Origin of the sequence: Xanthomarina maritima (assembly GCF_008084905.1) — a bacterium.
Lineage (GTDB): Bacteria > Bacteroidota > Bacteroidia > Flavobacteriales > Flavobacteriaceae > Xanthomarina > Xanthomarina maritima.
In genome coordinates this window covers 115,344-173,014 of the sequence record NZ_VSFC01000012.1, presented here as the reverse complement: position 1 = coordinate 173,014, position 57,671 = coordinate 115,344, and the positions used below count along the sequence as shown (strand labels likewise).

At 30.5% G+C, this 57,671-nt stretch carries 60 protein-coding genes (2 of these 60 cut by a window edge); 25 read left to right on the top strand and 35 right to left on the bottom strand.

The genetic code is table 11. The features are described from left to right. A protein-coding gene (locus tag FVF61_RS02355; RefSeq protein WP_148453171.1) for an ABC transporter permease crosses the window boundary here: on the bottom strand, nucleotides 1-1,352 show its 5' portion. The gene continues 1,144 nt to the left of window position 1, outside the view; the window shows 1,352 of its 2,496 coding nt (coding positions 1-1,352); its start codon is at nucleotides 1,350-1,352; the stop codon falls past the left edge of the window. A 47-nt stretch (nucleotides 1,353-1,399) separates the two neighbouring features. After that, nucleotides 1,400-2,089, bottom strand: a complete 690-nt coding sequence (locus FVF61_RS02350) for an ABC transporter ATP-binding protein (protein WP_148452846.1) — start codon at nucleotides 2,087-2,089, stop codon at nucleotides 1,400-1,402. 26 nt (nucleotides 2,090-2,115) lie between these two features. On the opposite strand from FVF61_RS02350, the gene FVF61_RS02345 reads away from it, so the two are divergent. Beyond that, a complete protein-coding gene (locus FVF61_RS02345) occupies nucleotides 2,116-2,859 on the top strand; it encodes an arylesterase (protein WP_148452844.1) in 744 nt (247 codons plus the stop codon). A gap of 347 nt (nucleotides 2,860-3,206) precedes the next feature. Here the strand turns inward: FVF61_RS02345 and FVF61_RS02340 are convergent, their stop codons facing one another. The 4 genes from FVF61_RS02340 to FVF61_RS02325 all read right to left on the bottom strand — a co-directional run bounded on the left by FVF61_RS02340 (nucleotide 3,207) and on the right by FVF61_RS02325 (nucleotide 9,669). After that, nucleotides 3,207-4,352, bottom strand: a complete 1,146-nt coding sequence (locus tag FVF61_RS02340) for a T9SS type A sorting domain-containing protein (protein ID WP_148452842.1) — start codon at nucleotides 4,350-4,352, stop codon at nucleotides 3,207-3,209. Between the two features lie 764 nt (nucleotides 4,353-5,116). Further along, on the bottom strand, nucleotides 5,117-6,514 hold the full coding sequence (locus FVF61_RS02335) for a S41 family peptidase (protein WP_148452840.1): 1,398 nt from the start codon (nucleotides 6,512-6,514) through the stop codon (nucleotides 5,117-5,119). A 339-nt stretch (nucleotides 6,515-6,853) separates the two neighbouring features. Further along, a complete protein-coding gene (locus FVF61_RS02330) occupies nucleotides 6,854-7,912 on the bottom strand; it encodes an NAD(P)-dependent alcohol dehydrogenase (protein ID WP_148452838.1) in 1,059 nt (352 codons plus the stop codon). A 92-nt stretch (nucleotides 7,913-8,004) separates the two neighbouring features. Further along, nucleotides 8,005-9,669: a M28 family peptidase gene (locus tag FVF61_RS02325; protein ID WP_148452836.1), complete on the bottom strand. Its 1,665-nt coding sequence runs from the start codon at nucleotides 9,667-9,669 to the stop codon at nucleotides 8,005-8,007. Nucleotides 9,670-9,862: 193 nt separating this feature from the next. Between FVF61_RS02325 and FVF61_RS02320 the strand changes: the two genes are divergently transcribed. After that, nucleotides 9,863-10,432: a Crp/Fnr family transcriptional regulator gene (locus tag FVF61_RS02320; RefSeq protein WP_148452834.1), complete on the top strand. Its 570-nt coding sequence runs from the start codon at nucleotides 9,863-9,865 to the stop codon at nucleotides 10,430-10,432. Nucleotides 10,433-10,500: 68 nt separating this feature from the next. Continuing rightward, entirely contained in the window at nucleotides 10,501-11,241 is a 741-nt protein-coding gene (locus FVF61_RS02315; RefSeq protein WP_148452833.1) for an acyl-CoA desaturase, read from the top strand. A 17-nt stretch (nucleotides 11,242-11,258) separates the two neighbouring features. On the opposite strand, the gene FVF61_RS02310 is transcribed toward FVF61_RS02315, so the two are convergent. Both FVF61_RS02310 and FVF61_RS02305 read right to left on the bottom strand, forming a co-directional pair. Further along, the gene (locus tag FVF61_RS02310; protein WP_148452831.1) at nucleotides 11,259-13,103 is read right to left on the bottom strand and encodes a PLP-dependent aminotransferase family protein; all 1,845 of its coding nucleotides are present in this window, start codon (nucleotides 13,101-13,103) and stop codon (nucleotides 11,259-11,261) included. Between the two features lie 135 nt (nucleotides 13,104-13,238). Continuing rightward, nucleotides 13,239-14,105 carry a winged helix-turn-helix domain-containing protein gene (locus tag FVF61_RS02305; RefSeq protein WP_148452829.1) on the bottom strand — a complete coding sequence of 289 codons (867 nt, stop codon included), beginning with the start codon at nucleotides 14,103-14,105 and terminating at the stop codon, nucleotides 13,239-13,241. Between the two features lie 132 nt (nucleotides 14,106-14,237). Here FVF61_RS02305 and FVF61_RS02300 point away from each other — a divergent pair, with 132 nt between their 5' ends. From FVF61_RS02300 to FVF61_RS02290, 3 genes are all read left to right on the top strand, one after another. Next, nucleotides 14,238-14,819, top strand: a complete 582-nt coding sequence (locus FVF61_RS02300; RefSeq protein ID WP_148452827.1) for a hypothetical protein — start codon at nucleotides 14,238-14,240, stop codon at nucleotides 14,817-14,819. Nucleotides 14,820-15,064: 245 nt separating this feature from the next. Continuing rightward, nucleotides 15,065-15,541 carry an Hsp20/alpha crystallin family protein gene (locus FVF61_RS02295; protein ID WP_148452825.1) on the top strand — a complete coding sequence of 159 codons (477 nt, stop codon included), beginning with the start codon at nucleotides 15,065-15,067 and terminating at the stop codon, nucleotides 15,539-15,541. Nucleotides 15,542-15,654: 113 nt separating this feature from the next. Then, nucleotides 15,655-15,888, top strand: a complete 234-nt coding sequence (locus tag FVF61_RS02290) for a hypothetical protein (RefSeq protein ID WP_148452823.1) — start codon at nucleotides 15,655-15,657, stop codon at nucleotides 15,886-15,888. A gap of 99 nt (nucleotides 15,889-15,987) precedes the next feature. Here FVF61_RS02290 and FVF61_RS02285 read toward each other — a convergent pair whose 3' ends face one another. The 4 genes from FVF61_RS02285 to FVF61_RS02270 form a co-directional block, all read right to left on the bottom strand. After that, nucleotides 15,988-16,593: a dioxygenase family protein gene (locus FVF61_RS02285; protein WP_148452821.1), complete on the bottom strand. Its 606-nt coding sequence runs from the start codon at nucleotides 16,591-16,593 to the stop codon at nucleotides 15,988-15,990. 151 nt (nucleotides 16,594-16,744) lie between these two features. After that, a complete protein-coding gene (locus tag FVF61_RS02280; protein WP_148452819.1) occupies nucleotides 16,745-17,914 on the bottom strand; it encodes a BamA/TamA family outer membrane protein in 1,170 nt (389 codons plus the stop codon). A gap of 81 nt (nucleotides 17,915-17,995) precedes the next feature. Then, nucleotides 17,996-18,517 (bottom strand): glutathione peroxidase, encoded by a 522-nt coding sequence (locus FVF61_RS02275; protein ID WP_394348918.1) that lies wholly within the window; start codon nucleotides 18,515-18,517, stop codon nucleotides 17,996-17,998. Nucleotides 18,518-18,558: 41 nt separating this feature from the next. Beyond that, a complete protein-coding gene (locus FVF61_RS02270; protein ID WP_148452817.1) occupies nucleotides 18,559-19,479 on the bottom strand; it encodes an EamA family transporter in 921 nt (306 codons plus the stop codon). Nucleotides 19,480-19,752: 273 nt separating this feature from the next. On the opposite strand from FVF61_RS02270, the gene FVF61_RS02265 reads away from it, so the two are divergent. From FVF61_RS02265 to FVF61_RS02255, 3 genes are all read left to right on the top strand, one after another. Next, nucleotides 19,753-20,136, top strand: a complete 384-nt coding sequence (locus tag FVF61_RS02265; protein ID WP_148452815.1) for a hypothetical protein — start codon at nucleotides 19,753-19,755, stop codon at nucleotides 20,134-20,136. A gap of 10 nt (nucleotides 20,137-20,146) precedes the next feature. Continuing rightward, nucleotides 20,147-22,000, top strand: a complete 1,854-nt coding sequence (locus tag FVF61_RS02260; RefSeq protein ID WP_148452813.1) for an adenylate/guanylate cyclase domain-containing protein — start codon at nucleotides 20,147-20,149, stop codon at nucleotides 21,998-22,000. A 230-nt stretch (nucleotides 22,001-22,230) separates the two neighbouring features. Beyond that, complete coding sequence (locus FVF61_RS02255) at nucleotides 22,231-23,130, top strand: peptidoglycan DD-metalloendopeptidase family protein (protein ID WP_233586653.1); 900 nt, start codon at nucleotides 22,231-22,233, stop codon at nucleotides 23,128-23,130. 10 nt (nucleotides 23,131-23,140) lie between these two features. Here FVF61_RS02255 and arsB read toward each other — a convergent pair whose 3' ends face one another. The 4 genes from arsB to FVF61_RS02235 are packed head-to-tail and all read right to left on the bottom strand — an operon-like array spanning nucleotide 23,141 to nucleotide 25,674. Beyond that, a complete protein-coding gene (gene arsB / locus FVF61_RS02250; RefSeq protein ID WP_148452811.1) occupies nucleotides 23,141-24,178 on the bottom strand; it encodes an ACR3 family arsenite efflux transporter in 1,038 nt (345 codons plus the stop codon). A 1-nt stretch (nucleotide 24,179) separates the two neighbouring features. Further along, complete coding sequence (locus tag FVF61_RS02245) at nucleotides 24,180-24,791, bottom strand: arsenate-mycothiol transferase ArsC (RefSeq protein WP_148452809.1); 612 nt, start codon at nucleotides 24,789-24,791, stop codon at nucleotides 24,180-24,182. 26 nt (nucleotides 24,792-24,817) lie between these two features. Then, nucleotides 24,818-25,285 (bottom strand): DUF6428 family protein, encoded by a 468-nt coding sequence (locus FVF61_RS02240; protein ID WP_148452807.1) that lies wholly within the window; start codon nucleotides 25,283-25,285, stop codon nucleotides 24,818-24,820. 59 nt (nucleotides 25,286-25,344) lie between these two features. Next, complete coding sequence (locus FVF61_RS02235) at nucleotides 25,345-25,674, bottom strand: ArsR/SmtB family transcription factor (protein WP_148452805.1); 330 nt, start codon at nucleotides 25,672-25,674, stop codon at nucleotides 25,345-25,347. 145 nt (nucleotides 25,675-25,819) lie between these two features. Between FVF61_RS02235 and FVF61_RS02230 the strand changes: the two genes are divergently transcribed. The 10 genes from FVF61_RS02230 to FVF61_RS02185 all read left to right on the top strand — a co-directional run bounded on the left by FVF61_RS02230 (nucleotide 25,820) and on the right by FVF61_RS02185 (nucleotide 35,891). Further along, nucleotides 25,820-28,129, top strand: coding sequence for a DNA topoisomerase 3 (locus FVF61_RS02230; RefSeq protein ID WP_148452803.1), 2,310 nt, complete (start codon nucleotides 25,820-25,822; stop codon nucleotides 28,127-28,129). Between the two features lie 96 nt (nucleotides 28,130-28,225). After that, nucleotides 28,226-28,840 (top strand): TetR/AcrR family transcriptional regulator, encoded by a 615-nt coding sequence (locus FVF61_RS02225; RefSeq protein WP_148452801.1) that lies wholly within the window; start codon nucleotides 28,226-28,228, stop codon nucleotides 28,838-28,840. A 1-nt stretch (nucleotide 28,841) separates the two neighbouring features. After that, complete coding sequence (locus FVF61_RS02220) at nucleotides 28,842-30,095, top strand: TolC family protein (protein ID WP_148452799.1); 1,254 nt, start codon at nucleotides 28,842-28,844, stop codon at nucleotides 30,093-30,095. Nucleotide 30,096: 1 nt separating this feature from the next. Beyond that, entirely contained in the window at nucleotides 30,097-30,990 is an 894-nt protein-coding gene (locus FVF61_RS02215; protein WP_148452797.1) for an HlyD family secretion protein, read from the top strand. Between the two features lie 24 nt (nucleotides 30,991-31,014). After that, nucleotides 31,015-31,506, top strand: coding sequence for a hypothetical protein (locus tag FVF61_RS02210; protein ID WP_148452795.1), 492 nt, complete (start codon nucleotides 31,015-31,017; stop codon nucleotides 31,504-31,506). A 19-nt stretch (nucleotides 31,507-31,525) separates the two neighbouring features. Then, nucleotides 31,526-31,984, top strand: coding sequence for an OsmC family protein (locus tag FVF61_RS02205; protein ID WP_148452793.1), 459 nt, complete (start codon nucleotides 31,526-31,528; stop codon nucleotides 31,982-31,984). Nucleotides 31,985-31,990: 6 nt separating this feature from the next. After that, nucleotides 31,991-32,893, top strand: coding sequence for an ABC transporter ATP-binding protein (locus FVF61_RS02200; protein ID WP_148452791.1), 903 nt, complete (start codon nucleotides 31,991-31,993; stop codon nucleotides 32,891-32,893). Nucleotides 32,894-32,936: 43 nt separating this feature from the next. Continuing rightward, entirely contained in the window at nucleotides 32,937-33,665 is a 729-nt protein-coding gene (locus FVF61_RS02195) for an ABC transporter ATP-binding protein (protein ID WP_148453162.1), read from the top strand. Then, a complete protein-coding gene (locus FVF61_RS02190; protein ID WP_148452789.1) occupies nucleotides 33,662-34,768 on the top strand; it encodes an ABC transporter permease in 1,107 nt (368 codons plus the stop codon). Before FVF61_RS02195 ends, FVF61_RS02190 begins: the two co-directional genes overlap by 4 nt. A gap of 1 nt (nucleotide 34,769) precedes the next feature. Next, complete coding sequence (locus FVF61_RS02185) at nucleotides 34,770-35,891, top strand: ABC transporter permease (protein WP_148452787.1); 1,122 nt, start codon at nucleotides 34,770-34,772, stop codon at nucleotides 35,889-35,891. 73 nt (nucleotides 35,892-35,964) lie between these two features. Here the strand turns inward: FVF61_RS02185 and FVF61_RS02180 are convergent, their stop codons facing one another. Together FVF61_RS02180 and FVF61_RS02175 are read right to left on the bottom strand one after the other, a co-directional pair. Further along, nucleotides 35,965-36,426: a cold-shock protein gene (locus tag FVF61_RS02180; protein WP_148452786.1), complete on the bottom strand. Its 462-nt coding sequence runs from the start codon at nucleotides 36,424-36,426 to the stop codon at nucleotides 35,965-35,967. 249 nt (nucleotides 36,427-36,675) lie between these two features. Next, nucleotides 36,676-37,794 carry a DEAD/DEAH box helicase gene (locus FVF61_RS02175; protein WP_148452784.1) on the bottom strand — a complete coding sequence of 373 codons (1,119 nt, stop codon included), beginning with the start codon at nucleotides 37,792-37,794 and terminating at the stop codon, nucleotides 36,676-36,678. Nucleotides 37,795-37,912: 118 nt separating this feature from the next. Here FVF61_RS02175 and rlmF point away from each other — a divergent pair, with 118 nt between their 5' ends. Further along, nucleotides 37,913-38,779, top strand: a complete 867-nt coding sequence (gene rlmF, locus FVF61_RS02170; RefSeq protein ID WP_148452782.1) for a 23S rRNA (adenine(1618)-N(6))-methyltransferase RlmF — start codon at nucleotides 37,913-37,915, stop codon at nucleotides 38,777-38,779. A gap of 12 nt (nucleotides 38,780-38,791) precedes the next feature. Here rlmF and FVF61_RS02165 read toward each other — a convergent pair whose 3' ends face one another. Beyond that, entirely contained in the window at nucleotides 38,792-40,138 is a 1,347-nt protein-coding gene (locus tag FVF61_RS02165; RefSeq protein ID WP_148452780.1) for a T9SS type A sorting domain-containing protein, read from the bottom strand. A 214-nt stretch (nucleotides 40,139-40,352) separates the two neighbouring features. Here FVF61_RS02165 and FVF61_RS02160 point away from each other — a divergent pair, with 214 nt between their 5' ends. After that, a complete protein-coding gene (locus tag FVF61_RS02160) occupies nucleotides 40,353-40,643 on the top strand; it encodes a DUF3817 domain-containing protein (protein WP_148452778.1) in 291 nt (96 codons plus the stop codon). Next, nucleotides 40,643-41,890 (top strand): mechanosensitive ion channel family protein, encoded by a 1,248-nt coding sequence (locus FVF61_RS02155; RefSeq protein ID WP_148452776.1) that lies wholly within the window; start codon nucleotides 40,643-40,645, stop codon nucleotides 41,888-41,890. The genes FVF61_RS02160 and FVF61_RS02155 overlap by 1 nt, the downstream gene beginning before the upstream one ends. On the opposite strand, the gene FVF61_RS02150 is transcribed toward FVF61_RS02155, so the two are convergent. Next, nucleotides 41,891-42,277 (bottom strand): acyl-CoA thioesterase, encoded by a 387-nt coding sequence (locus tag FVF61_RS02150; protein ID WP_148452774.1) that lies wholly within the window; start codon nucleotides 42,275-42,277, stop codon nucleotides 41,891-41,893. A gap of 164 nt (nucleotides 42,278-42,441) precedes the next feature. Here FVF61_RS02150 and FVF61_RS02145 point away from each other — a divergent pair, with 164 nt between their 5' ends. Together FVF61_RS02145 and FVF61_RS02140 are read left to right on the top strand one after the other, a co-directional pair. Further along, on the top strand, nucleotides 42,442-42,843 hold the full coding sequence (locus FVF61_RS02145) for a glyoxalase (RefSeq protein WP_148452772.1): 402 nt from the start codon (nucleotides 42,442-42,444) through the stop codon (nucleotides 42,841-42,843). Between the two features lie 3 nt (nucleotides 42,844-42,846). Further along, on the top strand, nucleotides 42,847-43,293 hold the full coding sequence (locus FVF61_RS02140; RefSeq protein WP_148452770.1) for a transcription elongation factor: 447 nt from the start codon (nucleotides 42,847-42,849) through the stop codon (nucleotides 43,291-43,293). Here the strand turns inward: FVF61_RS02140 and FVF61_RS02135 are convergent. Both FVF61_RS02135 and FVF61_RS02130 read right to left on the bottom strand, forming a co-directional pair. After that, nucleotides 43,286-43,963: a DUF2461 domain-containing protein gene (locus FVF61_RS02135; RefSeq protein ID WP_148452767.1), complete on the bottom strand. Its 678-nt coding sequence runs from the start codon at nucleotides 43,961-43,963 to the stop codon at nucleotides 43,286-43,288. The genes FVF61_RS02140 and FVF61_RS02135 overlap by 8 nt on opposite strands. An 84-nt stretch (nucleotides 43,964-44,047) precedes the next feature. After that, a complete protein-coding gene (locus FVF61_RS02130) occupies nucleotides 44,048-44,830 on the bottom strand; it encodes a tRNA pseudouridine synthase A (protein ID WP_148452766.1) in 783 nt (260 codons plus the stop codon). 95 nt (nucleotides 44,831-44,925) lie between these two features. On the opposite strand from FVF61_RS02130, the gene FVF61_RS02125 reads away from it, so the two are divergent. Beyond that, complete coding sequence (locus FVF61_RS02125; protein WP_148452763.1) at nucleotides 44,926-45,363, top strand: hypothetical protein; 438 nt, start codon at nucleotides 44,926-44,928, stop codon at nucleotides 45,361-45,363. 31 nt (nucleotides 45,364-45,394) lie between these two features. Here FVF61_RS02125 and hisIE read toward each other — a convergent pair whose 3' ends face one another. The 13 genes from hisIE to FVF61_RS02060 all read right to left on the bottom strand — a co-directional run. Next, nucleotides 45,395-45,997 (bottom strand): bifunctional phosphoribosyl-AMP cyclohydrolase/phosphoribosyl-ATP diphosphatase HisIE, encoded by a 603-nt coding sequence (gene hisIE / locus FVF61_RS02120; RefSeq protein ID WP_148452762.1) that lies wholly within the window; start codon nucleotides 45,995-45,997, stop codon nucleotides 45,395-45,397. Nucleotides 45,998-46,059: 62 nt separating this feature from the next. Continuing rightward, entirely contained in the window at nucleotides 46,060-46,815 is a 756-nt protein-coding gene (gene hisF, locus FVF61_RS02115; protein WP_148452760.1) for an imidazole glycerol phosphate synthase subunit HisF, read from the bottom strand. Nucleotide 46,816: 1 nt separating this feature from the next. Further along, on the bottom strand, nucleotides 46,817-47,548 hold the full coding sequence (hisA, locus tag FVF61_RS02110) for a 1-(5-phosphoribosyl)-5-[(5-phosphoribosylamino)methylideneamino]imidazole-4-carboxamide isomerase (RefSeq protein WP_148452758.1): 732 nt from the start codon (nucleotides 47,546-47,548) through the stop codon (nucleotides 46,817-46,819). Between the two features lies 1 nt (nucleotide 47,549). Continuing rightward, a complete protein-coding gene (gene hisH / locus FVF61_RS02105; RefSeq protein WP_148452756.1) occupies nucleotides 47,550-48,131 on the bottom strand; it encodes an imidazole glycerol phosphate synthase subunit HisH in 582 nt (193 codons plus the stop codon). 48 nt (nucleotides 48,132-48,179) lie between these two features. Then, the gene (gene hisB / locus FVF61_RS02100; protein WP_148452755.1) at nucleotides 48,180-49,313 is read right to left on the bottom strand and encodes a bifunctional histidinol-phosphatase/imidazoleglycerol-phosphate dehydratase HisB; all 1,134 of its coding nucleotides are present in this window, start codon (nucleotides 49,311-49,313) and stop codon (nucleotides 48,180-48,182) included. Then, a complete protein-coding gene (hisC, locus tag FVF61_RS02095; RefSeq protein ID WP_148452754.1) occupies nucleotides 49,313-50,341 on the bottom strand; it encodes a histidinol-phosphate transaminase in 1,029 nt (342 codons plus the stop codon). Before hisC ends, hisB begins: the two co-directional genes overlap by 1 nt. 2 nt (nucleotides 50,342-50,343) lie before the next feature. Continuing rightward, nucleotides 50,344-51,624, bottom strand: coding sequence for a histidinol dehydrogenase (hisD, locus tag FVF61_RS02090; RefSeq protein WP_148452753.1), 1,281 nt, complete (start codon nucleotides 51,622-51,624; stop codon nucleotides 50,344-50,346). A 1-nt stretch (nucleotide 51,625) separates the two neighbouring features. After that, entirely contained in the window at nucleotides 51,626-52,483 is an 858-nt protein-coding gene (gene hisG, locus FVF61_RS02085; RefSeq protein ID WP_148452752.1) for an ATP phosphoribosyltransferase, read from the bottom strand. Nucleotides 52,484-52,726: 243 nt separating this feature from the next. After that, nucleotides 52,727-53,542: a prohibitin family protein gene (locus FVF61_RS02080; RefSeq protein WP_148452750.1), complete on the bottom strand. Its 816-nt coding sequence runs from the start codon at nucleotides 53,540-53,542 to the stop codon at nucleotides 52,727-52,729. A 7-nt stretch (nucleotides 53,543-53,549) separates the two neighbouring features. Next, nucleotides 53,550-55,586, bottom strand: a complete 2,037-nt coding sequence (locus FVF61_RS02075; protein WP_148452747.1) for a VWA domain-containing protein — start codon at nucleotides 55,584-55,586, stop codon at nucleotides 53,550-53,552. 8 nt (nucleotides 55,587-55,594) lie between these two features. After that, nucleotides 55,595-56,341, bottom strand: a complete 747-nt coding sequence (gene fabG / locus FVF61_RS02070) for a 3-oxoacyl-[acyl-carrier-protein] reductase (protein WP_148452745.1) — start codon at nucleotides 56,339-56,341, stop codon at nucleotides 55,595-55,597. A 161-nt stretch (nucleotides 56,342-56,502) separates the two neighbouring features. After that, on the bottom strand, nucleotides 56,503-57,375 hold the full coding sequence (gene sucD / locus FVF61_RS02065) for a succinate--CoA ligase subunit alpha (RefSeq protein ID WP_148452743.1): 873 nt from the start codon (nucleotides 57,373-57,375) through the stop codon (nucleotides 56,503-56,505). A gap of 70 nt (nucleotides 57,376-57,445) precedes the next feature. Next, nucleotides 57,446-57,671, bottom strand: the 3' portion of a protein-coding gene (locus FVF61_RS02060; RefSeq protein WP_148452741.1) for a nuclear transport factor 2 family protein. 182 nt of this gene lie beyond the right edge of the window; the window shows 226 of its 408 coding nt (coding positions 183-408); the start codon falls outside the window, past its right edge — the gene reads right to left on this strand; its stop codon occupies nucleotides 57,446-57,448.

Below are 57,671 nucleotides of genomic sequence, written 5' to 3'. Positions count from 1 at the left end.
TGTCTGGCTGTAAAACTCCAGTGTTTTGGAAAAAAGCGTTTAATGATTTTAATAAATCCGATGGCAACACTTGCCAACATAGCAAACGTAAGTAGTGTGGCAACAACAAATGCTAAAGCATACAAAGCATCTTTAATCAACCAAAGAGAAAATAAAAACAGGAAGACCAAAATAACTCCAAAGACCATCAATCGGACCTTTCTTGGTTCTTGAGACCCTTTTTCATCTACTCGTAATACGTCTAATGGAGACACATACCAAGTACGAAGTAAAGGCAATAATGCAAATAAAACCGACATGGATAGCCCTAGAAAAATCCCAATTAAAATAGGCAGTGCTGAAATACTAATCTCTAATGTGAAAGGTAAAAAATCTTTCAATAAATATGGAAAGACCGTTTGCAGCATTACTCCAATCAACGACCCAATAATTCCACCTACAATCCCAATTCCTGCTATCTGAATTAAAAAAATTAGAAAACTTTGACGTCTAGAGGCTCCCATACATTTTAATATAGCAATGGGATTTAATTTCTCTTTAATATAGATATGCACTGAACTGGCTATGCCAATACAGCCTAATAATAAAGCGATAAAAGCTGCTAAATTTAAGAATTTGCACACATTGTCGTAGCGTCTGCCTAAACGTCTGGTAGTACTAGTATGCGTATCTAAATCGGCATTTTCTATATCGAGTGCTGTTTCTAGTTTTTCTTCTAGTCTGATTAAGTTTAAAGTATCTGATGCCTTGTAGTAATATTGGTATTCTTTTCTACTTCCAAACTGGAGCAATTCGGTAGCATCAATAAAACGGTAAGGAATTACTACAGGAGGTGCCACCGAACTAGAAATAGCAGAATTTCCTGGCATGGATTTTAATGCTCCTGCAATGGGTAAAGTTACCTCTCCTACTTTAATGGAATCTCCAGGTATTATATTAAATTGCAACATTAAAGTTGCATCAACTAAAGCTCCACCTAAAGCTTGATAACTACTTGCAGCAGAGACTGGTTCTGTATTTATTTTTCCGTAAAATGGAAAGTTTCCATCAAGACCTTGTACTTTTACTAATTTGGTGCCACCATTCTTTGGAAAGGCAATCATGGAAACAAAGTTAACTTCTTTAGCTCCTGGTTTTAACGAATCAATAATGGCTTGAGCTCTTTCTGTAGGAAGCTGTTTGGAATCTATAATATAATCAGCTCCTATGAGGGTTTTAGACTGACTTTTAATGTTATCTTTTAGATTGTTACTAAAAAGCTGAATAGTTACCACAGCAGCAATCCCAAGTATAATAGAAGACATAAATAACAGCAAACGTATTTTACTTGCTTTGGCATCACGCCATGCCATTTTAAACAACCAGCCTATCTGTAAGCTTTTTCTTTTATTGGAAGTATTCACTGAGCTGTTGTAAGTAGGTTTGTAACTATTTTTCCACCTTTCAGTTTTAAAATTTGTTGGGTTCGGTTTGCTAACTCCAAATCGTGAGTAATAATTACTAAAGTGGTTCCGTTTTCTTCATTCAACTTAAAAAGAGCCTGAATGACTTTTTCACCAGTTTCATCATCTAAATTCCCTGTAGGTTCATCTGCAAATAAGATGGATGGTGCATTGGCAAAGGCTCTTGCCAAAGCCACACGTTGCTGTTCGCCACCTGAAAGTTGAGATGGATAGTGATGTACTCGATCTGCTAATCCTACTTTTTCTAATAAATTCAGACTTTTAGCAGTAGCCTCTTTAGACCCTTGCAATTCTAAAGGCACACTTACATTCTCCAGTGCTGTTAAGGTTGGTAACAATTGAAAATTCTGAAAAATAAAACCTACTTCATCATTTCGCAATTGCGCACGTTCATCTTCATTTAAAGTGCTTAAATCCTGTCCACATAAAATTACAGTCCCAGCATTAGGTGCATCCAGTCCAGCACAAAGGCCTAATAAGGTGGTCTTTCCACTTCCAGAAGGCCCAACAATTGAGAAGGTTTGTCCTTGTTCAACATCAAACGAAATATCATGTAAAACCGTTAATTCTTTGTTACCACTGGTATATGTCTTTTCCAACCCAGTAATCTTTAATATCTTTGACATATAAATTTCAATTAAAATCCAGACTTATGTCCAAGGCTCAAAATAATCAATTACATTCACATCTACCAATCATTAGAAGCTGGAAACTCATAAAGTTTTGTTATTTTATTTTGGTACTCCTTTTCATTTCATGTGACGATACTAAAACAAAGAAAACCACAGATGTCCAATCAACTGATTCTGTTACTGAAACAACAGAAACTCCCCAAGCAAAAAATAAAACCATTTTACTCTTTGGAGACAGCATAACAGCAGGTTATGGATTAGACGACACAAACGACGCCTATCCAGGTATTTTACAACAGACCATAGACTCCTTAAAACTGGATTATACCGTAATAAACTCTGGAGTAAGTGGCGAAACCAGTGCAGGTGGTAAAAGTAGAATAGATTGGGTTATTAAACAGAATCCCACCATTTTTTTATTGGAACTGGGTGCCAATGACGGTTTACGTGGTGTACCTCTAACAGAAACCAGAGCCAACCTACAAGCTATTATAGATGTTGTAAAAGAAAAAAGTCCAGAAACCATCATCATCCTTGCAGGAATGGAATTACCTCCAAATATGGGTCAGGAATATACTACAGAATTTAGACAGTTATTTGCAGATTTAGCAGAACAAAACAATCTTGCTTTTATACCTTTTATTTTAAAAGATGTTGGAGGCATCCCATCATTAAACCAAAGAGATGGCATTCACCCAAATATTGAAGGACATAAAATTGTAGCAGATAATGTGTGGGAAACACTAAAGCCTTTGGTGATGTGATAAACATACCCAAAATGTTTTAGTTAGAGTGTTTTGTTTTTAAACTCGTATTTCTATTTAAATATAAAACTTCACAATAGATAATTAACTTAATCTTATGCCTCGTATCCATTAATTTGCATACTAATTATTTGGAAATTTGCTTAATTTTTTCTATATTTATTTCATCGTTATTGGGGTGCTTAATTAGAACAGCTGAGATTATACCCATTGTACTTCGTCGGGTAATGCCAACAGAAGGAATTATGATACCAAAGGGAATTAAGATGTTAAAATCTAATTCCCTTTGTTTTTTAATGAATACATTCTTCTTATTTAAGGGAATCATAAAAATTCCCTATTTCAAGTTATTTAACAAACTTAAAAGTCTTTTTATTGTCAATATTCAATAAATAAACTCCGTTAGACAAATTACTAATATCCATAGAATTGTTGTTTATTGATAACTTTTCACTTAAAATATTCTGACCTGTTAAACTAAAGATTTTTACATCTATGTTGTTTTTTAAACCAGTAACATGAATGGTATTTTTGTTGTTATAGAAACTAATAGCATCTAAATCTGAATTATACTCACTGATAGCTAATGTATTATCTATAGCTTTTACAACTTTACCTTGGTTTAATAAGGTTGCATATACCATATTACCAACTAAAACAACATCTCTAAAGTTTGCAAAAAACGGATTTCCATTATTAATATCTTGATAGGTGGAGTTTATGGCTACAGCTGTAGAACCAGCAGATGGATTAGTAACATCTATTTTAGTTATTAAACTTCCGTTAGCCATGTATAATTGGTTTCCAGATTTAAAAATACCTCTTGCAAATGATCCACTTACAACTGTGTTTGCTATAGGATTAGGTTGTGATACATCTATACTTAAAATATCATTATCATCACTAGAAGACAGATACACTAAGTTATTATCAAACAACATGCCTCTAATAACACTAGTATCACTAAGACCTGAGATTATGGTTTCAGGTTCAGGATCTGAGATGCTAGCATCTATTGAATCTAAATGTGAAATAAAAGGTTCAAAATCTGGTGGACTTACTAATGTTTCTGCTGTAAAGTAAATGGTAGAACCATTATTTGTTAGAGAGCTAATATACTCATTGGTACTATAAATAAATTCAGCAGGTTGTGCTAAGTTGTTTAAGTCAATAGATTCTATTCTACCACCTAAAAAGAGGTCGGTTGCTTCTACATAGTTTTCAAGAGCTATATAAATTAAATTGCCATTAATGGTGAAATTGACCAAGTAAAAATTTTCGGGTACTGTATAGATAATTGTTGGTATTGGATTGTTTATGGTGGTATCTATTCTGTAAAGATTTACAGAACCCAATACATACATATCTGTTCCGTTCATTGATAAATAAGTTGGGTCTGTTAATCCAGAAACATAATCTGAGGTGTTGGTTTGTGAATTAACATTGTTTGCAATAAAAATAAATAGTAAAAGTGTAAGTAATCTTGTTTTCATAATTTCATTTGTTATAATAGCAACAGCAATCTAGGAATTACTTTTTCGGGGAGGAAGGTTTTGTCACAAACGACAGCTTTCTGTGCACAACAGACAGTTCAAGTGTTCAGTTTCTCGATACAATTTGCTCATTCTTCGCAAATCACTTGAAGAAATATTTATTGAAGTGTAGTAAAATGCCAATTAAATATACCACCAAGAATAAAGAACATAAACAGCTTAATCCATAAGATGCCTTACAAATTATAAAGCAATATTACATTCAGATAAACATTGCTAGCATAACCACTAAAAATTAAAACTTAAAAAGGAAGACTATTGGGAATCTCTATAACTTCATTTACTGGTGTATATCCATTCTAATTTGGAGGAACAGGAAAACCAATCTCAGTAATCTCACTATTAATTGCAGGAAGAAGTACTGAAAATGTTTCTACTGGGAGGTAACTCAGAATCGTCCTAAGCAATAACATTGAGAAATGATACAAAAATAAAACTTAAAACTAATAGCTTGATACCTGTGGAAAGAACTTTCATAATAAAGCATGTTAGTTGTTAGTAAAAAATTATAGAAGCAGGCTTTTAGTAAATTTTAAGGGTGATTAAATTCATATTATTAGACTTAATTTTTAGTTACAACAGTCTAAATACAAAACAATTATATGGCCTATCATTTTTTAAAAAGGATATAATAAGCCCAAATTATGTATGAAAGAAAACTTAAAAATATAGATGATATTTAAGTTATATAAGATTTTAAACCGTTAATTCTTCTTTAGTTTTTGTTTTATTTTCTCTAAATTATTTTGAAACAATTCAAGATTCTCATCTTTATTTAATGTAGCTAAATTTACAGCCTTTTGATAGTTTTTAAGAGATGCTTCTATGTTACCATTAACCATTAAAGATTCTCCATAACTATCGAATGCATTTGCAGAGTTAGGGTAAAGCAAGGTATTGGCTTTAAAAATAGCTTCTGCTCTTTTTGGTTTATTGTAAGTCATTAAAAACTCATAGCCTAAAGCATTAATATCTGATTCGTTAAACAAATTTGCTTCCTGACATATTTTTAATTTTTCAAGTATCTGACTATCAGAATAACCAGCAACATACTGCTCAAGTTCCTTATTTAAATCTGCAAACAATTGGTTATAGGTTTCATTTCTTTTAATTCTATAGGTTTCTGCTGCATTTTGTGCTAGCTCTAGCGTTTTACTATAAGCATCTTCTATTGTTGTTTTTATTTCTGGAATGACTCCTACACCTTCCCAATTGGTTTTTGTAATAGGGTTTATAGCTCTTCCTGTAGGAATAAAGACGTATAAATTATCGTTTATTCTCATGGTGCCTCCTGGATTAGCACCTCCTCCAGTGGTTTGTCCAACCAAGGTTGCTCTTTTTTGAGTTTGCATGTTATATGAAAACTCTTCAGCACCTGAAAAGGTTCTTTCGCTTGTAATGATAAATAATGGAACATCTGGCATTTTAAGTCCTCCAACCTTATCTAGTGTCCAGAATTCTTGTGTTATGTCTCCTTCTCTCCAATACAGGCTGTTTAAAAGTAATTTTTGGTTAAAGAAATAGCTACATAAATATTGCACCATACTTGGGCTGCCACCACCATTTTTACTAAGGTCAATAATTACAGCATCTGTTCTTGACATTAATTTCATATAAGCATCAGCCATATCTTTACCAGTTTCTAAACCTGCAAAGCCTCTTAAGTCTAGATAACCAACATTTCCTTCAAGTATTTTAACTGTGTTGAAGCCTGCATTTCCTACTCTAGATCTTTCCATTCTATCAAGATGCTCTTTAAACATTCTTTCTGATGACATTTCTGGGAGGTTACTAGGCTGTTGAGACCTGATGCGCATATGCTTGTCTTTATTTATGCTTTGAACCGATTCTGTTAAGGCTACGGCAAACGTTTCGTTACTGTTAAACGCATCAAAATACCCATCTAATAATTGCTTTTTTAAATGCTCTTCGGTTTTTTTGGCAACATCAGGAAATACATAATTATCGTTTATTAATTGAGACAGATTATTTATAACTTCTAGCTTATAAGTGCTAGTTAATGAATTGTCCTGGGCATTACTTACACTTACATTAAGAAGGAATACTACAAATAATACTGAAATTCTAATAGTAGTTTTCATTTTATTGAAATTTTATTTGTCATATTTTTATTTGAGTCAATTATTTTTTCTAATACTTTATTCCCATAGTTTTAGGAATAACAATTATTAAATTCAAAACTAAAGAAGATGTAACTTATTATTTTATTTATGCGACCGATAACCTGTTTAGAGTAGGTTTTAACAGAATATAGTTTATTGCTAATTATTTTCCATTTTAAAATATATGGGATATTAACGAAATATAAAATGTATTATATGCACGAATATGTAATAATAATGCCATGTATTATTGAACTTGCAGTTTTTATAGACTACACACCTTTAAACCAAGTGAACAATTAATATGTAAACGTGTTTTTATTGTTTAAGAGACTTCATATCAATTACAAAACGGTATTTCACGTCGCTATTAAGCATACGTTTGTAAGCTGTATTAATATCTTGGATATTGATAACTTCAATATCTGAAGTAATGTTATGTTTGCCACAGAAATCTAATAATTCTTGTGTTTCGGCAATACCACCAATTAATGATCCAGCTACAGCCTTGCGTCCCATAATCATTGGTACAGTCACTATAGTTGGGTCTAATGGTCCTAAATAACCTACTACTACCAGCGTTCCATTAGTAGTTAAAGTGTTCACATACGGGTTTAAATCGTGAGCATAAGGAACGGTATCTATAATCACATCGAAACGACCCATAGCCTGTTCCATCTGAGCTTCATCTGTAGAAATAATAACTTCGTTTGCACCTAGTTTTTTAGCATCTTCTGTTTTATTATTAGAACGAGAAAACAAAGTTACATGAGCTCCTAAAGCATGAGCTAGTTTAATAGCCATATGACCTAAACCACCTAAACCAACAACAGCCACTTTTGAACCTTTACCCACCTTCCAATGACGTAATGGCGACCAAGTAGTTATACCAGCACATAAAACAGGAGCAATACCTGCATGGTCTAAATTTTCAGGAACACGTAAAACAAAAGCTTCATCAACTACAATAGTTTCAGAATAACCTCCATGAGTATTGGTATCTAAATGTTTGTCGTAACCACCATAAGTGCCTACCCAACCTCCTGTGCAGTATTGCTCTAAATCGTCTTTACAATTATTACAGGTTCTACAGGAATCTACTAAACAACCTACGGCAACTAAATCTCCTTCTTTATATTTTGATACTCCTGAACCTACTTGAGTGACACGTCCTACTATTTCATGTCCTGGCACTACAGGAAATTGAGTCATGCCCCAATCGTTTCTTGCAAAATGCAAATCGGAATGGCATACTCCACAAAAAAGGATATCTATCTCTACATCTTTTGTTAATACTTCTCTCCTATCAATTGATAACTGTTTTAAATCTGCGTCTGCTGATTCAGTTCCGTATGCTTTAACATTTTTGGTATTCATAATCGTTTTTTTAAATAATTAATGAAAGTAGGCTAAAGGTACAAAAAAGCAATACATTTTTTAACGATAAGAATTAATATCTTGAATGTGTTTTATTTTTTGAACTTCTTAAAAAAAGAATCGTTATTCCAAGATGGTTTCTCTTCTGAAACATTTATTAGGTAACTATTCATAAACTGTAGTCTAACATATGTTTTAGCAGCATCGAAATTGAACATATCGTCATGAAGTTCATCTGATGGTTTATGATAATGCATTGCTGTAAAGGTATTTATTAGAGAGTCTAAACCCGTTTCTGAGGTCTCTGTTTTTAAACCATATTTCATGCGTAAAGCTGGAATACCTTCTTGAACGAAACTAAAATTGTCGCTACGTACAAACCTAACTTCTTCAGGCATATGGTCTGAATCTATTTGCAAATTCAATTGATTAGCAGATCTTTTAACCACATCCATAATACTGCTTTGCTCGGCACCCAAAGGCTCTATAGATAACAGTGGAGCTATTAATGTTGGCATATCTGTATTGACATTAGCAATGATCTTTTCTTGATCTACAGGAGGATTTACTGCTAGATATTTAGATCCTAATAAGCCCATTTCCTCAGCTGTAACAGCTGCGAAAATGACGGAACGATTTGGTTTTGAAGGTAATTTGCTGTAAAGTCTTGCAATTTCTAACATGGCACTAATTCCTGAAGCATTATCATGAGCGCCATTATAAATAGAATCTCCGTCTACTGGTTTTCCAATACCAATATGATCTAAATGTGCTGTGTGAACAATATATTCATCTTTTAAATCTCCTCCTTCTAAAAGCCCAATTACATTAGCGCTTTCAAATTCTTTAAATTTAGTTACTACCTTTCCTTTTAATTGAACGGTTTTAGAGGGCTGGTTTAGAATACTATCATTCTCTATGTAGTTTTTATATTCGTCAGGATTGATACCTGTAAGTTTAGATAAGGTTGACCAATTTAAAAAACCTCCAAATTTTAGATTATCTCCAAAATCTGATCTTCCTGATGCTTTCCCACTAGGCATTAAAACACTATTTGTGCCTTGTTGAGACATTCGTTCGTAAATACTATTAAAACGACTACTACCCTCTGGGTTTATAGCAAATAAAATCCCTTTGGCACCTAATTGATCTAAAGTTGCAATTTTTGTAGTTATATTTCCAAAATAAGCTCTTTCACTTGCAGGAAAAGAACTTGGAGCACCAAAAAACAGGACGACTATTTTTCCATTCACATCTAGGTTTTCAAAGTCGTTTAAACCATACTCTGGAGCTTGAATACCATATCCAGCAATAACAAGATCTCCTGAATACACAGCTTCTTTGTCATTAGCATTTCCTAGATAGAAATAATCCTTACTCACTTGCAAGGTGTCAGTATTATTTAGTATCATATAAGATTGCTCGTTTTCAACTAAAGAATTTCGTAAGGTTAAGGTTTGATAGTAAGAGCTACCCTCCTTATTCCCTAATGGTGTTAAACCAAACTCTTTGTATTTATTTGCCACATAAGCCATGGCTTCTTCATATTCTGGAGTTCCAGGAAGCCTTCCTTTTAGGCTGTCGTCTGCGAGTACAGCAATATGATGCCTAAAGTCATCCGGATTTACTGATTCTGAGAATACAGCTAAATCTTCATCATTAAATACGGTTACTTCTTCTATTTTTTCTTTACAACTTGTAAAAAAAATGAAACTTAAACAAAAAAGGAGGCATAAGTACTTTTGAAATAAATTCATTATTAGTGGTTTTAATTAATTCCTATAAAGATAAATAATAAATTAAAGCCAAGGTACAAATCTACTATATTACAATGGAATTGACATTTAATGTCAAGTCAATGAAGCAACTTGACGAAAAGATCATCTTATTTTATTATTAAACACATAAATGAATCTATATATTTGTGTACTAATATTATTATAGAACAAATTGCAACAAATTAAAGCGTTTTTAGAGCAAATAGCTACGATATCAGATGAGGATTGGAAGTTTTTTACTTCAAAACTGCAACGTCGCGTGATACTTAAAAAAGCTGTTTTTTTAAAACTTAATGAAATAGAAAATCATATTTCATTTATTGAATCAGGAGTTGTTCGTTTATTTATCCCTAAAGAAAACCCTGAGAAAGAAATCACTTTTGGGTTTAGTTTTAAAAACCAGTTTATCAGTGCTTATGATTCCTTCTTAACACGCAAACCTTCAGCATATCAATTACAAGCTCTTACTGAAACAACTATTTTAAGTATCTCTTATAATGATTTACAATTGGTTTACAAAACAACTCAAATTGGGAATTTAATAGGGAGACTTACTGCTGAGCGTTTGTTTTTAATTAAGTCTAAAAGAGAACAAAACTTGCTAAATCTGACAGCAGAAGAACGCTATTTGAAATTGTTTAAAGAGCGTCCAGAACTTTTAAAGGTCATTCCACTTAAATATATTAGCTCTTATATTGGTGTTACTGCTCAAGCCTTAAGCAGAATAAGAAAGCGTTTGTAAACTATTTATTGATTTAGGTTCATTGTTTAACGTGTAACGACAAATTATCTTTGCAAAAAACAAAAGATATGGCAGTTGTAATTTTCGTTTTAGTGCTTTGGTATGGAGGCTTATTTTTTCAATCTTTCTTTTTACATCGTTATGCTGCACATCAAGTATTTACCATGTCTAAAGTTATGGAACGCATCACTTTTGTCTTAACATGGATTTTTCAAGGTTCTAGTTATTTAAGCGCTTATGGCTATGGTGTTATGCATAGAATGCATCATGCTTATACAGATACAGAAAAGGATCCACATTCTCCAAAATACGACGCTAATTTATTTGCGATGATGTGGAAAACAAAAACCATTTACCAAGATATTAATCAAGAAAAAGTTGATGTTGATTCACGTTTTACAAAAAATGTCCCTCAATGGAAATCCTTTGACAGCTTTGCCAGTTCTCGTTTTTCCAGATTGCTTTGGATTAGTCTTTATATTTTTATCTTTGCTTTTTTTACAACTGCTTGGTGGCAATGGCTATTACTTCCTTTAACCTTTTTAATGGCTCCTGTTCATGGTGTTATTATTAATTGGTTTGGACATATTTATGGCTATGTGAATTTTAAAATGAAAAACACCAGTAAGAATTTATTCCGTTTTGATTTTTTAATGATGGGTGAAGGCTATCATAACAACCATCATAAACATGCTAGTAGAGCTAACTTTGGTGTAAAATGGTATGAGATAGATATCACTTATTTAATCATACGCGTTTTGGACGTTTTTGGAGTTATTCAATTAAAGCCTATACCAGTAAAGAAATAGGGTTATTTTTCTTTCTATCAAATACTTTTAACGAAACTTAAAAAGACTTCTTTGTGTCGTTCAAGATCTATATCTGGAGAAAGTGCTACACGTGCAATATAATCTTTGTCGCCTTCTTTGGTTGTTCCTTGAGTAGAAGTTGCTGGTATGGTCCAATAACATCCTTTTAACTGACCATAACTTACGCAATACTTACTTTCACTTGGGATTTCTGAAATCATTAAATTAATTAGCTTCAAATTTAAAGCTCTTTTATAAGCCTCTTTTTCTTCGGTTGTATTACCTTTAGTTGGCAGATCTAATGAAAACACAGATGGCGTAAATCCTTGTGCTGCCATTTCTTCAGAAACAAAATTGATTTTTGCCTTTGGTAAATGACTGTGAATAAAGTTTACAAATTCCCTTGTATTCTTATATGCATCCGTAATTCTTTGATTCATTGTAGGCAGTTGTTTTGCTAATATATCATACTGAAGATTTGTAGCTTCATTATCGCAAAGTTTTAAGTGCTTTTCTATTTTTACTATCAAATCTTCTGTTTTTGTATTTCCCACACAATAACCAGCTGTACATAATCCTCCACTTGGAAATTTCGATCCACTAGCGAAAGAAATGGTTTTAACAGTAGATAAGAAATCGCCTTCACCTAAAAAGTGCACGTTAGGACAAAAGGTTTGATCTAATATAAAAACTGGAGCAATTGCCATTTCGCCAGAGATTGTTTCTCGCTTTTTACATAAAACATCTTTTAATTTTATAAGATCTGGAACTTCAACTCTTGGATTAGTTGGAATTTCGGCTATGATGTATGGAATAGCGTCTTGGTTAGCCATGGTATTTAAAACCAAATCGATACTTTGAACCATGTTGTTTTCACCATCTACTGGTAAATCTATAATTTCCACATTGTCAGTACAGGCAGCAACACGTCTGGCTTGATCATTTGTTCCACCATAACAATTTGGTGGTACAATGAATTTGATGTCCTTTCCTTTATGATTTTCTAAGGCATCATGAATAAGACCCATCATAATCGCATATTGAATAGATAATCCGCTAGATGCTACTAATGCTTTTGTATTGGTATTGGTAATCTCGTTTATTGAATTTAAGACCGTTTTTTTGTTTGTCTCGACATCATCTTTATTAGATTCAAAAGAAGATGAATCGATTAGTGACTTTAAAGAAGTATGACAATTGGCTGGTGTCATTGCAATGGATTCTCTTCTTCTTACATGTTGAATTTCTGAAATATAATTTTCATTTGCTTTTCCATTTACTAATAAGATACTACCAAGATTGGAATACATACTTATATAAAAATCAATGTTTTGATTCAGATTAGCTTTAGAAATACTATTTTCTTGTGAAATGAAAATGGTACTTCCATGAAACTTAGAAACCTTTTCTACATTGTTTACATGCTTTAATTCAAATTCATAACCATAAATAGCTTGAAGCATTTTGCTATCAAAGCATTCTGGTAATTGACCGGAATAACAAATTTGGGTGTTTTTATTATCTAATACATTATTTCTTAGAATAGCCAATATTGGAATCGTCTTCGATTGAAAACTAATCACATTACTAGATTGAAGATTATTTAATTTAGCAATACTCCATTCTAAGACACAAGATAGTGGATGTCCTAATCGAATATAGTCGTAAGCCGTAGGTAATTCATTTAATGCTGATGCATCTGAATTTTGGTTGTTATATAAGTTTTCAAATTGCTCTAGGAATTGAGTTTTAGCCAATTTTTCGTCATAAATATCTAATCTATGAGTGGTTGTACGCAACCAACCAATTGGCATATTTTCTAAAACCTTTTTAATGAAATTTCGCATGATATTATCTTCCATAAAATTCATCTTTAGATGAGCCTGCAAGATACATTAATTAGAATTTTTTTTTTAGGGTTCCAATAGAAATATCAACACCCTTAGTAGGAGATTATCTTCAAGCCATGAATAATTTATTCTAAGTGAGAGTTTAACTTAGTGAAGCACTTCCAACTTATATCCAACTCCATGCACATTTGTAATTTTAATAGAGTCGTCTGATTCCAGCTTTTTTCTTAGTTTCGAAATATAAGTATCTAAACTTCTGCCAACAAAAACGCCATGGTCTTCCCATACTTTTTTGGTAAGCTCGTCACGTTTAATGACTTGATTTGGGTTTGCAACAAATATTTCTAGAAGTTCACATTCTTTTTTAGATAGACTTATTTCTTCAGCTTGTTTTACCAGTTTATTCTGTTCTGGATAAAATTGAAAACTTCCAAGTGTGGCATAATCTTCTGAGTTTGCTTCTTTTTCATAAATTTGTTTTCTTTTATACAAGCCAATAATTAGGAGTAAAAAACCACTACATAATAAAACATAATGAAAAGCTTGTTTGCTAGATGTAGCATTATCAATATCTATAAATAGAACTTCTATTGTATAACAACTTTCTGGTAAAGTTCTTCCTTTACATGGAACAATATTGTTTTCTACAGTATTTAATATTTGATAACTATAAGCCACTTTCTTAGCTTCGCATTGAACGGTTTCTACAATATAATTGCTTGGAAGTGCTGCCTTGATAAAAGATGATTCAATAATAGATACTAGCTGTCCAGGTTCAAAAGTCAATGGTTTTTGAAAAGATAGCTGATACTTATTATTTTCTAATGCTATTATTGGTAAAATCAATGACGTTGAATCTTGATTGGTAAGCAATAACTGATTACCAACTGATCTTAAAGCAACTTTGACTCTTTCGGATAAAGTAGTTTTATCTTTATCTAAATTAGTAATCATCCAAATAGACACTACAATACTAATAAAACCACTAATTATAAAAATCTTTCTTTTATTCATATTAAGATGTAAATTACTAACAATTTCATGACTTTTAGAAACAGTTTACACTTCTTTTACATTTTTTTGACACTTTTAAGAAGGGTTTCCAATAATTTTACTTCTATTAGTAATTATAAAAACAATCAAATCATGAACAGATTAATACTATGCTCTTTCATACTTTTAAATATGAGTTGTAGCACAAAAAGTCAAGAGGTGGTTAAACAAGATGATATTGCTTCTACGGCAGTTAATTTACCATTAAACCCATATGAATCAGTTTCCTTTAAAGAGCCATACAATCCACATAGCCCTTATCATTTAGATTTAAAAATTGAAGATACAGAAACAGATTCTCAAAAATTAGTACTTTTTATTACATTAAAAGGTGATGCGCATTTTGTTTCTCCAAACGCTAAAAAAGATTTTAAAGGAAAGTTTAATATGTCTTTAGATGAAAATAGTTATATTGAAACTCTAGGAAAGCTTATTGAAATACCATTATCTGTTGAAGAAATAATAGATCCACATCACTATGTAAATGGAGTTGTAAATTGGGTAAGAGAAAACACGACTTATAAACTACCATTAAAAGTACTTACTGATAAAGATTTTGAAGTAACTGGATTAATTAGGTTTACAATTGAACCAAGATGTAGTTTAGAAGAAATCCCGTTTATTATAAGTCAGAAATCAGAGGAATTGTCTGTGAGACTATCTGGAGGATGTTAATAATATCTGTTTATTAATAGTGGCATAAACAACTGTAAAAATTTCAGTGCAAAATGCCAATATGACACTCTTAATTACTTATTACTCGTATAATTGTATGTTTTGTTTAAAAATTATTAATAAAATATTAATTTTTAGTTAAAAATGTTGTTGTATTTTCATTTGGCATTTTGTTTGCATTTTAGGTAAATAAATCGTTAAGATTGAATTTTTGACTTATTGTTTAATTTAAAATTTTTATTATTATGAGCACTTTAGTTAAAGTACCAAAAAATGGAGGTTTACCAAACACTATTTCAAACGTAAACTTTCCTAGTTTTTCAAATTGGATTGAAGACATTTTTAAAAGCGACTTACCTAACGTATTTCCTTCAAGTTTTAATACAGGTATGTCCTTACCAAAAGTAAACATCAAAGAAAAATCAGATTCTTTTGTTGTTGAAATGGCAATTCCTGGAATTAAAAAATCTGATCTGCAAATAGATATTGATAACAATAACTTATGCATTTCTTCAGAAACAAAAGAAGAAACAGAACAAAAAGAAGATAATTATACTCGTAAAGAATTTGGTTATTCTTCATTTAAAAGAACATTTACGCTTCCTGAAAGTGTAGATGATTCTAAAATTGATGCAGTATATTTTGATGGTATTTTAAATATTACATTACCCAAAAAAGAAGAAGCCAAGAAAAAGCCTATTAGAACTATAAAAGTAACTTAATCTTTTCAGGCAACATGTTTTAAGATAAAAGTTGAGGCTGTAAACACAGCCTCTGCTTTTCATTTATAATTAACTTTATTAAACTACGTATAACTTTTTAATATTTTTTTACCATGATATCTAAAAAATTTAAACCTGGAGATTGGGTAAAATTAAAAGGGATACCCAACAATCAAAAAATGGAGGTTTTAAAATATGTTATTAAAAAAGATCCCTTATTTGGAACTAAAAACAACCATAGCTATTTAGAATGTGTTTGGTATAAGAATGGCGAACGCAAGTCTAGAATTTACCACCAAAACAAGTTATTAAAACTAAATGACACAGGTGGTATATACAAAGCATAAAACGCAAGCGTATTATTATAAAACCTTATTATAATTAATTTATTATGCTGAAGTGAGTATCAAATAAAAAAGAAAGACCAGATTACTGATCTTTCTTTTTTATTTTAAAACAATATTATGTGTTGACACATACATGTCTTCTTTTTTTACAGTAGTAAGGATGCTGTTAATTCCTTTTTTCTTAAGTTTTTTACGGCATGCTTTAGTTAAAAACGGATCATCTTCAAAAATAAAGGAATTTAAATTATATTCTTGTTTTCCAGCCACTTTTACTATAGGATGAATCTGTCTTAACTCTCTAGTATGTCTATAAGAACCTGGAATAAAGGTATAGAATGTATAATGGCCATTAGCATCCGTTTTTATCCAACCTCTGTTATACACAAACCGTTTATCGTTTTCAAATTGTAAATCGTACTCACCATCTTGGTTTGGCTGATCTATATAAAGAATTACATCTTTAGCAGGAGTAACACCATCACTTTGGAAAATAGTACCAGAAATTTTAAGTTTGCTTTCCTGAGAGTCAAAACCAGGAATGGTATCTGTATTGTTTAAGTTTTTTTCGGAGTAATCATAAATAGGACTTCTAGACATAAAATCAAAAGGTATTTCTTCTAAAACATTGTCAGAATCCTGTGCTTTTAGCTGTACAAAAGAGCAAAAAAAACTAGAGATAGAAAAGATTATAATAAACTTTTTCATGAGACTTATTTTATATAATTCGTTTAAAATTATACATTTAGGCCTATTACTTCATAATAAATCTTATGAACTATAAAATTTTACGGTGAAATGAAAAAAAGGTGTAAAATTATCGATGAAATGCTAAATATATTACAACCAATTAAATTTATTAATTTCTATTGTTCCAAGCAGAACCAATGGTTATATAATATCCCCAATCTTCATTAGATTTGGCTACATCTATTCCTGCTCGTAGTTTAAACAACCTAGCAAGTAGGTATCTAAAACCAACACCATAACTATAAACCAGTGTAGCATCATCGAATTTTACTTCACTTGTTGTGGCTTTTGATAAACCTCCAAAAATTACACCACTCCAACGCAAATCAAAATCATATCGTTGTTCTGTTGCTAATGTATAAATCGATGTGCCTTGATACCTTGCCATAGGGACACCTCTCATTTGTATACTTTTTTCTGCATAAAAAGGTGCATTTCCAAACTGAAAGTTCGTTTCTAATCTAAAACCACTAACTAAATTATGTGCTGTTTGAAAGTATTGAAAAACAGAGACGTTAAAGTTCTGAAAGTTATAATCACTTCCAGTCCAACTTGAATTTACCAGAAAATTAGATGTAATCTGCGTCCCTTTATTTGGTGTAAATATATTATCTCTTACATCATAATCTAATCCAATTCCCAAATAGCTTAAATTACTTTTAAAATCTTTATCATTCAAAAAACCTGGTAGATTTGTAAAGTCAAATTCAGGTGAGACACTAGAATGCATAAACAAATACTCAATTCCTATATATAAGTTAGAGTTTTTTATAACCTCTTTCATAACAGACATGAATATTGGAGTGCTTTTAAAATTAAATGAAAATTCTTGTTCTCCAACTTGTGGCAAGGTTCTATAAAAATCCATATTTACATTTGCATATGCAAGACCTACTCTGTATTTAAGGCCATATTGTGGCAAATGTGCCATTCGCATACCACCAACAAACCAAGATTTATTTAGTGTATAGCCAATAAATGGGGCTGTAATGTCTGGTGGAGTATAATGCCCTTTAACTTGATGTTTATTAGGTTTTATAAAAATAGGGGTAATTAATAGCCCAAATCTACCAAGGGCTTGTTGCGTAATTATTTGTGGAGCAGGTATAAAGCCATCAGCCTTTATTAAAAATTCACTTGCGTCTAATTTTCCATCTAAAGTGTCTTTTAAACTAATTTTTACTTTCTCTTTATTTTTTTTATCATCTTTTTTAACCTGTGAATATATTGGAGCATTTACAATTAATAATAATATGCATAGTAATATTTTAAATTTCATTTTAATTTTAATTGGTTATGTTGTTATATCCTTTTATAAAATTGCTTCAATTTTAAAATAACGTTATTAATTGATATAGGTTTATTTCAAATGATTAGTAATTTTAGAACTGTTAGGTTTAGTAATGGAGTAATAGTAGTCAATAAGTGTCCCATTTTCATCAATTAAATACTTTTGAAAATTCCATTTTACTGAAGAGCTACTAATGCCATTTAAATCTTTGTTTGTTAACCAAGTGTAAAGTGGATGCTGGCTCTCCCCTTTTACATCCACTTTTTCTGTCATAAGAAAGGTTACCCCATAATTTACTTGGCAAAACGATTCAATTTCTTTAGCAGAACCAGGTTCTTGACCACCAAACTGATTGCAAGGAACTCCAACTACTACCAATTTGTCTTTATAAGTATCATATAATTCTTGTAAGCCTTCATATTGACCTGTAAAACCACATTCTGATGCTGTATTTACAATAAGTATTTTCTTCCCTTTAAAATCATTTAAATCTATAGGAACTCCCGTTAGGCTATTAATAGAAATATTATAAAAATTCTCAGTTTCTTGCATATTAGTTGATATTTTATCTCTATTGAAAAAAAAGGACATAAGTAATACGATAATTAAGGTTAATTTAGTCATTATAAAGTTCATTTATTTTTGAATCTATTAAATATAGTGAATTTCTTCTTAGAATTAATAAAATAGACACCTGTTAATAATATTAAGGCAGCAATTATAGATTGCAAAGAAATATGTTCGTCTAAGACATACCAACCTAATATAATTGCTATAACTGGATTTACATAAGCTGATGTGGATACTTTTTCAGCAGATACAACCTTTAATAAATAATTAAAGGCTGAAAAGGCAACAACGCTTCCAAATATAATTAATAATATCATAGAACTTTGAGCATTCGTACTCCAAGACCATGGGGAAAGCCAGGTTTCTCCAATACAAAGACTAAGTGTAATAAGCATGATACCAGCAGTTAACATTTGATACCCTGTACTTACAAAAAAACTACTAGGTAAATTAGCTCTAGAAACAAATATACTAGCATAACTCCAACAAAGAATACAGCTAAAAATCATTAGAATTCCAAGAATACTATCACTTTTCAATACAAGAGTGTCTTGACTTACCAATATGTACATACCAATAATACCTAAAGCCACACCAAGCATAGATTTTTTTTTAATCTTAATTCCATGAAGAATACGCATTAAAAAAATAACAAATAAGGGTTGTGTGGCAGCAATTAGCGCTGCAAAACCACTGTCTACATATTTTAATGCCCAAACAAATACGCCATTCCCATAAACTAAAAATAAAAATCCAGCAATGATGCAATTTAAAAGCTGAGGTCTTGTAATTTTTAAAGACAGTTTCAAGAGTTTCGAAATAAAAAATATAAGAAAACCTGCTAATAGAAATCGAATGGATGCTAATAATAAAGGAGATACTTCTGAAACTAAAATTTTATTTAGTAAATAAGTAGAACCCCAAATGACATAAATTGAAAAAAATGAAAGGATAATTAAAACGCCACTTTTAGGTTTACTCATTTTTTTCTATTTGAATGTAAGAAATATTGTTTGCCAAAATTAATAAACAATTTAGGAATAAATAATTTAAACTCTAGAAATATATTGAATGTAACTTCTTTAGTTACAACCAACCAAATGGTATTAAACTTGACAACAATAGCTTATATAAATTATCAGAAAAATAATTGTATCTTAGTAAGATATATCTAAAGCTTTCCCCAAAAATTTATATTGTTTTTCTTGAGTAATTGAAAATAGCAACAATTATTTAGTAACCTTAATTTTTATATTATGAGTAAAGCAGTTGAAATTACAGTTAGTCTAACAGATTCTAGAACCAATCCTCCAAAACTTACATTAAAAGATTCTGAAGGTAATTCTTCAAAAGGAGATGACATAACTTCTAGTGTTGATCCTGGAGTAACAGTAACATGGATACCAGATTACAGTAGTGGTATTTCTGAACTTACAGGTATTACCAAAAACACAAAAATCACGAAGGATAATTACACCTTATTAGATGGAAATCCTGTTCCAAAAGATGGTAATTATGTTGGTACTATTGTTACAAAATCTCCTGGAAAAGGCAAAAAAGAGTATTACTGTATTGGTTTTAAAATAGATGGAGACGATACACCTTATTCGGATGATCCAAAACTTCAAATGAGAAATTGAAAATTAAACTATGTTAATAAAATTAAAAATCTATTATTTATTTATAGGTTGTTTATGTTATTTCATTCAAGGGGCTTTCAGTCAAAATCAAAAAATAGCTGATAGTTTGGTTTCTTTATATAATTCTGGTAATTACAAAGGAAATGAATTAGAGTTAATTAGTGATATATTATGGGATGAAACTAATCCAGATACTAAATTATATTATTCTGAGCTTTTAATTTCTAAGTCTGAAATAGATTCTAAATTAGAAGAATTTCTAAAAAGAGGTTATTTATATAAAGGCTATGCGTTATCAAGCAAAGGCAATAATGTTGAAGCGCTTGAATCGTTCTTCAAGAGTTTAGAATTAAATAATCGCTTAGAAGATGTAGAAGGAATTGGTGCTGTTTTGATTGCGATAGCTGACACCTATTCCGTTATGGAAAATAAAGAAAATGCAGCTACATATTATTCTAAAAGCATTGATTTATTTAGAAAAATAAATGATTCTATCGGTTTAGGATCAGCACTTTTAAATGCAGGAGATAATTATTTTCATTTTAAAAAATACGATAAAGCTCTAAGCAATTTTGAAGAATCAGGTATTATATTTAAGAACATTAAATATAATCAAGGAATTGCTTACAATAAAGGGAACATTGGTATGGTATATACCGAACAAGGAAGACACAAACAAGCTAAAGCCTTCTTGGAAGAAGCCATTACAAGCTTAGAACCTCTTGATGATAATTATGCTATTTCTGTCTACCTATTATATTTGTCAGATATTTATGTTGAAGAAAACAACTTCACGGAAGCCTTTAAAACAGCAAATAGAAGTCTCGAATTAGCTTCCTCATTAGGGCTAAAAGATCAAATAAGTGATGCTAATTTAAAACTCTCTAAACTCAATGAAAAAACTGGTAATCTTAAGGATTCTTATAAGTTTTATAAAGACCATATCACTTATAGAGATAGTGTAAATAACATTCATTTTGTACAAGAAATGGCAGACCTTAGAGTCAACTTTGAAGTATCTCAAAAACAAATTCAAGTAGATTTACTTAATCAGCAAAAAAAGAATCAACGTATTATAGTTTTTTCAACCTTAGCAGCACTTCTTGTTTTAATTATTTTTGCATTTGGTCTTTTTAGACGTTTTAAATATGTTAGACGAACTAATAAAATCATTGAACTAGAAAAAGAACGTTCAGAAACTTTATTACTTAATATTTTACCTGAAGAAACAGCGCTAGAACTCAAGCAAAATGGCAAAGTTCAAGCTAAAAAATTCGATTCTGTATCAGTTTTATTTACAGATTTTGAAGGGTTTACACAATATGCAGAAAATTTATCTCCAGAGAAGCTTGTTGAAAGTGTTGATTATTATTTTTCAAAATTCGATGCAATTATTGAAAAACATGGACTTGAAAAAATAAAGACTATTGGAGACGCTTATATGTGTGCTGGTGGCTTAGATAATTTAAATTCTAATCACGCTGTGAAAATTATATTTGCAGCATTTGAAATATTAGAATTTGTCACTCAATCTAAAATCAATAATCCTAACAATCAAACTCGTTTTAATATACGTATAGGTATTAATACAGGTCCTGTTGTTGCTGGTGTTGTTGGTACTAAAAAGTTTTCATATGATATTTGGGGAGATTCTGTTAATGTCGCTTCTAGAATGGAATCTTATTCTGAGTCTGGAAAAATTAATATTTCTGAAGAGACCTATCAGATTGTAAAAGACATCTTTATTTGTGAGTATAGAGGTGAAATAGAGATAAAAAATAGAGGGCTTCAAAAAATGTACTTCGTAACTGGAATTAGAAGTGAAAATAAAATTTCTAAATTGCAGCAAAATATGTCTTTATAATAAATATAGAATGTTAAAATTTAAAGACTAACCAATTTATAACTTATTGAATATTATTTATTTAACATTAATATTCTGCAAAAAATGTTAAAATACATCAACTACAAAAGGTAAATACACAATAAATCAAGTATTTTATCGTTGTTTTTATTATTTTCGTCGATCAGAATTGTTTAATTTAAATCAAATTAGTCCAAAAGACGTATGGATTATTTGACAATCAATAAAGTATGAAGTTATTTACTGCCCTAATTTTTTCGTTTCTAACCTACACTTCTTTTTCTCAAAATATGTCACCAGAAATAAATTCTATAGAATCTAACCATTTTATAGATAGTTTAAGTGAGTATTTAGATGATTTAAATATAAAAGAAAACACAATAGATATTACCTCAGAATATTGGGATACAAGTAAAATAAAATTGGCCTATTCAACTGAAGAAAACTTCCCTATACATATACAATTTAAAGACTCTAATTATGTGTCTCCCATCTCTAGAAATAAGGTAGTTACTTCTAGATATGGATGGAGAAAAGGTAGAGCCCATAAAGGTATCGATATCGATTTAATTACAGGAGATAGTCTTTATGCTATGTTTGATGGCGTAGTTAGATTTGCAGATTATAGTTCAGGCCATGGAAGGTCTGTTGTAATAAGACATTTTAATGGTCTTGAAACAGTTTATGCACATTTATCTAGATATGGTGTAAAAGAAAACGATACTGTTGTAGCAGGTAGTTATTTAGGAAAAGGTGGAACCTCTGGGAATGCAAGAGGAAGTCATTTACATTTAGAAATGACTTACCAAGGAATTCCTGTTAATCCAGAATACCTTTTGAATTTTGATAATTCTAATCGTGTACAAGCTAATGATATATGGATTACTAAGGCATGGACAAGACCAGAATTACACAATAGTTATCGTCAAAGTAAGCTTGAGATCTTTTCTACTAAAGAAGAAGCTATAGCAAGTATGAATAGACCTACAAAGGTTTATATAGTTAAAAAAGGAGATACTTTGTCAAGAATCTCTACAAGAAATAATACGAGTATTACTGCTATTTGTAAAAGCAATCATTTAAAATACAATAGCACCTTACGTATTGGTCAGAAACTAATTATTGAATAAGTAAGATTTATTAAACGTAATATTTCTTCCTTAACCAAAAAGCTACTCGAACTAATAGTATTAATGCTGGCACTTCTACTAGTGGACCAATAACTCCTGCAAAAGCTTGTCCTGAATTCAAACCAAACACTGCAATAGCTACAGCTATGGCTAATTCGAAGTTATTTCCTGCAGCTGTAAAAGCAATCGCTGCATTTTTATCGTAGGTTGCTCCCATAGCTTTACTAACAAAAAAGCCTATTAAAAACATAAGTGTAAAATATATTAATAAAGGAATTGCAATAATGATAACATCCATAGGAATTTCAACTATTAATTCGCCTTTCAAAGAAAACATGACTACAATTGTGAACAATAAGGCAATCAATGTTAATGGTGAAATTGCAGGAATAAATACCTCGTTATACCAAGTTTCTCCTTTCAATCTTACTAATATTTTTCTACTTAAAAAGCCCAATAAAAAAGGGATTCCTAAATAAATAAATACACTTTCAGCAATGGTCACTATAGATATATCCACGATAGCTCCTTCAAAACCAAAATAAGGTGGCAACACTGTAATAAAAATCCAAGCATAAAAACTATAAGCAAATACTTGAAAAATACTATTTAAAGCTACCAAACCAGCTCCATATTCGCTGTTACCTTCAGCTAAATCGTTCCATACTAAAACCATAGCAATACATCTAGCTAGACCAATCAATATCAAACCAACCATATATTCTGGATAATCCTGAAGAAAAGTAATAGCCAGAATGAACATTAAAACAGGTCCAACAATCCAGTTTAAAACCAAGGAAATAGATAAGATTTTTATATCCTTAAAAATCTTTGGTAATAAAGCATAATTCACTTTTGCTAAAGGTGGATACATCATTAAAATGAGTCCAATAGCAATTGGAATATTGGTTGTACCACTACTAAAGGAGTTGATATAATCTGGAATAGATGGAATTAAATAGCCAAGTCCTACTCCAATTCCCATGGCAATAAAAATCCAAAGGGTTAAATAACTATCTAGAAAACTTAATTTTTTGGTTGATGACATCTTATTTTTTTATTTGAGAAAAAACATAAAACATTTCTGTTGCAATTTGCAAACTTCTGTTTGAATAAACTTCTTTTTGGTTTGGTGAACCATCTGATACTTTAGGATCTTCATAAGTTATAGGAATGCGTTTTTCAGCTCCTGCAATAAATGGACATCCAGCATCTGCTTGAGAACAAGTCATAATGGCTACAAATTGTGTATCCGGATTAAAAGCATCATCAAATTTTTTAGAAAAGCCAATAATTGGATGTTCATTTTCTGAAAACTTCATGCTATAAACCGGATTATTCCCTTCTGATAATTTCTGAATCTGAAACCCTGTTTCCTCCAAAGTTGTTGCAACCACAGGATATAAAGCTGTTGCTTCTGTACCTCCTGAATAACAGGTTACTTGTTTAATTTGAAAATGATACGCCATAACCTGAGCCCAAACTTGTGTTAAATGACTACGTCTTGAATTATGTGTACAAATACAATTTATGCGAATGGCTTCTTTGTTAGAAACTTTTCCTTGAATGAAATCGGTTAGACTATTAAGAACTTCTTGACGCTCTTTAAGAATACTTGAAACATCTATGGTTTCTATAAAATTTGCTAAAGTTTTAAACATCTGAATATATTATTATCGTTTAAAAATTAACAACAACCAGATTCTGGCGTGCAACAAGATGCGTTTTGCAGCTCAGCAAGTTTTACTTTTGGTTTTTCAGCAGGAATCCCACATTTATCTTTAGCTAAACAGTCTGTTTGCTTATTCGTTAATAAGAAATGTTTGCCATCAAAATCCAAATTATATTTACCAATAGTTTCTCCTTGATATTCTACTTCTATTTCCAAATCTTCTAAGCCTAATACTTTTTCTGATAATTCTATAATATAAACCAATTTCTCTGGATGTAATCTGTGATCGTAATCATTTGCTTCCCATAATTGAAAATTAATGACGTTTTCTTTGCGAACAGTTCCGCCACAATCTATAAAATGCTTTTCAACCTTTCCTATTTCTGTTACATGAAAGTGACTTGCCACCAATTGACCATTAGGTAATTGAAACCCTATAGTTTCTAACTGACTTAAATGTTGTTTGATTTCTGATAATTTCATAATTATAATGATTTAATGAGATAATGTATTAATGAACTAATGATGTAATGAGTTAATAATTAGCAACAATCGCTACCTTTTATTTTTTGTTTAAAAAACTGCGAAAATAATTGATTGATTTGTTGCCATTCTTCTTGATCTATACAATAGCAGACACTGGTTCCTTCAATATTACCTTTAATAATTCCTAGATTTTTAAGCTCTTTTAAATGCTGGGAAATAGTTGGTTGCGCTAAGCCAATTTCATCTACTAAATCACCACAAACACAGCTATTCAGTTTAAACAAATATTGTAAAATAGCTATTCTAGCAGGATGACCAAATGCCTTAGCTAGCAATGCTAATTTATTCTGTTCTTCAGTAAATATTTCAGATTTTGTGAGTCCCATAATATGTTGTTTATTTATTTATTGCAATATTACGATTAAGTAAATTATCTCACAAGTATTATTTAAAATATTTCATAATTGATTAGAATTATACATCATACTTTTTATAAAAAATGTATTTTGCATCACTCTAAAAAAGTAATAAATGAAAGTATGCATTGCAGAAAAACCTAGTGTTGCCAGAGAAATTGCTTCAGTACTTGGAGCTTCCAATAAACATGATGGGTATTTTGAAGGCAATGGTTATGCTGTTACTTATACGTTTGGGCATTTGTGTACTCTTATGGAACCCAACGACTATAAACCACATTGGAAAAGCTGGGATTTAAATAATTTACCCATGCTTCCAGAGAAATTTAAAACCAAGGTAGTTAGCAATTCGGGAATCCAGAAACAATTTAAAATTGTTAAGAGTCTTTTTGAAAAAGCCGAAGTCGTAATAAATTGTGGTGATGCTGGACAGGAAGGAGAACTCATTCAACGTTGGGTTTTAGACCAAGCCAATTATAAAGGAAAAGTTGAAAGGCTTTGGATTTCCTCACTAACCACAGAAGCCATTAAAGAAGGTTTTGAAAATTTAAAACCTTCTGAAAAATATGATAACCTTTATTATGCTGGCTTTTCAAGAGCTATTGGAGATTGGTTGTTAGGTATGAATGCCACACGTTTATATACTGTAAAACATGGTGGTTATAAGCAAGTGCTTTCTGTTGGACGCGTACAAACACCTACGCTTGCTATGGTTGTCAACCGTTTTAAAGAGATAGAAAACTTTAAGCCACAACCTTACTGGGAATTGCAAACCATGTATCGTAACACCTTGTTTGCTTATGAAGAAGGTCGTTTTACCAAGATGGAAGATGGCGAAGTTTTAGCTAACAAAGTCAAAGAACACGACTTCGAAATTGTTTCAATTGAAAAAAAGAAAGGAAAAGAATATGCACCAAAACTTTTCGATTTAACAGGTTTACAAGTGTATTGTAATACGAAGTTTGGATTCTCTGCAGATGACACTTTAAAAATAGTTCAGAAGTTATATGAAATGAAAGTGGTTACCTATCCAAGAGTTGATACCACCTTTTTACCAAATGATGTGTATCCTAAAGTAGCTGGAATACTTCAAAAACTGACTAATTATGCGACTTTAACACAACCACTTTTAGGAAAGAAAATCAAAAAATCGACTAAAGTATTTAACGATAAGAAGGTAACAGATCACCATGCCATTATTCCAACAGGTATTCAAACCAATTTACAATACAATCAGCAACAGGTTTACGATATTATTGTAAAGCGTTTTATTGCTGTTTTCTATCCAGATTGTGAGGTTTCAAACACAACTGTTATAGGTCAAGCAGCTGATGTTAACTTTAAAACCAAAGGAAAAGAAATTCTGAAAAAAGGTTGGCGAGAAGTTTTTGACACTTCGACTGCGCTCAGTGAGACAGAAAAAAATAAGAAAGAAGCTGACATACTACCAACCTTTGTTAAAGGAGAAAAAGGTTCTCATGAGCCAAGTTTTTTAGAAAAACAAACCAAACCTCCTAATCAATTTACGGAAGCTTCCCTCCTACGTGCTATGGAAACAGCAGGAAAACAAGTAGATGATGATGAACTACGCGATTTAATGAAAGAAAATGGCATTGGAAGACCATCCACACGAGCCAACATTATTGAAACGCTTTTTAAACGTCAATACATAAAACGAAATAAGAAACAAATTCTACCAACAGTTACAGGAATTGCTTTAATTGATACCATTCAAAACGACTTATTAAAATCTACTGAACTTACTGGTTTATGGGAAAAGCAATTAAAAGATATTGAAAAAGGCGAATTTAGTGCCAGTGAGTTTATCATCAATATGAAAAAAATGGTAGACGACTTGGTCTATGAAGTTAGAAGTGAAAGCACTCGAGCTAATATCTCTCAAGCTACTTTAGTTAAACAACGACAAGTTAAAACCGAACAAAAAAAGAAAGTTGGAATTACTTCTGAAAGGTGTCCGAAATGCAAAAAAGGAACCATAATTAAAGGAAAAACAGCCTATGGTTGTTCTTTATATAAAGAAGGTTGTAAATTTATTCTTCCTTTTAAGGTATATGACAAAAAAATATCTGAAAAACAGTTTTTAAGATTGCTTCAAAAAGGTTCAACTGTAAATTTAAAATGCTTTAAAACCGATTCTGGAACAGCTGAAGGTTTGTTACGTTTTGACAAGACTTTTCAACTTGTTTTAGAGTCTAAAAAATTAAAGACTAAAGCTATTCCAGACACTTTAGCTTGTCCTAAATGTCAAAAAGGAAAAGTCATCAAAGGCAAGACAGCTTATGGATGCTCTGCTTATAAAGAGGGTTGTAATTTTAGATTTTCTTTTGATGATTTAAAAAAACAAGCCGGAAACAAAGCTCTTACCAAGGAATTAGTATTCCATATTCTAACAAATTCTAACTAGATTACCACCTACCAATTAAATTATTCTATTCATTTTTTAGTGCCATTAAATTATTTTAGTATCTTTGTTAACCAAATAGTTAAACTACATAGTTAAATGGCAAGAACTAAAGACGAAAATACGGAAGAACAAATCCTTGAAGCAGCAAAAAATGTGTTTCAAACAAAAGGGATGGATGGTGCAAGAATGCAGGAGATAGCTGATACTGCTGGTATAAACAAAGCCATGCTTCATTATTACTATAGAAATAAACAGTTACTATTTGAAGCTGTTTTTAAAAGTGCTTTTTCCTTATTAGCTCCACAATTAAACAAAATTTTAAATGATGATTCTTCAATAGAAGATAAAATTAGAAACTTCACAACTAATTATATCTCTTTTATTATGAAGCATCCTTATTTACCAAACTTCATCATACAAGAACTAAATAGAAACCCAGATTTTATTATTACCATTCAAAAAAACAACACGTTACTTAATATTGAAAAATTTAAAGCTCAAGTGGATTTAGAAGTAAGTCAAGGGAATTTAAAACCAACCAAAGGAGATCAGCTATTCATTAATATTTTATCGTTAAATATTTTTCCATTTGTTGCAAAACCACTTATAAAAGCTTTTATAAAAGAAGATGAAAAAGGGTTTAAACAGCTTATGGAACAACGGAAAACAGAAGTTTCAGAATTTATTATCAATTCAATAAAACAGCATTAAAATGAAAACAACTTTTAGCATATTGGTTTTCTTTTTATTAATCTTACAAAGTAACGCGCAGCAGCAAATTACGTTGGAAGCCTGCTATCAGTTGGTTTCTGAAAACTATCCTTTAGTTAAACAAAGAGCGTTATTAGATAATAAAAATGCATTAGAATTAGATGCTTTAGATACTGCAAAACTACCTCAATTGAATTTTGATGCAGAAGCTTGGTATCAGTCTGATGTTACCCAAATTCCTATTCCAAATTCAGGAGTGGAACCACCAAATAACGATCAATATCGTGCAACTCTTTCCGTTAATCAGTTAATATATCATGGTGGTTCTATTGATGCTTCTTCTAAAGTAAAATCGGCACAATTAAAAACACAACAAAAGCAATTAGAAGTAAGTCTTTACCAATTAAAACAACGTATCAATCAGTTATATTTTTCCATTTTACTTTCAAATGAATCTTTCAACTTATTGCAGGCTAAACAAACGCAATTAGAATCTAAACTAAAAGAAGTTAAATCTGGCATTGCATATGGAACCATATTACCTTTGTCTGATAAAGTTATTGAGGCTGAATTGTTACGCATTAAGCAACAATTTTCAGATATCAGCAATAACAAAAAGGTATTAATTGAAACTTTATCGGCTTTAATAGGTGCATCTTTAAATCCTTCAACCGTTTTTCAAGAATCCAATATTTCAACAAGCCTCACTCCTACAGTTCAACGTCCAGAACTTGAATTATTTCAGTTAAAAAGAGAAGAAATTGAAAGTCAGGAGCTACTTATTCAAAAAGAAAATATTCCACAATTATTAGGATTTGCTTCGGGAGGTATTGGAAATCCAGGTTTGAATATGCTAGACAATACTTTTGAACCATTTTATATTGTTGGTATCAAATTAAATTGGAATGTGTTCGATTGGAATGCCAATAAAAAGAAACGTGAATCTTTAATGATTAATAAAGACATTGTTGATAACGAAACGGAAATTTTTCAGTTAAACACCAATATAGAACTCAATCAATATCAGACAGAAATTGATAAAATTTCAGAACACATTACTATAGATTCAGAAATCATCAATCTTCGAAGAGATGTTTTATTGGCAACAGAATCTCAATTGCGTCATGGTGTCATTACTTCTTCAACTTATATTACAGAATTAACAAATTTATATGAAGCTGAAAATATGCTAATAACTCACAATATTCAGCTTGAATTAGCAAAAGCAAATTATAACATCACACAGGGACAATAATATGAAATATATTTACGCATATAGTTTAGGAATTGGCTTAAGTATTTTAAGTCTAGTTTCATGTAGCGATTCTAATGGAAAGGCTGATGGCTACGGAAATTTTGAAACGACAGAAATAACAATTTCGGCTGAAAATAATGGCAAGCTTATGAAATTTCAAATAAATGAAGGAGATGAACTTAAAGAAAACACTTTTATAGGTTACATAGATACTATTCCGTTGTTTTTAACAAGAGAACAACTTTTGGTTTCTAAAGAAGTTGTAAAATCTAAATCGCGAGGTGTTTTATCTCAAATTGACGTATTGCATGCTAAATTAAAAACAGCAAATATTAACAAAACAAGAACTGAAAACTTAATTAAAGATAAAGCAGGTACACAAAAACAATTGGATGATGTTTTAGGTGAGATTGATGTTATTAAACAACAGATACGAAGTGTAGAAATCCAGAATGCTCCAGTAGTAAACGAACTTAAAAGTATAGATATCCAGTTAAAACAAATTGATGACCAAATTAAAAAATGTAAAATAATCAATCCGATAAACGGAACCGTTTTAACCAAATATGCTGAACCAGATGAAATTACAGCATTTGGAAAACCACTTTATAAAATAGCCGATTTGAACACTATGGAATTACGTGTGTTTATTAGTGAAACGCAATTGGCAAATATAGAAATTGGTGAAAAAGTAACTGTAAAAATCGATGACAATGAGGTTATGAAAGATTATGAAGGAACTGTTTCATGGATTGCTTCAGAAGCTGAATTCACACCAAAAATTATTCAAACAAAAGAAGAACGCGTGTCTTTGGTTTATGCCGTAAAAATAACTGTATTAAACGATGGCAGTTTAAAAATAGGCATGCCTGCAGAAATGTGGCTCAAAAAATAAAATCAACACATAAAATAACATATTATGAAAAAAACACTTTTATCAATAGCAATAGTAGCATTCATCCTTTCAAGCTGTAATAACACTAAAAAAGAAGAGCAGACTTTAGAACTTAAAACAGTTAATACTGAAATTTCAACTTCTGAAGAAATTGAAGAAAACCAAATTCTAAATAACAACTGGAAGAATGAGATTCAATTAGATAATGGATCTCAATGGTTAGCAAATATTGAAACAAAAGAAGGTGTTCAAAAAATGAAAGAAATGTTAAAATCTATAGACACCAATACCTTAGAAGAATATCACAACCTTGCTGCAGAATTAACTCATGCAAAAAATTATGTTATAAAAGAATGTACCATGAAAGGGCCTTCACATGATAATTTACATGTATGGTTACTTCCATTAATGGAAAAAATTGATGCACTTGCAGAAACTAATAATTTAGAAGAAGCAGCAAAAATAAAACAAAGTATTGCAGAGAATGTAAATGCTTATGACAATTATTTCAAATAATCTCTAAATATAAATCATCATGGAAAAACATGTTTATAATGTAGATGTTACTTGGACGCAAGATAGAAAAGGTATCATGTGTTCTCCAGAATTAAACAACGCAGAAACTCAAGAGACCAACTGTTTAGAAGTTGCAACACCTCCTGAATTTCCAAATGGTATGCCACATATTTGGTCTCCAGAACATTTGTTTACTGCAGCAGTTAGCAGTTGTTTAATGACGACCTTTTTGGCAATCTCTGGATATTCAAAATTAGAATTTATCAGTTTTAAATGTCCATCGAAAGGTATTTTGGAGAAAGTAGATGGCAAGTTTGTTATGAGTGAAATTCAATTGTTCCCTGAAGTAGTCATAGCAGATGAAAAACAACGTGATCGTGCAGAACGTATTATAGAGAAATCGGAAAAAGCGTGCTTAATCTCTAATTCCATTACATCTAAAGTTACCTTAAAATCAACAATAATTATACAAAATTAGATAGTCTTGGGAATTTCAGTTTCAAACATATCAAAATCTTATAAAGACCTAAAAGCCTTACAGAATATATCATTTGAAGTCAAACCCAATGAACTTTTTGGACTAATTGGTCCAGATGGAGCAGGAAAAACGACGCTTTTTAGAATCTTAACCACTTTGTTAATTGCTAATGAAGGTGAAGCTACTGTTGCAGGATTAGATGTATTAAAAGACTTTAAGGAAATTAGAAAATATGTGGGTTATATGCCTGGAAGATTCTCATTATACCAAGACTTAACTGTTGAAGAAAACCTGAATTTCTTTGCCACCATTTTTGGAACCAGCATAGAAGAAAACTACGAGCTCATAAAAGATATTTACGTTCAAATAGAACCTTTTAAAGACCGAAGAGCTGGAAAATTGTCTGGTGGAATGAAACAAAAACTTGCTTTAAGTTGTGCTTTAATTCATAAACCAAAAGTCTTGTTTCTAGATGAACCAACAACTGGAGTAGATCCTGTTTCAAGAAAAGAATTTTGGGAGATGCTAAAGCGCTTACAACAAAAAGGTATTACCATTTTGGTGTCCACACCTTATATGGATGAAGCTGCTTTATGTGATAGAATTGCATTGATACAAGATGGAGAAATATTACAGATTGATACTCCTGAAAATATTGTGAAACAGTATCCTAAAACCATTTACGATGTAAGTGCCAATAACATGTATCAATTAATTAATAGTCTAAAGGCCTACCAACATAAGCATAGTGTATATCCTTTTGGTGAATTTGTGCATTATACTGATACACGTTCAGATTTTAATCCTAAAGAATTAAAAACATATTTAGAAGCGCAAAATCTATCTAATATAAGTATAGAAAGAACCCAAGCAACCATAGAGGATAGCTTTATGGAATTGGCAAAATAACAACCTTCAAAGTCTCAAAACCTTGTAGGTTTTAATGAAAAACATGAACAATACCAATGTCATTCAAGCAGAAGGCTTAACCAAAATGTTTGGGGATTTTACAGCTGTAAATGCCATTACTTTTGAAGTTAAAAAAGGAGAGATTTTTGGATTTCTTGGAGCCAATGGTGCAGGAAAAACTACAGCTATAAAAATGCTTATTGGCATTTCTAATCCAACATCTGGGCAAGCACATGTAGCAGGTTTTGATGTTTCTACTCAAGCTGAAGACATTAAGAAAAACATTGGTTATATGAGTCAGAAGTTTGCTTTGTACGACGATTTAACTGTTAAAGAAAATATTACTTTTTTTGGTGGCATTTACGGACTTACTAAAATAAAAATTAAAGAAAAAACAAAGGAACTCATTGAAGACTTAGGCTTGGAGGAAGTTGCCAATCAATTAGTTGGTTCTCTGCCATTAGGCTGGAAACAGAAAATTTCGTTTTCAGTTGCCCTATTGCACGAACCAAAAATTGTGTTTTTAGATGAACCAACAGGAGGTGTCGATCCAATAACCAGACGTCAGTTCTGGGAAATGATTTACAGAGCATCACACCAAGGTACCACCATTTTTGTTACTACTCACTATATGGATGAAGCTGAGTACTGCGATCGTGTTTCGATAATGGTAAATGGTAAAATTGAAGCGTTAGATACTCCAAAGGAATTAAAGAAACAATTTCAAGTTGATAGTATGAATGATGTGTTTTTAAAATTGGCCAGAGGATGAAACGATTTATAGGCTTTATTACCAAAGAATTTTATCATATTTTTAGAGATAGACGCTCATTGTTTATCCTTTTTGGAATGCCTATTGTTCAAATTTTACTTTTTGGTTTTGCTATTACAAATGAAATTAACAATGTGGATATTGCCATTTTAGATCATTCTAAAGATGCCACTACCAAAGAGATTATTAATAAAATTTCTGCCTCTAAATATTTCAGCATCAAACAACTTATTGAACGTGAAGACGATATTGAGGCTGTTTTCAAAAAAGGAAAAGTAAAGGCAGTTTTAAACTTTGAAAAAGATTTCAGTAAAAACCTAGTAAAAGATCATAAGGCTACAGTTCAAATAATTACAGATGCCACTGACCCTAACACAGCAAATACCATAAGTAATTATGTAAGTTCTATTTTGCAAAAATACCAACAAGAACAAAACAAAGCTATTACGATTAACTATATAATAGTTCCACAACCAAGAATGGTTTATAATCCAGAACTAAAAAGTGTCTATATGTTTGTTCCTGGTGTTATGACCATTATATTAATGTTGGTTTCTGCCATGATGACTTCCATTTCCATAACAAGAGAAAAAGAACTTGGTACTATGGAAATTTTATTAGTATCTCCTATTAAACCTTTTCAAGTCATTATTGGCAAGGTGTTTCCTTATATTTTCCTCTCTATAATCAATGCCATTGTTATTGTTTTATTAAGCATATTCATTTTTAAAATGCCAGTTCAAGGAAGTCTGTTCTTATTAGGTCTGGAGAGTGTGTTGTTTATTATTTCGGCTTTGGCTTTAGGTATTTTAATTTCAACCATTTCTGCAACACAGCAAACAGCCATGATGATTTCCTTAATGGGATTGATGCTTCCAGTAATTTTGCTATCTGGTTTTATTTTTCCTATTTCAAGTATGCCTCTACCATTACAGATTATAAGTAACGCCATTCCAGCAAAATGGTTTATCATTATTTTAAAAGGGATTATGTTAAAAGGTGTTGGTTTACAATTTATATGGAAAGAAACTTTGATTTTATTGGGAATGACAGTGTTTTTTATTGGGTTAAGTGTGAAAAAGTATAAAATTAGATTAGAATAATATGAAGATAATTTTCTACATCATACAAAAGGAGTTCAAGCAAATCTTTAGAAATAAAGGCATGCTTCCTATTATTTTCGTGTTACCACTACTCCAATTGGTTATTCTATCTAATGCTGCAACTTTTGAAGTAAAAAACATCAAATTTGCTTATATAGACAACGATCGTAGTTCTTCGTCTAGAGCCTTAATAGAAAAATTTGAGGCATCTACTTATTTTAATGTCCTATCCAATTTTCCTTCAGAGGCCCTAGCAAGTTCAGCGATGTTAAAAGGAGAAGTGGATGTAGTTTTAGAAATTCCTTCACATTTTGAACGTAATTTACAAAAAGAGAAAAGGGCAAATCTTGGAATTACTATTAATGCCATAGATGGCGCAGCTGCTGGTGTAGAAAACGTTTATGTTACACAAATAATTCAAAGCTATAACAAGCACATTAAAACGGATTTGATGCAAATTTCAGATGCACAAATTAAACCCGTTAACATAGATACAATACCTTTATTTTGGTATAACGAAACTCTTAACTATAAAACCTATATGGTTCCAGGAATTCTCGTGCTGTTAGTGACCATGATTACTTTATTTCTTGCAGGTATGAATATTGTTCGTGAAAAAGAAATTGGCACCTTAGAGCAAATAAACGTAACACCTATTAAGAAAAGTCAGTTTATTATTGGAAAACTCTTTCCGTTCTGGATTATTGGTATGGGCTTATTAACCATAGGATTACTATTAGCAAGGTTAATTTTTGATGTTCCAATGGTTGGGAGTTTGTTATTAATGTATGGGTACACTTCTATTTATATTTTAGTGATACTAGGTATGGGATTATTTATCTCCAATTTTACTGATACTCAACAACAAGCCATGTTTATAGCTTGGTTTTTTATGGTCATTTTTATATTAATGAGTGGTTTGTTTACACCTATAGAAAGCATGCCAGAATGGGCTCAAATACTAACAGAATTTAACCCAATTAAATACTTTGTTGAGGTGATGCGTATGGTTATGCTTAAAGGTTCTGGCTTAATGGACATATTACCACAACTTATCAAGACAATTGTTTATGCTCTTATAATGAATGGCTTAGCTGTTTGGAGTTATAAGAAGACCTCTTAAATACTACATTAGTGTAATATAAAATCCCATCAAAATGAATTGATGGGATTTTATATAATAAGTAATTTGATTTTTAATCAACAATTTTCACACGAACAGCATTCATACCTTTCATACCTTTTTCAAGTTCGAAAGATACTTTATCGTTTTCTTGAATTTCATCAATTAATCCACTTACGTGGCAGAAATATTTTTCTTGATTTTCTGAATCTATTATAAAGCCAAAACCTTTTGACGAATCGAAAAATGACACTTTTCCTTTTCTAATTGGATCGAATTCTTCAACATCATTATCGTCACGTTTTGGAATACTAACTTCTATACTTTCTGCATCTACCTTTACTTTTAAAGAAGGGTCTGGAGGCGTATCTGTTAAATTCCCATTAAAATCAACATAAGCAAATTGGATACCTTCACTTCCACCAGCTTCTTTTTCTTGCTTGCGAGCTTCCATTTTTTTACGTTTATCTTCGCGTTTTTTTAAACGTTTTTTTTCCTTTTCACTTTTATTAAATGTCTGTTGCGATTTTGCCATTCGTTATTTTAAAATTAATTGATAATGTATTGCTTAAGAAGAAGTTAAAATACTAAACGAATGTTTCGATAAGAACCATGTATATTATTAATGAACCTAAAGATATGACTTGCAAAAAAAATATTGCTAACTAGGTATATCTCCTTTAAGTCCTACAAAGATAAGGGATTCATTTTAATTTATTTAGAGAATTGACTGTATTTTTTTTAAGATGTAATAAATAATAGCCTTAAAAATATTTCCTAAAAATTACATAACAATCTCTCTAAATGTAATTCCTAATTCTTTTTGCAGATCATGAACTCGTTGTAATTCTCCAGGAATAATTAATGCAATAGAATGTCCTGTTTTTCCAGCTCTTGCAGTTCTACCACTTCTATGTGTATAATACTCTAGTTGTTTAGGAAGTTGATGATGGATTACAAAAGCTAAATTATTGACATCAATACCACGTGCAGAGACATCTGTTGAAATTAGTACTCTAAGAGATTCGTTTTTAAAGGCACGCATCACTTTATCACGCTCTTTTTGTTGCATGTCTCCTTCAAGTGCTCCAACAGAATATCCTTCGTTTTTAAGGTTTTCAACCAAGTTTTGTGTTCCTGCTTTAGTTCTGCAAAAGATAATGCCTCGTTCTCCTTTTCTTCTATCTAAAATTCGAGTGATGATATTTTCTTTATCTTTTATTGTTGTGCTAATGTATTGATGCGTAATGTTTTCATTAACCAAGCTATCTTTGTTAACTTCAATACGAATAGCCTTTTCAGACATATACGTTTTAATAATTTGTTTAATCTCTTCAGGCATAGTTGCAGAAAACAACCAAGTATGTCTATTACCAGAAGTAAACTTTAATATATTATTTAATTCGTCTTTAAAACCCATACTAAGCATTTCGTCAGCTTCATCTAGTACTAAGGTTTTTATATTTTTAATGTCAATCGATTTTCGCTCAATTAAATCAATTAAACGTCCTGGAGTTGCTACCACAATATGAGTCGTTCGTTTTAAAGCACTAATTTGTTTATCAATTTTTTCGCCTCCATAAACACCTTCAACAAAAATTTTAGAATCTGAGTATTTAGTAAACTTAAAGAGTTGTTTTTTTATTTGTTGAACCAATTCTCTTGTTGGAGCAAGTATTAAAGCCTGAATTTGATTTGATGTAGGGTCTATTTGATGCAAAATTGGTAATCCAAAAGCAGCCGTTTTTCCTGTTCCAGTTTGTGCTAGTCCAATAAAATCTGTTTGAGAGTTTAGTAAAATAGGAATCGATTGCTCTTGTATATACGTAGGCGTTTTAATTCCTAGCTCTTTTAAAGCTTTTACATATTCTTTTTGTATTCCTATATCTAAAAAAGTTGCCATAATATCTAATTAAGTGGCAAAGATAATGCTATTTACTCTGGTTGGATTACTTTAACTATAAACTCTTTTAGATATTTAATAAGTTTATCTTTGACTTATATGAGTTAAAACAAATTAAATGCACCCTAGAAACATACATCGTAAAGGCTATAATTTTGATGAATTGGTTGAAAATCATCAGCCATTAAAGCGTTTTGTGTTTACTAATGAATATAAAAACAAAACCATTGATTTTAATAAACCAGACGCTGTATTTCATTTAAATAAAGCCTTATTAAAAACATATTATCAGATTACAGATTGGCGTATACCTAAGGGTTATTTATGCTCTCCAATTCCAGGAAGAGCAGATTATATTCATCAAATAGCAGATTTACTTGAGGTGCAAAATTCTAAAAGTCAGATTTTAGGTTTAGATGTTGGTGTTGGTGCCAACTGTATTTACCCCATTTTAGGGACTCAAATATACGGTTGGAGAATGGTAGGAACAGATATTAAATTAGAATCTATAAATGCAGCAAAATATAATGTTAGCTTAACCAAGAAACTAAAAGATACTATTGGAATTAGACATCAGCAGAATCCAGCACATATTTTTGAAGGAATCATTAAACCTAATGAGTATTATAATTTTACCATGTGTAATCCTCCTTTCCATAAATCTAAAGAAGACGCTTTAAAAGGCACCAAATTAAAATTGAAGAATCTTAAAAAAGATGGCCCTACAACTCTTAATTTTGGTGGCCAAGCCAATGAGTTATGGTGTAATGGTGGCGAAGTTTTATTTATAAAACGAATGATTAAGCAAAGTGTTGAATTCAAGAACCAAGTGGATTGGTTTACTACTTTAGTTTCAAATAAAGAGAATTTATCTAAATTTCAAAAACACCTTGACAAACTAAATGCATCTTATAAAATAATTGACATGTCTCAAGGCAACAAGAAAAGTCGCATTCTAGCATGGAATTTTAGTGGTAATGTTTAACTTAGAAAAGTGTTAATTTAAAAGTAGTTTTTTTGCTTCTGTGAAATTATCTGAAGTTATTTTAACCAAATACATACCAGAACTTAACGCGTTTAATTGGATAATATTTTTACCAAAAGTTAATGGCTTATTTAGTATTAATTGTCCTTTAATTGAATAAATTTCTAAATCTGCTTGATTTGTATTTATAGATATTGAAACCATTTCTGTAGCAGGATTTGGAAACATGTTAAACCCTATTGTTAGTTCTTCTTCAACAACGCTTAGTGCTTCACAATCAGATTCGTCTTCAACGAATGCACTAGCATCGTCTATTAGCCAATTTGCTAAATAGCCTGCTTCGGCATCATCAACAAAAATACAGCTTAGGTTAGAGTTTTCTGTCATTACAAATTCAGAAATACGACTATTATTTCCATTTCTAAAATCGACATTAGAGAGATTATTGCCTTCACATCTAATCCATCTTAAATCTGGATTATTAGATATGTCTAATGATGTTAAATTGTTATATCTGGCGTATAATAATAATAACTCTGGATGATTTGACACATCTAATTCTGATAATAAATTATTACTAACAAATAACCTTTTTAAATCTATACAAACACTTAAATCTAGACTTGTAATATTATTAATTCTACAATCTAAATAATTTAATTCAGAATTATCTTCGAGATTAATTGTAGTCAATTCATTGGAACCACAAGAAAGCGTTTTTAAGAGAATATTTTGAGAAACATCTAAATTCATTAACTCATTATCATTTATAAATAAATATTTTAAATTCGTGTTATTAATTACATCAATGGATGGCAGATTATTAGAATAACAACTTAAATAATCTAAATTTATATTATTAGAAACATTTAATGATGTTAAATTATTTAAATTTATTGATAAATGTTCTAAATCTAAATTGTTTGTAATATCTATAAAACTTAATTGATTTGAGCTTAAACTCAAAAATTCTAACTTAGAATTTAAAGTAACATTTATAGAGTTTATTTGATTTTCATTAGCATTTAATTCTTCTAAATGTATGTTTTGAGATAAGTCTATTGAACTTAAATTATTAAATGAGCAATCAAGAGCTTTTAAATTCACAAAGGCTTCTAATCCAGATAGATCATGAATATAATTATCACTTAAAGATAGCTGAGTTATTCCTATAGCATCACTATTTAAAATATTTCCATTAAGTCCATTTGTATCAATATTTAAGTTTACTAATACTTCTTCAAAATTAGAATCTGGTATTTCTGTAGTTTGCGAAAAACTTTGAGATATTGTAAATGAGCTTATAAAAAGCACTAATAGATATATATGTTTATATATGCCTATATTGGTAGGTTGCATATTAGATTGATATAATTGAATTAAAAATAGCTTACAAATATTAATATAAAAGTATTATTTTATTGAAATGCATATATATTTAATCGTTATTAGTTGAATTTATCCGATAATTTACTTTTTTTAATTAAACACAAAATTATCAAGAAGTTAAAAACATTAGAAAATTGTTTAAAATTAGTTATTGAATTGTATTTTTGTTCCTTAAAAATATGATATGTTTTCGTTATTAAATGTCTTTAGAATTGTAGCCTTTTTAGAAGGAGTTTCATATATTTTATTATTATTTATAGCAACTCCAATAAAATATTTTGGAGAAGATCCACAATATGTAAAACTGTTAGGGATGCCACATGGTTTATTATTTATTGCATATATTATTTTAGCCATAATTCTTGGTTCTAAATTGAAATGGAAAACAAAAACTTTAATGTTCATTTTGTTCGCTTCTATAATTCCTTTTGGAACTTTTTACGTTGATAAGGCTTATTTAAAACAAGTATCCTAATGACAGATTTACAATGTTTTTTTTACGATTATTTTATTTCGATTGGTGTTACTGAGATTGCAGCAAAATATTTTAACATGCTTTGTCTCCTAATTATATTGATGGTAATAATTTACATTACCGACTTTATAACGCGAAAAATACTTGTCAATGCTTTTATTAGATTCTCTAAAAAGTCTAAAAATAGTTTTGATGATTTATTAGTTAATCATAAAGCACCTAGAAATTTAGCACATATAGTCCCTTTAATAATAACGATTAAAGTGTTTCCAATAGTTTTTTCCGACTTTCCACATTTTGAAAGTTATATTATAATACTTCTTAAAGTTTACGGTATTATTCTAACTGTTTGGATTATTCGAAGTATTTTAAAAACGTTCGAGTCTTATTTTAAAACCTTACCTAGATTAAAAGACAAACCAATAGATAGTTACATTCAAGTAGCTATGCTTTTTATATGGATTATAGGTATAGCAGCCTGTTTAGCTGTTGTAATTGATTTGTCGTTTATTAAATTCTTTACAACCCTTGGTGCAGCTTCTGCAGTTTTATTACTGATTTTTAAAGACACTATTTTAGGTTTTGTTGCTAGTATACAAGTAGCTATAAACGATACCGTTCGAATTGGAGATTGGATAACCATGGAAAAATATGGTGCAGATGGAGATGTTATTGAAATAAACCTATCAACCGTTCAGGTTCAGAATTTCGATATGACTATTACTAATATTCCAACTTATGCATTAATTTCAGATTCGTTTAAAAACTGGAGAGGCATGCAAGCTTCAGGTGGAAGACGAATTAAACGAGCTTTGGTTTTAAAAGCTAAAAGTGTTCATTATTTATCTAATGAGAATATAGAAAATCTTAAAAAAATTCAATTAATTACCGACTACTTAACGCAAAGACAAGAAGATATTAGTGCCTATAACCAATCTCATGAAGTTGATAAATCTGTTTTAATTAATGGTAGAAATATGACTAATTTAGGTGTTTTTAGAAAATACCTATTGTCTTATATTCAAAACCATTCTGCTATTAATAAAGACATGTCTATAATGGTAAGACAATTAGAACCAACTCCAAATGGTTTGCCTCTTGAAATATATGCTTTTAGTAGTGATAAACGATGGGAAAATTACGAATATATCATGGCTGATATATTTGATCATGCTATATCTGCTGTTCCTTATTTCGATTTAGAATTGTTTGAATATCCAACCCAGTTTCCAAATCTAAAAAAATAATTATTCTAATCTGTTTCTAACAAATTCTATTTCTGTTTTTCCATGAGGAATGGGTTTTCCTTCTTCATTTAAATTTACCATAATTATATTATCGACAGTTAAGATTGTTTCTCGTGTCATTTTATTTCTAGCTTCACATTTTAAAACTATCGATGTTTTTCCAAATTTAACTACATCCATTCCTATTTCAATAATATCGCCTTGCTTAGCAGAACTCATAAAATTTATTTCTGAAACATATTTGGTAACAATTTTATTATTATCGAGCTGTATAACAGTATAAAGCGCAGCTTCTTCGTCTATCCATGCTAACAAACGACCCCCAAATAAAGTGCCATTAGGATTCAAGTCTTCAGGCTTTACCCATTTTCTTGTGTGAAATCTCATAAAATTTATTCGCTTTTGGTTTACATCAAAGATACTTGAATTCAATAGAAATAACTCATTCCTAAATTCAAAAATTTCATTTGTTAATAACCCTGTTAATATTGAATTTAACTCTTGCCAAAAAGCCAAGTCATTATTTATACATTTAAATAAACTTACTAAAAATGAACAGATCTACAGACCTATTAGAGTGTCGTCCTCAAATTTCATCTGCATTATTTTTTGAAACCATGAGCGATGATGAGCGTTTTCAAAACGCAACATTAAGACCAATTATTAAATTACAATCCGATTTAATTGTCGAAGTTTTTAAAAACTATGTAAGTAAACATAAAAACGTGTTTTTAGATTTATCTGTTGAAAAACAAATAGATTATATTGAAAATGCTATTCATAAAGACATGAAATTTAGAAATTCTTTAAAAGGTATGGTTATTGGGCAATTTACTATTGAAGAATACCAGTTTTACATTACAAATTCTTCAGCCTTAAATAAACGAATGATGCATTTAGTAAAAGAAAAATTAATTGATAATATTCAAGTATTTCATTCTATCTTTGCATAAGATATGAATATAAAAGAACACTTATTACAAGCTTGTTATAGCTATGTAAATAAACGTATTGCAAGTTATAAGGACGAGATAGAAACCATAAAAGAATCTATTGAAAACAATGATAAAAGCAATGACGAAGGAGACGATTCTGGAAACGGAAAACTGTTTAATGATTTAGAATTAAATGTGCAGTATTTAAGTGATGCTAATAAAATGTTGGACACATTAAAACTAATTAATTCTAAAACTGTAAATACGAATGTTTCTTTAGGCAGTTTAGTAAAAACCACTTCAAATAATTTTTATATATCTATTAGTGTAGGCAAAATAGACCTTGAAGGTGATACATATTTTGGTATTTCAATACAGTCACCTATAGGTCAGCTACTTAAAAACAATGATGTTGGTGATATTGTAACTTTTAATAACAATACATTCACTATAACAGAAATTATATAGTTGATTCTCCATTTAAGTTAGTAGTTAATACGTCGCTCATGTAATTAAAATAAGGCCTAATAGCTTTAAATGAATTATCTACATCTTTTAAAAATGAATTAGACATCACTTCTTCATCTGAATATTTCTTCGTGAAAATATATTGTTTCTTTCTAATTAAATCTATAGCTGGATGGTCTTTGTTAAAATCTCTAGGAGCTGTTTTTAACTCGTCTCCAACAAATTCTCCCCAAATATTTTTAAACGTATTATTATTAATAATTTCTCTTATTTCTGTATCATCCATTTCAAACTCTTTACGTATTCGATGTAAATCGTCTTTATTAGGTTCCCAAAAACCAGTTGCAATAAAAGATTCGTTATTTGGAGCAATGTGTAAATAATATCCTCCTCTTAATTCTGGCTTTTTTCTATGAATAGAGCCACCAAAATGGGTTTTATAAGGTTGTTTATTTTTTGAAAAACGCACGTCTCTATAAATTCTAAAAATCTTTAGTTTATCAACATCATCATGCATTTTTAATAGGTTAAAAAGAGCATTATAACTAGCTTTAGCCTTCTTTTCTACGGTTTTAAATTCTTTTATATTTTCATTAAACCAATCTCTATCGTTATTTTTTTCAAGTTTTTTTAAGAAGTCTAATATGTCTTTTGATATTGAATAATCCATAATTAATAAATTTTAATTTATAAAAATACAAAGAACTAATAGAATTATGAGTTAAAAAGGATAATTACAAACTTTGAATAAAATCTACATGAATTCAATTTTATTAAGTATCAAGCCTGATGCTGGAGCAATATAATCCATTACTTCTTTACTTTCTGGTGTTAAAGAATCTTCTATATAATTTAAAGTAATATCTCCTCTACCTAGTTTTATTAAAGCTCCCATCATTAATCGTATTTGATTTCGCATAAAACCCTGTCCCTTAACGCGAAGTAAATACGACTTTTCTGGAAAGAAATTGGCAGTAAACATGGTGTTTTCTACTATTTCACAAGTAATAATTTCTCTTTCATAAACACCATTATCAGTAGCTTTATAACAATACGTCTTAAAATTATGCAAGCCTTCAAATAATTTAGCTCCTTGTTTCATAATTTCGATATCTAATTCTTCTAAAATAGTTGTCATTATCGGTGCACAAAACGGATGGTGTTTTTGTCCATGTGCAAATACATATAGATATTCTTTTATTTTAGCATGATTAATAATATTGAAACTTTTATCTACTTGTTTTACAGACAGTGCACGAATATCTTGTGGTAAGTTATGGTTAAATAAAGCTAGAAATGTTTCTAAATCTTCTATAGGCTCATAAACAAATAACTCGAAAGCAGCTTCTTGAGCTGATACCATGGCGTCAGTTCTCCCTGATGCTAATGTTTTAAATCGTTTCCCTTCGAAAATATAATTAAACGTTCTATCAATCATTAAGTGTACTGTTTTCAATTTGGGTTGTTTTTGCCAACCATGAAAACGATAGCCTAAATATTGAATTTTTAAAACGTAATAATATCTTTTATTGAACACGAAACTTTATTTTTGATTGATGAAAAATAAGGTATTTTAACTAACTGCCAAATTTTTTATACCTTGTAATTGTATTAACCACTAAAACATATTTTATGAATGACATTTCAACTAACAAACCACCTGTTTGGTTTTGGATTGTAGCTGTAGTTGCATTAGTTTGGAACCTTATGGGAGTTATGGCCTATATTGGACAGGCTTTTATGACAGAGGCTGAATTGAACGCATTACCAGAAGCAGAACAAGCATTATATGCTAATGTACCTGCTTGGGCTACGGCTGCCTTTGCAATTGCTGTTTTTGGAGGTGCTATAGCATGCATAGCATTATTATTAAGAAAAAAAATAGCAAAGACACTGTTTTTAATTTCATTAATTGGAATTATTGTACAAATGATTTACAATTTATTTATTAGTGAAGCTATGGATGTTTATGGCCCAGGAAGTATGGTTATGCCATTAATGGTTATAGTTATTGGTGTTTACTTAATCCTGTTTTCTAATAAAAGTATTGCTAAGAATTGGATTTCTTGAACAAAGAAAAATCAAGACTAAAAGGCATTCATTAATTTGAATGCCTTTTTTTAAGAATATTAATTACATCTTGCATTTGGAACCCTTTGGCTTGTAATAATATTAAGTAGTGAAACAGTAAATCTGCACTTTCATTTAAAAACAAATCGTCATCATTATCTTTTGCTTCAATAACTACTTCTACTGCCTCCTCACCTACTTTTTGAGCTATTTTATTTATGCCTTTTTCAAATAAAGACGCAACATAAGAATCTTCTGGATTTGAATTTTCTTTCCTATCTTTTATTATATTTTCCAGTTGAGAAATAAAACCATGTGTTTCAGTATTTTCTTCGTTCCAGCAAGTATCAGAGCCATTATGACACGTTGGACCTTTTGGATTCACTTGAATTAATAGCGTATCATTATCACAATCTAATTTAATATCTAACAAATTCAGAAAATTTCCACTTTCTTCGCCCTTTGTCCATAAACGTTGTTTTGTTCTACTATAAAATGTAACTTGTTTTGTATCGTTGGTTTTTTTAAATGCTTCTTCATTCATATAACCTAACATCAATACTTTTTTAGTAATAACATCTTGGATGATTGCAGGTACCAGTCCATCCTTATTTTTATTAAAATCAATTTTCATATGTATCTGTAATGCGATGCTGAAACTCCTATCTGCAGACAGTTAGGAATTCAGCATAACGACTAAAGTCGTACTTCTATATTATTATTTTTTAATTCTTTTTTTAAATCAATGATATCAATTTCTCCAAAATGAAAAACACTGGCAGCTAAAGCAGCATCTGCTTTTCCATGCTGAAAGGCATCTATAAAATGCTGTATGTTTCCTGCTCCACCTGATGCAATGATTGGAATATTTAATTCTTCTGATAATTTTTTTAAGGCTAGATTAGCAAAGCCATTTTTCGTTCCATCATGATTCATAGATGTAAATAAAATCTCTCCTGCTCCACGATTTTCAACTTCTTTGGCCCACTCGAATAAGTCTAAATCTGTTGGAATTCTGCCACCAGCTACATGTACTTTCCATGTTCCATCTATTTGTTTAGCATCGATAGCAACCACAATACACTGACTTCCAAATTTATTTACTAATTCATTAATTAATTCTGGACGTTTAATTGCTGAAGAGTTAACAGAGATTTTATCAGCACCAGACTTTAAAAGAGTATCTACATCTTCAACTGATGAGATTCCTCCTCCAACAGTAAACGGAATATTTACTTGTTCTGCTACTTTTAAAACCATATCTAATATGGTCTTTCTTCCTTCATGTGTTGCAGAAATATCTAAAAACACGAGTTCGTCAGCGCCATTTTCGGCATATATTTTTGCTTGTTCGATTGGATCTCCAGCATCTCTCAAACCAACAAAATTAACACCTTTAACTGTACGTCCATCTTTAATATCTAAACACGGAATAATTCTTTTTGTAAGCATGTTAAAAGTGAGTTTCTAAATCTTTAAGACTAATCTTTCCTTCATATAAAGCTTTCCCAATAATTACAGCTTCACAACCTAAATCTTCGAGCAAGTTAATATCGTCTATGCTAGAAACTCCACCTGAAGCAATTAACTTAATGGCTTGACCATCGCTATTAGAACAAGATTTAATAATGTCCTTATATAAATCGATTGAAGGACCTTCGAGCATTCCATCCTTTGAAATATCTGTGCAAATAACATATTGAATGCTCTTTTTTTGATAGTCTTTTATAAACTGAATAACTTCTAATGAACTTTCTTCTTGCCAGCCATCTATGGCTATTCTACCATTATTACAATCGGCTCCAAGTATAATTTTTGTTCCTCCATATTTGCCAAGCCAACCTTCGAAAATTTTAGAGCTTTTTACAGCAATACTACCTCCTGTAACTTGTTTGGCACCAGAATTGAAAGCTATGTGCAAATCTTCATTAGCTCTTATACCTCCTCCAAAATCAATTTTCAAATTGGTTTTTGATGCTATTTGTTCAAGTATTTTAAAATTTATAATTTGTTGGGCTTTGGCTCCATCTAAATCTACTAAATGCAAATATTCAATGCCTGCAGCTTCAAACTGTTTGGCAACTTCTAAAGGATTTTCGTTGTAAATTTTTTTGGTACTATAATCGCCTTTTGTAAGTCTAACACACTTACCATCTATGATATCTATTGCTGGTATAATTCTCATCTTATAATTCTAAAAAATTTTTTAATAATTGTTCTCCTGCGTAACTACTTTTCTCTGGATGAAATTGAACTCCATAAAAGTTATCTTTTTGTAAAGCTGATGAATAGATTTGGTGATAATTTGTAGTTGCTATGGCTTCTTTGCAATTATCGGCATAATAACTATGTACAAGATACATATATTCATTTTCTGAAATACCATTAAAAAGATTAGATTTTAAATTAGTTATGTTATTCCAACCCATTTGTGGCACTTTTACTTGATTTGAAAACCTTTTTACTGAAACATTAAAGATTCCCAAACCTATAGTATTTCCTTCTTCAGTATCATTACAAAGCAATTGCATGCCTAAACAAATGCCTAAAACAGGCTGCTTAAGCTGTGGAATAATAGTATCTAATCCGCTTTTTTTCAGCATTTTCATGGCACTATTTGCTTCGCCTACACCTGGAAAAATTACTTTATCAGCTTCAATAATTTCTTTTGGATTGCTTGAAAGCAAAGCATCTACTCCTAATCTCTTAAATGCAAATTGGATGCTTTTAGTATTTCCAGCTCCATAATCTATAATAACTACTTTCATATTTTTAAAACTCTTAAACAGGCTTAGAGTTATTCAATTTTAATTAATTTATAAAAGACCTTTTGTTGAAGGTAATATCATTTTATCTACATCTTGTTTTACTGCCATTTTAATGGCTTTAGCAAAGCCTTTAAATATAGCTTCAATTTTATGGTGTTCATTCGTGCCTTCTGCTTTAATATTCAGGTTACACTTGGCTCCATCTGTAAAGGATTTAAAGAAATGCATAAACATTTCTGTTGGCATTTTGCCAATCATTTCACGTTTAAATTCAGCTTCCCAAACCAACCAATTTCTACCACCAAAATCTATTGCAACCTGAGCTAAGCAATCGTCCATAGGCAAACAAAACCCATAACGTTCTATACCTAATTTATTCCCTAAAGTTGAAGCAAAAAGTTCGCCTAAAGCAATAGCAGTATCTTCAATGGTATGGTGTTCATCTACTTCTAAATCGCCTTCAACCTTAATATTTAAATCTAACTGTCCATGTCTAGCAATTTGATCTAACATGTGATCGAAAAAAGCAATTCCAGTATCAATATAGCTTTTTCCGGTTCCATCTAAGTTTAAATCTATTTTAATTTGAGTTTCGTTGGTATTTCTTTCTATTTCACCAGTTCTTTCTTTCGTTTTCAAAAACGTATAGATACGTTCCCAAGAATTTGTTTCTAATGCAATAAAATTGTTGAGTTCCTCACTTTTTACAGTAATTTCATTCGTGCCTAGATTTGTATTATCATTTATAAAAATACCTTTAGAACCAAGGTTTTTAGCTAATTCAATATCTGTTAATCTATCTCCAATTACAAAAGAATTTTCCAAATCATATTCATTAGAAAAATATTGAGTTAACAAACCTGTATTTGGTTTTCTGGTTGAAGCATTGTCTTTAGCAAAAGTTCTATCTATGAATTGTTCTTTAAATTCAATGCCTTCTGCTTGAAAGGTTTTTATAATGAAATTTTGAACAGGCCAAAAAGTATCTTCAGGAAATGCTTCAGTTCCCAAACCATCTTGATTGGTTATCATCACTATTTCGAAATCTAATTCTTTTGCAATCTTGCTTAAATATTGAAAGACATTCGGATAAAATTCTAATTTTTCAAAAGAATCTATTTGTTCATCTGAAGGTTCTTTTATGATGGTTCCATCTCGATCTATAAAAAGGACTTTTTTCATTATATGGCTTTTAATGTGTTTATTAATTTTAGGTTTTCAGCTTGTGTTCCAACTGTTAAACGCAAACAGTTTTCACAGCCAAATTGATTGGTTCTATTGCGAATGACAATATTATTTTCTGTTAATTGTTTGTAGCGTAAATTGGCATCATCTACTTTTACTAGTACAAAATTAGCATCCGAATTATATATTTTGGATATAAAATCTATGGTTTTAAGTTGATTTATTAATTGTTCTCTCTCAGCTTTTATCAACTTAATCTCTGAATATACAGCTTGTAAATTATTTAATCTTTCTAATCCAGAATTTTGAGTTAATTGATTGACGTTATAAGGTGATTTTATTTTATTCAGAATGGAGATTATTTCTGTTGAAGCATAACAAATTCCTAATCTAATTCCTGCTAAACCATAAGCTTTTGAAAAAGTTTGTGTGATTATCAGGTTAGGAAATTCTTCCAATCTTGATAACCAACTTTCTTGATCTGAAAAATCAATATAAGCTTCATCTAAAACTACAATACCTTGAAATTTACTAAGCAATTCTTCTATTGCAGATTGTTTAAAACTGTTACCTGTTGGATTATTTGGAGAGCATAAAAATAAGATTTTAGCATTCGACACTTCTAAAATCTGATCTACTTGAGGCTGAAAAGCACTAGACAAAGGCACTTCTACAACTTCAATAGCATTTATATTGGCCAATACTTGATACATTCCATAAGTTGGTGGTAAACTAATAATCTTATCAATATTAGGTTCGCAAAAAGCTCTAACTATTAAATCCAGAACTTCGTCGCTACCATTTCCTAAAAGAATATTTTGAGTTGGTACCTTGTTGATTTTAGCTAATTCTTGCTTTAAAATGGATTGTTGAGGATCAGGATAACGATTTAAACCGCTTTCAAACGGATTCTCATTAGCATCTAAAAAAACCATATTGCTAACCGATTCCTGATATTCATCTCTTGCAGAGGAATATGGTTTTAAAGCTTTAACATTATTTCTTACTAAATCTAAAATACTCATGATTACATGTTTTTTAGTCTTAATGAAACAGCGTTTTTATGTGCTTGTAAACCTTCTGCTTCTGCCATTAACTCTATAGTAGGCCCAATGATTTTTAAGCCTTCTTTAGAAATTTTTTGAAAGGTGATGCTTTTAGTAAAACTATCTAAATTTACTCCAGAATATGCTTTACAAAAACCATTTGTAGGCAAGGTATGATTGGTTCCAGATGCATAATCTCCAGCGCTTTCAGGTGTGTAATTTCCAATAAATACAGAGCCAGCATTTATGATATTATTTATGTAAAAATCTTCATTTTTAGTGCATATAATAAAGTGTTCTGGAGCATACTCATTTATTAAATCTATGGCATCTTGCTCATTTTCTAGAAAAATAAATTTTGAATCGACTATCGCCTTTTCAGCAATGCTCTTTCTTGGCAATTCTTTAAGTTGCTCATTAATTTCATTTTTTACTTCTACTACAAGTTCTTTTGAAGTTGAAACCAAAATCACCTGACTATCTGTTCCATGTTCTGCTTGGCTTAATAAATCGGAAGCAACATAAGATTCATTTGCACTTTCATCAGCAACCACTAATAATTCGCTAGGTCCTGCAGGCATATCGATAGCCACACCAAACTTAGTTGCCAATTGTTTTGCAACTGTAACATACTGATTTCCTGGTCCAAATATTTTATAAACCTGTGGTATTGTTTTTGTTCCAAAAGTTAGACCAGCAATAGCTTGGATTCCTCCTACTTTAAAAATTTTGTTAACTCCACATAGTTGAGCTGCATACAAAATTTCGTTTGCAATTTTGCCTTCCTTGTTTGGTGGTGTACACAATACAATTTCTTTACAACCCGCAATTTGAGCAGGAATAGCCAGCATTAATACTGTTGAAAACAAAGGAGCTGTTCCTCCAGGAATATAAAGTCCAATTTTTTCAATAGGTCTTTTTTCTTGCCAGCAGTTTACCCCTTTTGTTGTTTCTACTTCAACTTTTCCTGTTTTTTGAGCTTTATGAAATTTCTCAATGTTACTTTTTGCCATTTTTATGGCGTTTTTTAATTCTGTAGAAACTTGATTAGAAGCTTTATCAATATCTTCCTTAGTAACTATATTTGACTTTAAATTAGCTCCATCAAAGAGTTCGGTATATTTTGAAATGGCAGAATTACCATTTCTTTTAACATCATCAAAAATTTGATTTACGGTTTCTTCAATATTCTCAAGCTTTTGAGTAGGTCTTTGTAATAAATCTGACCAATCTTTTCTTTTAGGATTTATTATTGTTTTCATATTATAATACCATGTTTTCTATTGGACAAACTAAAATTCCTTGGGCTCCTTTGGCTTTTAATTCATCTATAATTTCCCAAAAGTCGTTTTTATTAATTACAGAGTGTAAAGAGCTCCAGCCTTCTTCTGCTAAAGGTAAAATAGTAGGACTTTTCATTCCTGGAAGGACGTTAATAATGTCTTGAATTTTATCATTAGGAGCATTTAATAACACGTATTTTGATTGTCTTCCTTTTAAAACCGATTGAAATCTAAACTTTAATTGATTTAATATGTTTTCATTTTCAGTTGAAATTAAAGGTGAAACAGCAAGGACTGCTTCAGATTGTAAAAGAACTTCAACTTCTTTTAAATTGTTTTTGAATAACGTACTTCCACTAGATACGATATCTACAATGGCATCTGCAAGACCAATATTTGGAGCAATCTCAACAGATCCATTAATAATGTGCAAATTAGCAGATATGTTATTTTCTTTTAAATATTGATTTACTGTGTTTGGATACGAAGTAGCGATTCGCTTTCCTTCTAAATCTTTAATAGAATTGTATTTTAAAGATTTTGGTACTGCTACTGAAACTTTACATGTAGAAAAACCTAATTTTTCAGCTATAGAAATATCTGTTCCTTTTTCTATTAAGATGTTCTCTCCTAAAATAGCAGCATCTACAACACCATCTCTAAGATATTGTGGAATATCTCCATTGCGTAAATAATACACTTCTAAAGGAAAATTTTTAGCTGAAGCCTTTAATTGATCTCTACCATTATCTATAGAAATCCCTACGTCTTTTAATATTTTCATGGAATCGTCGTGAAGACGACCCGATTTTTGTACTGCAATTTTTAATTTACTCATAATTAGTTTTTTTTGTTTGAGTAAATCTTTATTGGGAAGAAATTCCTTTTTAAAGGAATAAAAAACCCGTTCGATTTTCTCAAACGGGTTTTTAAATATTTTGATTTTATTCAATACATTTTTCAGCTCGCTTAAGTGCCAGAATGAAAATGATGATGATGTAATTGAATAAATGTCATGTTTCTTTTTTGTGAGCACAAAGATTGCAAATAAATAATTACAAATCCAAGATAAAATTTATTTTTATTGATTTCCAAGAATAATAGGCATTCCAGAGTCACCAGAACCAATAACAATCACTTTACTATTTGGTGATTCTGATAATTTAATAGTAGCCTCAATACCTTTATCTTGTAAAATTTTATCTGTTAAAGAAGCGCTTAAAATCCTGTTAGCATCAGCTTTACCTTGAGCTTCAATAATTACTTTTTCTGCTTCTTTTGCTGCAGTTACTAGTCTAAACTCATACTCTAAAGATTCTTGTTCTTGTTTTAATTTACGCTCAATAGCATCTTTAATAGTATTTGGCAGTGTTACATCTCTTACAAGGACTTCATTTAATTGCACAAATTGTTTGTCTAGAATTTTTTTAGTTTCCTCAAAAATCTCGTCTTGAATAGCATCACGTTTGCTAGAATACAATTGTTCTGGTGTATAACGTCCAACTACACTTCTTGCAGCACTACGTATTGCTGGTTGTATAACGCGTTCTAAATAATTTTCTCCAAGGTTTTGATGAAGCTTTCCTAAGTCTGGATATACAGGTTGGTACCAAGCTGAGGCATCAATTTGAATTTCTAATCCGTTTGAAGACAGCACCTTCATTTTTTCAAATAATTCTTGTTGACGTACTTCATAAACAATAACTTTATTCCAAGGTGCGACAATATGAAAACCTTCACCCAATGGTGGCTCATCTGTTACCACACCATTATCAAAGGTTTTATATAACACTCCAGCTTCTCCAGAGCCAATTGTTACAGCTGATTTTGCTAAAACAATAATCAAAATAATTGCAATTATAATAGTAGGCAATGCTACTTTAGGTAATTTTTCCATAGTTTTTTTATATTAATCCGTTATATTTTCTAATAAACCACTCAGCTGATAGGCTTAAGATTATTATTAAAAGAAGATATTTCCAATCAATCAAAGGTACGATATTTTTTATGCTTTTCTGAATGGGTTTATATCTTTCATCTTCTAGTAAATTGGCAACTAATTTTTCACTATTAAGTGCAAAAAAACTTTTACCATTACTATTATTTGAAACTTGTTGGAGTTTTTTATAATCTGCATTTAAAAACTGCTGCTCTATATTGTAATCTAAAATTTTAATACTACCTGATTTTGAAATATTTTCTGATCTAACTTTTACTGAAAAATCAAATTCGGAAGCTGGTAAGTTGCTCAAATCTACTTGATAATAATTTCCTTTTAAAATTAAAGGAAATGTATTAGTTTCTTTACTAACCTTGTCTGTGACTGTAATAGTAAGCGTTTCGTTTGAATCAAACTCGTAGTTTTTATTAAAGTATTGGGCTTTTAAGACAATATTAGAATTCCCTTCATAAACAGATTCATAGTCTAAACTTATTCTGCTTTTTTGTTTGTTTGAAGCTAAGTATTGAACTAATTTACCAATAAAATTATCAAACTGATTAAACGAATTCGAGTTTAAAAAGCTCTGTGCTCTCCATTGCCAAATGTTTTCTCCAAGTAGGATAGCCTCTCTCTTATTATCTATGTCAATAGTAATAAGTAAAGGACTTTGAGTAGAAACACTACCTATTTTTTTAAATAATATAGAGTTATAAGGCACTTTAAAATTAATATTTCCAAAGCTTGATTTTAAAGGAGGAAAAGATTCAAATTCTAAATTTTCTACAATAAAATCTGAAAATCCTGAATTAAGTATAGCTTGATAATCTTCAGTTTGATTGTTTACTTCATGTATGTAATTTAAATTTAAACTATTTATAAAACTCCAATTAGTTTTAGTCCCTGAAATTAGAAAACTATTTACGTTGGATGTTTTAATAATAGAAAAAACCTCTTTAAAGTTATTATTTGGCTGGTATAGTATAACTAATTGAAATTCATCAGCTTTAGAAATATATTCGTTTGGTTTTAAAATACTAACTTGTCTTTGCTCATTAGTTTCAATACTCTTTTTTAACGTACCTAAATCTGGATGAATAAAATCTGAAACAAGTGCTATGTTTGTTTTTTGGTCTATAACATCTACAGCAAATTCTTTAGAATTATTTATTGTATTTCTTTCATTTTCTATCGGTACAAGTGTTGATTTATAAGTATGAATTCCAACTTGATTTGCTGGTAAGTAAAAATTTATGATTCTTGAAGTATTGTCTTTTGAAAATTTGATATTCTCTTTATAAATAATAGAATTACCAATACTTATATTAAATGTTGTCTGAATAGATTCTTCTTCGCCTTGGTAGACTAAAATGGCCTCAACAGGAAATTTATTTTTTAAATATGCATATTTATTAACATTTAATTGTTGAACTTTTAAATCTGCATGAATTGTTGAATCACCTAATATTACAGAATATATAGGTTGACTGTATTTTGAAGCAGTAAAATAATAATCATTACCTATGGTTTGATTTCCATCTGTAATTAGGACTGTTGGAGATACTGTTTGCTTATAAACTTGGTTTAGCTCTTTAAAAACCTTGTCTAAATTAGTTTGTTGTTCATTAAAATTTAATGAATCAATAGCATTTAATTGATTTCCAAAAGCATATTGATTAACATTGAATTTTTCAGCTAATTCTACATTATTATTTAAATTATTTAAAACAGATAATGCATTTTCACTTTGATTTAAATAATTGATTGAATTTGAATTATCTACAACAATATTTAAATTTGGTTTTTCTACGTAAATAGTTTGGCTTTCAAGTTTTGGGTTAATAAATAATAGCAATAATGAAAATATTGAAACGAATCTTAAAAAAGCTAGAAATATATTTAAGTTAGATTTCTTCTTTACTTTGTATCTATACTGAAAAAGCGCTAAGAATAGCGCTATAATTCCAGATAGTATGATATATAAAATTGTTTCTGTTTGCATTTAAAAGTTTAAGTTAGCATACCACCATCTACATTAATCGTTTGTCCTGTAACATAATCGCTCATATCGCTTGCCAAAAAGACACATACATTAGCAATATCTTCAGGTGTACCACCTCTTTTTAATGGAATGGCATCTCTCCATCCTTTTACTGTATTTTCATCTAATTTGGCAGTCATTTCTGTTTCTATAAAACCAGGAGCAATCACATTGCTTCTAATATTTCTTGAACCTAATTCTAAAGCAACAGACTTAGAAAACCCAATGATTCCTGCTTTAGAAGCAGCATAGTTAGTTTGACCTGCATTTCCTTTAACTCCAACTACTGAACTCATATTAATTATAGAGCCTTTTCGTTGTTTCAACATGGTTCGTTGAACTGCTTTAGTCATGTTAAAAACCGACTTTAAATTTACTTCGATAACTTGATCAAAATCTTCTTCAGAAATACGCATTAATAAATTATCCTTTGTAATTCCTGCATTATTAACCAAAATATCTATAGTACCAAATTCTGCAACTACAGCATCTGCAAGTTCTTGAGCTTCATTAAAATCTGCTGCATTGCTTTTATAACCTTTGGCTTTAATACCTAATGCATTTAATTCGTTTTCTAATTCGTTTGCCGCTTCCACAGAAGAGCTATAAGTAAATGCTACATTAGCACCTTGTTGAGCAAAAACTAGTGCAATACCTTTACCTATTCCACGACTTGCTCCTGTAATAATAGCTGTTTTTCCTTCTAATAATTTCATTTTTATAATTTTTACTTTGAAAACAGATTTAAATTAAACCTGATATTCTATCGTTTGGTTGATTTTGTATTTCAAATATAACGATAAGAAGTTGTACGAAATAAAAAAACCTCATAAAATTAAGATGAATTTATGAGGTTTAATAATATGTTACAAGAATGTTATCCTAAAACTTCTTTTACTTTTTTTCCAATTTCGGCAGGCGAATCTACTACGTGAATACCACAAGCTCTCATAATTTTCTTTTTAGCTTGGGCTGTATCATCACTTCCACCAACAATGGCACCAGCATGACCCATTGTACGACCAGCAGGAGCAGTTTCTCCGGCTATAAAACCAACAATAGGTTTTTTAGATCCACTAGCTTTATACCAATTAGCAGCATCTGCTTCCAATTGCCCTCCAATTTCACCAATCATAACAACTGCTTCAGTTTCAGGATCGTTTATTAATAATTCTACAGCTTGTTTTGTAGTTGTACCAATAATCGGATCTCCACCAATACCAATAGCTGTTGTAATTCCTAATCCTTGTTTTACAACTTGGTCTGCAGCTTCATAAGTTAAAGTTCCAGATTTAGAAACAATACCAACTTTTCCTTTTTTGAATACAAAACCTGGCATAATTCCAACTTTAGCTTCACCTGGAGTAATAACTCCTGGACAGTTAGGGCCAATTAATCTACAATCTCTATTTTTAATGTAGTCTGCAGCTTTAATCATATCTCCTACTGGAATACCTTCTGTAATAGTAATAATTACTTTAATTCCAGCATCTGCAGCTTCCATAATAGCGTCTGCAGCAAAAGCTGGTGGTACAAAAATAATAGTCGTGTCTGCACCTGCTTTTTCTACAGCTTCTTGAACTGTGTTGAATACTGGTCTGTCTAAATGAGTTTGACCTCCTTTTCCAGGAGTTACTCCACCTACAACATTTGTTCCATATTCGATCATTTGACCTGCATGGAAAGTTCCTTCACTACCTGTGAATCCTTGAACAATTATTTTTGAATCTTTATTAACTAAAACGCTCATTGTTGATTAATTTATTTATGTTTTTAAAACGTGGCAAAAGTAAGATTTTAACAGCTATTTATAAAGCTATTTAAACTTTAATTTCAGAAAAAGAATTTGCTTTTATAGCAGCTTCATCTGCTAATTGACTTATTTGATGGCCTTTAAAAAATTTACCATCTTTAATTTGCCAAATACTAATATAATGAGCTAGTGGCATTTCTTCATCTTGATTTTCCATAGTACTTCCAAAAACTGTGTATCTAGTAGTAACAAAATCTCCTTCTTGAAGTAAATGGCTAATCTCTGATCTTAAA

Coding starts and splice junctions, on each gene's coding strand:
- FVF61_RS02195 (WP_148453162.1), top strand. CDS start 32,937: ATGAACAATACCAATGTCATTCAAGCAGAAGGCTTAACCAAAATGTTT.
- FVF61_RS02165 (WP_148452780.1), bottom strand. CDS start 40,138: ATGCAACCTACCAATATAGGCATATATAAACATATATATCTATTAGTG.
- FVF61_RS02290 (WP_148452823.1), top strand. CDS start 15,655: ATGATATCTAAAAAATTTAAACCTGGAGATTGGGTAAAATTAAAAGGG.
- FVF61_RS02205 (WP_148452793.1), top strand. CDS start 31,526: ATGGAAAAACATGTTTATAATGTAGATGTTACTTGGACGCAAGATAGA.
- arsB (WP_148452811.1), bottom strand. CDS start 24,178: ATGTCATCAACCAAAAAATTAAGTTTTCTAGATAGTTATTTAACCCTT.
- FVF61_RS02135 (WP_148452767.1), bottom strand. CDS start 43,963: ATGGATTATTCAATATCAAAAGACATATTAGACTTCTTAAAAAAACTT.
- FVF61_RS02240 (WP_148452807.1), bottom strand. CDS start 25,285: ATGAAATTATCAGAAATCAAACAACATTTAAGTCAGTTAGAAACTATA.
- FVF61_RS02150 (WP_148452774.1), bottom strand. CDS start 42,277: ATGAGATTTCACACAAGAAAATGGGTAAAGCCTGAAGACTTGAATCCT.
- FVF61_RS02275 (WP_394348918.1), bottom strand. CDS start 18,517: ATGTCCTTTTTTTTCAATAGAGATAAAATATCAACTAATATGCAAGAA.
- hisC (WP_148452754.1), bottom strand. CDS start 50,341: ATGAGTATTTTAGATTTAGTAAGAAATAATGTTAAAGCTTTAAAACCA.
- FVF61_RS02260 (WP_148452813.1), top strand. CDS start 20,147: ATGTTAATAAAATTAAAAATCTATTATTTATTTATAGGTTGTTTATGT.
- FVF61_RS02330 (WP_148452838.1), bottom strand. CDS start 7,912: ATGAATACCAAAAATGTTAAAGCATACGGAACTGAATCAGCAGACGCA.
- FVF61_RS02280 (WP_148452819.1), bottom strand. CDS start 17,914: ATGAAATTTAAAATATTACTATGCATATTATTATTAATTGTAAATGCT.
- FVF61_RS02285 (WP_148452821.1), bottom strand. CDS start 16,593: ATGAAAAAGTTTATTATAATCTTTTCTATCTCTAGTTTTTTTTGCTCT.
- hisG (WP_148452752.1), bottom strand. CDS start 52,483: ATGAGTAAATTAAAAATTGCAGTACAAAAATCGGGTCGTCTTCACGAC.
- FVF61_RS02210 (WP_148452795.1), top strand. CDS start 31,015: ATGAAAAAAACACTTTTATCAATAGCAATAGTAGCATTCATCCTTTCA.
- FVF61_RS02075 (WP_148452747.1), bottom strand. CDS start 55,586: ATGCAAACAGAAACAATTTTATATATCATACTATCTGGAATTATAGCG.
- FVF61_RS02080 (WP_148452750.1), bottom strand. CDS start 53,542: ATGGAAAAATTACCTAAAGTAGCATTGCCTACTATTATAATTGCAATT.
- FVF61_RS02225 (WP_148452801.1), top strand. CDS start 28,226: ATGGCAAGAACTAAAGACGAAAATACGGAAGAACAAATCCTTGAAGCA.
- FVF61_RS02265 (WP_148452815.1), top strand. CDS start 19,753: ATGAGTAAAGCAGTTGAAATTACAGTTAGTCTAACAGATTCTAGAACC.
- FVF61_RS02125 (WP_148452763.1), top strand. CDS start 44,926: ATGAATGACATTTCAACTAACAAACCACCTGTTTGGTTTTGGATTGTA.
- sucD (WP_148452743.1), bottom strand. CDS start 57,375: ATGAGCGTTTTAGTTAATAAAGATTCAAAAATAATTGTTCAAGGATTC.
- FVF61_RS02300 (WP_148452827.1), top strand. CDS start 14,238: ATGAACAGATTAATACTATGCTCTTTCATACTTTTAAATATGAGTTGT.
- FVF61_RS02350 (WP_148452846.1), bottom strand. CDS start 2,089: ATGTCAAAGATATTAAAGATTACTGGGTTGGAAAAGACATATACCAGT.
- FVF61_RS02245 (WP_148452809.1), bottom strand. CDS start 24,791: ATGTTTAAAACTTTAGCAAATTTTATAGAAACCATAGATGTTTCAAGT.
- FVF61_RS02145 (WP_148452772.1), top strand. CDS start 42,442: ATGAACAGATCTACAGACCTATTAGAGTGTCGTCCTCAAATTTCATCT.
- FVF61_RS02340 (WP_148452842.1), bottom strand. CDS start 4,352: ATGAAAACAAGATTACTTACACTTTTACTATTTATTTTTATTGCAAAC.
- FVF61_RS02270 (WP_148452817.1), bottom strand. CDS start 19,479: ATGAGTAAACCTAAAAGTGGCGTTTTAATTATCCTTTCATTTTTTTCA.
- FVF61_RS02175 (WP_148452784.1), bottom strand. CDS start 37,794: ATGGCAACTTTTTTAGATATAGGAATACAAAAAGAATATGTAAAAGCT.
- FVF61_RS02305 (WP_148452829.1), bottom strand. CDS start 14,105: ATGAATAAAAGAAAGATTTTTATAATTAGTGGTTTTATTAGTATTGTA.
- FVF61_RS02220 (WP_148452799.1), top strand. CDS start 28,842: ATGAAAACAACTTTTAGCATATTGGTTTTCTTTTTATTAATCTTACAA.
- hisA (WP_148452758.1), bottom strand. CDS start 47,548: ATGAGAATTATACCAGCAATAGATATCATAGATGGTAAGTGTGTTAGA.
- FVF61_RS02335 (WP_148452840.1), bottom strand. CDS start 6,514: ATGAAAACTACTATTAGAATTTCAGTATTATTTGTAGTATTCCTTCTT.
- FVF61_RS02185 (WP_148452787.1), top strand. CDS start 34,770: ATGAAGATAATTTTCTACATCATACAAAAGGAGTTCAAGCAAATCTTT.
- hisH (WP_148452756.1), bottom strand. CDS start 48,131: ATGAAAGTAGTTATTATAGATTATGGAGCTGGAAATACTAAAAGCATC.
- FVF61_RS02230 (WP_148452803.1), top strand. CDS start 25,820: ATGAAAGTATGCATTGCAGAAAAACCTAGTGTTGCCAGAGAAATTGCT.
- FVF61_RS02155 (WP_148452776.1), top strand. CDS start 40,643: ATGACAGATTTACAATGTTTTTTTTACGATTATTTTATTTCGATTGGT.
- FVF61_RS02180 (WP_148452786.1), bottom strand. CDS start 36,426: ATGGCAAAATCGCAACAGACATTTAATAAAAGTGAAAAGGAAAAAAAA.
- FVF61_RS02140 (WP_148452770.1), top strand. CDS start 42,847: ATGAATATAAAAGAACACTTATTACAAGCTTGTTATAGCTATGTAAAT.
- hisD (WP_148452753.1), bottom strand. CDS start 51,624: ATGAAAACAATAATAAATCCTAAAAGAAAAGATTGGTCAGATTTATTA.
- FVF61_RS02215 (WP_148452797.1), top strand. CDS start 30,097: ATGAAATATATTTACGCATATAGTTTAGGAATTGGCTTAAGTATTTTA.
- FVF61_RS02315 (WP_148452833.1), top strand. CDS start 10,501: ATGGCAGTTGTAATTTTCGTTTTAGTGCTTTGGTATGGAGGCTTATTT.
- FVF61_RS02295 (WP_148452825.1), top strand. CDS start 15,065: ATGAGCACTTTAGTTAAAGTACCAAAAAATGGAGGTTTACCAAACACT.
- FVF61_RS02255 (WP_233586653.1), top strand. CDS start 22,231: ATGAAGTTATTTACTGCCCTAATTTTTTCGTTTCTAACCTACACTTCT.
- fabG (WP_148452745.1), bottom strand. CDS start 56,341: ATGAAATTATTAGAAGGAAAAACAGCTATTATTACAGGAGCAAGTCGT.
- FVF61_RS02190 (WP_148452789.1), top strand. CDS start 33,662: ATGAAACGATTTATAGGCTTTATTACCAAAGAATTTTATCATATTTTT.
- rlmF (WP_148452782.1), top strand. CDS start 37,913: ATGCACCCTAGAAACATACATCGTAAAGGCTATAATTTTGATGAATTG.
- FVF61_RS02345 (WP_148452844.1), top strand. CDS start 2,116: ATGTCCAAGGCTCAAAATAATCAATTACATTCACATCTACCAATCATT.
- hisB (WP_148452755.1), bottom strand. CDS start 49,313: ATGAAAAAAGTCCTTTTTATAGATCGAGATGGAACCATCATAAAAGAA.
- FVF61_RS02235 (WP_148452805.1), bottom strand. CDS start 25,674: ATGGGACTCACAAAATCTGAAATATTTACTGAAGAACAGAATAAATTA.
- FVF61_RS02325 (WP_148452836.1), bottom strand. CDS start 9,669: ATGAATTTATTTCAAAAGTACTTATGCCTCCTTTTTTGTTTAAGTTTC.
- FVF61_RS02160 (WP_148452778.1), top strand. CDS start 40,353: ATGTTTTCGTTATTAAATGTCTTTAGAATTGTAGCCTTTTTAGAAGGA.
- FVF61_RS02310 (WP_148452831.1), bottom strand. CDS start 13,103: ATGGAAGATAATATCATGCGAAATTTCATTAAAAAGGTTTTAGAAAAT.
- hisIE (WP_148452762.1), bottom strand. CDS start 45,997: ATGAAAATTGATTTTAATAAAAATAAGGATGGACTGGTACCTGCAATC.
- hisF (WP_148452760.1), bottom strand. CDS start 46,815: ATGCTTACAAAAAGAATTATTCCGTGTTTAGATATTAAAGATGGACGT.